General features: G+C 37.2%; 52 protein-coding genes and 1 riboswitch (1 of these 53 running past the window's edge). Of the genes, 51 read left to right on the top strand and 1 reads right to left on the bottom strand.

Going from position 1 to position 57,671, the window contains the following annotated elements; all coding sequences use genetic code 11:
* From EDD72_RS04650 to EDD72_RS04525, 26 genes are all read left to right on the top strand, one after another.
* Nucleotides 1-721, top strand: partial view of a motility associated factor glycosyltransferase family protein gene (locus tag EDD72_RS04650; protein WP_132767733.1) — the final stretch only. Its footprint begins 1,103 nt before the window's first position; only the last 721 of its 1,824 coding nucleotides appear in the window; the start codon falls outside the window, past its left edge; the stop codon is at nt 719-721.
* The gene (locus EDD72_RS04645; protein ID WP_132767731.1) at nt 702-1,076 is read left to right on the top strand and encodes a DUF8042 domain-containing protein; all 375 of its coding nucleotides are present in this window, start codon (nt 702-704) and stop codon (nt 1,074-1,076) included. Before EDD72_RS04650 ends, EDD72_RS04645 begins: the two co-directional genes overlap by 20 nt.
* Nucleotides 1,066-2,412 carry a motility associated factor glycosyltransferase family protein gene (locus EDD72_RS04640; protein ID WP_132767729.1) on the top strand — a complete coding sequence of 449 codons (1,347 nt, stop codon included), beginning with the start codon at nt 1,066-1,068 and terminating at the stop codon, nt 2,410-2,412. Before EDD72_RS04645 ends, EDD72_RS04640 begins: the two co-directional genes overlap by 11 nt.
* Before the next feature lie 36 nt (nt 2,413-2,448).
* The gene (pseB, locus tag EDD72_RS04635; protein ID WP_132767727.1) at nt 2,449-3,414 is read left to right on the top strand and encodes a UDP-N-acetylglucosamine 4,6-dehydratase (inverting); all 966 of its coding nucleotides are present in this window, start codon (nt 2,449-2,451) and stop codon (nt 3,412-3,414) included.
* Between the two features lie 24 nt (nt 3,415-3,438).
* Entirely contained in the window at nt 3,439-4,635 is a 1,197-nt protein-coding gene (gene pseC / locus EDD72_RS04630; RefSeq protein WP_132767725.1) for a UDP-4-amino-4,6-dideoxy-N-acetyl-beta-L-altrosamine transaminase, read from the top strand.
* A 9-nt stretch (nt 4,636-4,644) separates the two neighbouring features.
* Complete coding sequence (locus tag EDD72_RS04625) at nt 4,645-5,382, top strand: cytidylyltransferase domain-containing protein (protein WP_132767723.1); 738 nt, start codon at nt 4,645-4,647, stop codon at nt 5,380-5,382.
* Complete coding sequence (gene pseG / locus EDD72_RS04620; RefSeq protein ID WP_424565529.1) at nt 5,375-6,439, top strand: UDP-2,4-diacetamido-2,4,6-trideoxy-beta-L-altropyranose hydrolase; 1,065 nt, start codon at nt 5,375-5,377, stop codon at nt 6,437-6,439. Before EDD72_RS04625 ends, pseG begins: the two co-directional genes overlap by 8 nt.
* 4 nt (nt 6,440-6,443) lie before the next feature.
* Nucleotides 6,444-7,007, top strand: a complete 564-nt coding sequence (gene pseH, locus EDD72_RS04615; RefSeq protein ID WP_132767719.1) for a UDP-4-amino-4,6-dideoxy-N-acetyl-beta-L-altrosamine N-acetyltransferase — start codon at nt 6,444-6,446, stop codon at nt 7,005-7,007.
* Nucleotides 7,008-7,039: 32 nt separating this feature from the next.
* Nucleotides 7,040-8,092 carry a pseudaminic acid synthase gene (gene pseI, locus EDD72_RS04610; protein WP_132767717.1) on the top strand — a complete coding sequence of 351 codons (1,053 nt, stop codon included), beginning with the start codon at nt 7,040-7,042 and terminating at the stop codon, nt 8,090-8,092.
* Between the two features lie 132 nt (nt 8,093-8,224).
* On the top strand, nt 8,225-8,587 hold the full coding sequence (gene flaG / locus EDD72_RS04605) for a flagellar protein FlaG (protein WP_132767715.1): 363 nt from the start codon (nt 8,225-8,227) through the stop codon (nt 8,585-8,587).
* Between the two features lie 15 nt (nt 8,588-8,602).
* Nucleotides 8,603-10,243 (top strand): flagellar hook-associated protein 2, encoded by a 1,641-nt coding sequence (locus EDD72_RS04600; protein ID WP_243643776.1) that lies wholly within the window; start codon nt 8,603-8,605, stop codon nt 10,241-10,243.
* Nucleotides 10,244-10,261: 18 nt separating this feature from the next.
* Nucleotides 10,262-10,660, top strand: coding sequence for a flagellar export chaperone FliS (gene fliS, locus EDD72_RS04595; RefSeq protein WP_132767713.1), 399 nt, complete (start codon nt 10,262-10,264; stop codon nt 10,658-10,660).
* A gap of 2 nt (nt 10,661-10,662) precedes the next feature.
* Nucleotides 10,663-11,019, top strand: a complete 357-nt coding sequence (fliT, locus tag EDD72_RS04590) for a flagellar protein FliT (protein ID WP_132767711.1) — start codon at nt 10,663-10,665, stop codon at nt 11,017-11,019.
* A 24-nt stretch (nt 11,020-11,043) separates the two neighbouring features.
* Nucleotides 11,044-11,484: a DUF8042 domain-containing protein gene (locus tag EDD72_RS04585; RefSeq protein ID WP_132767709.1), complete on the top strand. Its 441-nt coding sequence runs from the start codon at nt 11,044-11,046 to the stop codon at nt 11,482-11,484.
* Between the two features lie 409 nt (nt 11,485-11,893).
* Nucleotides 11,894-12,697 carry a basic amino acid ABC transporter substrate-binding protein gene (locus tag EDD72_RS04580; RefSeq protein ID WP_243643775.1) on the top strand — a complete coding sequence of 268 codons (804 nt, stop codon included), beginning with the start codon at nt 11,894-11,896 and terminating at the stop codon, nt 12,695-12,697.
* A 185-nt stretch (nt 12,698-12,882) separates the two neighbouring features.
* Nucleotides 12,883-13,671 (top strand): basic amino acid ABC transporter substrate-binding protein, encoded by a 789-nt coding sequence (locus EDD72_RS04575; RefSeq protein WP_132767707.1) that lies wholly within the window; start codon nt 12,883-12,885, stop codon nt 13,669-13,671.
* Nucleotides 13,672-13,769: 98 nt separating this feature from the next.
* The gene (locus EDD72_RS04570) at nt 13,770-14,429 is read left to right on the top strand and encodes an amino acid ABC transporter permease (RefSeq protein WP_418367617.1); all 660 of its coding nucleotides are present in this window, start codon (nt 13,770-13,772) and stop codon (nt 14,427-14,429) included.
* Nucleotides 14,422-15,144 carry an amino acid ABC transporter ATP-binding protein gene (locus EDD72_RS04565; RefSeq protein WP_132767703.1) on the top strand — a complete coding sequence of 241 codons (723 nt, stop codon included), beginning with the start codon at nt 14,422-14,424 and terminating at the stop codon, nt 15,142-15,144. The genes EDD72_RS04570 and EDD72_RS04565 overlap by 8 nt, the downstream gene beginning before the upstream one ends.
* Nucleotides 15,145-15,264: 120 nt before the next feature.
* Nucleotides 15,265-15,813: a ribosome hibernation-promoting factor, HPF/YfiA family gene (hpf, locus tag EDD72_RS04560; protein WP_132767701.1), complete on the top strand. Its 549-nt coding sequence runs from the start codon at nt 15,265-15,267 to the stop codon at nt 15,811-15,813.
* 228 nt (nt 15,814-16,041) lie between these two features.
* The gene (locus tag EDD72_RS04555) at nt 16,042-16,293 is read left to right on the top strand and encodes a hypothetical protein (protein WP_132767699.1); all 252 of its coding nucleotides are present in this window, start codon (nt 16,042-16,044) and stop codon (nt 16,291-16,293) included.
* Between the two features lie 159 nt (nt 16,294-16,452).
* Nucleotides 16,453-18,966, top strand: coding sequence for an accessory Sec system translocase SecA2 (gene secA2 / locus EDD72_RS04550; protein ID WP_132767696.1), 2,514 nt, complete (start codon nt 16,453-16,455; stop codon nt 18,964-18,966).
* A gap of 81 nt (nt 18,967-19,047) precedes the next feature.
* Nucleotides 19,048-19,163: riboswitch (SAM riboswitch) on the top strand.
* Nucleotides 19,164-19,234: 71 nt separating this feature from the next.
* Nucleotides 19,235-20,524 (top strand): homocysteine synthase, encoded by a 1,290-nt coding sequence (locus EDD72_RS04545; RefSeq protein ID WP_132767694.1) that lies wholly within the window; start codon nt 19,235-19,237, stop codon nt 20,522-20,524.
* A gap of 357 nt (nt 20,525-20,881) precedes the next feature.
* Nucleotides 20,882-22,007, top strand: a protein-coding gene (prfB, locus tag EDD72_RS04540; RefSeq protein ID WP_132767692.1) for a peptide chain release factor 2 whose coding sequence is annotated in 2 segments (ribosomal slippage) — nt 20,882-20,956 and nt 20,958-22,007 — 1,125 coding nt in all. Because the reading frame shifts where the segments join, the coding sequence is not laid out codon by codon here.
* A 31-nt stretch (nt 22,008-22,038) separates the two neighbouring features.
* Entirely contained in the window at nt 22,039-22,911 is an 873-nt protein-coding gene (locus EDD72_RS04535) for a YitT family protein (RefSeq protein WP_207893641.1), read from the top strand.
* Nucleotides 22,912-22,967: 56 nt separating this feature from the next.
* Complete coding sequence (locus EDD72_RS04530) at nt 22,968-23,807, top strand: transketolase (RefSeq protein ID WP_132767688.1); 840 nt, start codon at nt 22,968-22,970, stop codon at nt 23,805-23,807.
* Nucleotides 23,800-24,732, top strand: coding sequence for a transketolase family protein (locus EDD72_RS04525; RefSeq protein ID WP_132767686.1), 933 nt, complete (start codon nt 23,800-23,802; stop codon nt 24,730-24,732). The genes EDD72_RS04530 and EDD72_RS04525 overlap by 8 nt, the downstream gene beginning before the upstream one ends.
* A 130-nt stretch (nt 24,733-24,862) precedes the next feature.
* Here EDD72_RS04525 and EDD72_RS04520 read toward each other — a convergent pair whose 3' ends face one another.
* Entirely contained in the window at nt 24,863-25,579 is a 717-nt protein-coding gene (locus EDD72_RS04520) for an urease accessory protein UreH domain-containing protein (RefSeq protein ID WP_132767684.1), read from the bottom strand.
* Between the two features lie 245 nt (nt 25,580-25,824).
* Between EDD72_RS04520 and argC the strand changes: the two genes are divergently transcribed.
* The 25 genes from argC to EDD72_RS04395 all read left to right on the top strand — a co-directional run bounded on the left by argC (nt 25,825) and on the right by EDD72_RS04395 (nt 57,456).
* Nucleotides 25,825-26,883: an N-acetyl-gamma-glutamyl-phosphate reductase gene (argC, locus tag EDD72_RS04515; RefSeq protein ID WP_132767682.1), complete on the top strand. Its 1,059-nt coding sequence runs from the start codon at nt 25,825-25,827 to the stop codon at nt 26,881-26,883.
* A 13-nt stretch (nt 26,884-26,896) separates the two neighbouring features.
* Complete coding sequence (gene argJ, locus EDD72_RS04510) at nt 26,897-28,129, top strand: bifunctional ornithine acetyltransferase/N-acetylglutamate synthase (RefSeq protein ID WP_424565528.1); 1,233 nt, start codon at nt 26,897-26,899, stop codon at nt 28,127-28,129.
* A complete protein-coding gene (gene argB, locus EDD72_RS04505; RefSeq protein ID WP_132767680.1) occupies nt 28,092-28,940 on the top strand; it encodes an acetylglutamate kinase in 849 nt (282 codons plus the stop codon). Before argJ ends, argB begins: the two co-directional genes overlap by 38 nt.
* On the top strand, nt 28,937-30,124 hold the full coding sequence (locus EDD72_RS04500) for an acetylornithine transaminase (protein WP_132767678.1): 1,188 nt from the start codon (nt 28,937-28,939) through the stop codon (nt 30,122-30,124). The genes argB and EDD72_RS04500 overlap by 4 nt, the downstream gene beginning before the upstream one ends.
* 42 nt (nt 30,125-30,166) lie before the next feature.
* Complete coding sequence (locus EDD72_RS04495; protein ID WP_132767676.1) at nt 30,167-31,282, top strand: carbamoyl phosphate synthase small subunit; 1,116 nt, start codon at nt 30,167-30,169, stop codon at nt 31,280-31,282.
* Nucleotides 31,275-34,178, top strand: coding sequence for a carbamoyl-phosphate synthase (glutamine-hydrolyzing) large subunit (gene carB / locus EDD72_RS04490; protein ID WP_132767674.1), 2,904 nt, complete (start codon nt 31,275-31,277; stop codon nt 34,176-34,178). Before EDD72_RS04495 ends, carB begins: the two co-directional genes overlap by 8 nt.
* Nucleotides 34,165-35,097, top strand: a complete 933-nt coding sequence (argF, locus tag EDD72_RS04485; RefSeq protein WP_132767671.1) for an ornithine carbamoyltransferase — start codon at nt 34,165-34,167, stop codon at nt 35,095-35,097. The genes carB and argF overlap by 14 nt, the downstream gene beginning before the upstream one ends.
* Before the next feature lie 137 nt (nt 35,098-35,234).
* Entirely contained in the window at nt 35,235-36,431 is a 1,197-nt protein-coding gene (locus EDD72_RS04480; protein WP_132767669.1) for an argininosuccinate synthase, read from the top strand.
* A 220-nt stretch (nt 36,432-36,651) separates the two neighbouring features.
* The gene (locus EDD72_RS04475; RefSeq protein ID WP_132767667.1) at nt 36,652-38,364 is read left to right on the top strand and encodes a methyl-accepting chemotaxis protein; all 1,713 of its coding nucleotides are present in this window, start codon (nt 36,652-36,654) and stop codon (nt 38,362-38,364) included.
* Nucleotides 38,365-38,726: 362 nt separating this feature from the next.
* Nucleotides 38,727-39,413: a cell division ATP-binding protein FtsE gene (gene ftsE, locus EDD72_RS04470; protein ID WP_132767665.1), complete on the top strand. Its 687-nt coding sequence runs from the start codon at nt 38,727-38,729 to the stop codon at nt 39,411-39,413.
* Nucleotides 39,403-40,296, top strand: coding sequence for a permease-like cell division protein FtsX (gene ftsX / locus EDD72_RS04465; RefSeq protein WP_132767663.1), 894 nt, complete (start codon nt 39,403-39,405; stop codon nt 40,294-40,296). Before ftsE ends, ftsX begins: the two co-directional genes overlap by 11 nt.
* A 34-nt stretch (nt 40,297-40,330) precedes the next feature.
* On the top strand, nt 40,331-41,548 hold the full coding sequence (locus EDD72_RS04460; RefSeq protein ID WP_165894965.1) for a murein hydrolase activator EnvC family protein: 1,218 nt from the start codon (nt 40,331-40,333) through the stop codon (nt 41,546-41,548).
* 65 nt (nt 41,549-41,613) lie between these two features.
* Nucleotides 41,614-43,065: a S41 family peptidase gene (locus EDD72_RS04455; RefSeq protein ID WP_279388084.1), complete on the top strand. Its 1,452-nt coding sequence runs from the start codon at nt 41,614-41,616 to the stop codon at nt 43,063-43,065.
* An 85-nt stretch (nt 43,066-43,150) separates the two neighbouring features.
* On the top strand, nt 43,151-44,407 hold the full coding sequence (locus EDD72_RS04450) for a PDZ domain-containing protein (protein WP_132767658.1): 1,257 nt from the start codon (nt 43,151-43,153) through the stop codon (nt 44,405-44,407).
* Between the two features lie 457 nt (nt 44,408-44,864).
* A complete protein-coding gene (uvrB, locus tag EDD72_RS04445; RefSeq protein ID WP_132767656.1) occupies nt 44,865-46,841 on the top strand; it encodes an excinuclease ABC subunit UvrB in 1,977 nt (658 codons plus the stop codon).
* A gap of 2 nt (nt 46,842-46,843) precedes the next feature.
* Nucleotides 46,844-49,717, top strand: coding sequence for an excinuclease ABC subunit UvrA (uvrA, locus tag EDD72_RS04440; RefSeq protein WP_132767654.1), 2,874 nt, complete (start codon nt 46,844-46,846; stop codon nt 49,715-49,717).
* A gap of 145 nt (nt 49,718-49,862) precedes the next feature.
* Nucleotides 49,863-50,066 carry a PspC domain-containing protein gene (locus EDD72_RS04435; RefSeq protein ID WP_207893640.1) on the top strand — a complete coding sequence of 68 codons (204 nt, stop codon included), beginning with the start codon at nt 49,863-49,865 and terminating at the stop codon, nt 50,064-50,066.
* A gap of 166 nt (nt 50,067-50,232) precedes the next feature.
* On the top strand, nt 50,233-50,673 hold the full coding sequence (locus EDD72_RS04430; RefSeq protein ID WP_132767650.1) for a hypothetical protein: 441 nt from the start codon (nt 50,233-50,235) through the stop codon (nt 50,671-50,673).
* Between the two features lie 15 nt (nt 50,674-50,688).
* Nucleotides 50,689-51,093, top strand: coding sequence for an SGNH/GDSL hydrolase family protein (locus EDD72_RS04425; protein WP_132767648.1), 405 nt, complete (start codon nt 50,689-50,691; stop codon nt 51,091-51,093).
* A gap of 26 nt (nt 51,094-51,119) precedes the next feature.
* On the top strand, nt 51,120-52,016 hold the full coding sequence (locus EDD72_RS04420; RefSeq protein WP_132767645.1) for a Gfo/Idh/MocA family protein: 897 nt from the start codon (nt 51,120-51,122) through the stop codon (nt 52,014-52,016).
* Nucleotides 52,017-52,190: 174 nt separating this feature from the next.
* Entirely contained in the window at nt 52,191-53,393 is a 1,203-nt protein-coding gene (gene nagA, locus EDD72_RS04415) for an N-acetylglucosamine-6-phosphate deacetylase (protein ID WP_132767643.1), read from the top strand.
* 115 nt (nt 53,394-53,508) lie between these two features.
* Nucleotides 53,509-54,237, top strand: coding sequence for a GntR family transcriptional regulator (locus EDD72_RS04410; RefSeq protein WP_132767641.1), 729 nt, complete (start codon nt 53,509-53,511; stop codon nt 54,235-54,237).
* Complete coding sequence (gene murQ, locus EDD72_RS04405) at nt 54,237-55,145, top strand: N-acetylmuramic acid 6-phosphate etherase (RefSeq protein WP_132767639.1); 909 nt, start codon at nt 54,237-54,239, stop codon at nt 55,143-55,145. Before EDD72_RS04410 ends, murQ begins: the two co-directional genes overlap by 1 nt.
* A 21-nt stretch (nt 55,146-55,166) precedes the next feature.
* Nucleotides 55,167-56,525: an N-acetylglucosamine-specific PTS transporter subunit IIBC gene (gene nagE / locus EDD72_RS04400; RefSeq protein ID WP_132767637.1), complete on the top strand. Its 1,359-nt coding sequence runs from the start codon at nt 55,167-55,169 to the stop codon at nt 56,523-56,525.
* A 13-nt stretch (nt 56,526-56,538) separates the two neighbouring features.
* Nucleotides 56,539-57,456 (top strand): DUF7916 family protein, encoded by a 918-nt coding sequence (locus EDD72_RS04395; RefSeq protein WP_132767635.1) that lies wholly within the window; start codon nt 56,539-56,541, stop codon nt 57,454-57,456.
* Nucleotides 57,457-57,671 lie beyond the last annotated feature (215 nt).

Genomic DNA, 57,671 nt, shown 5'->3' with positions numbered 1-57,671 from the left:
GTTTTCAAATGGTTATTCTCATGCTCTAGGGAATATAAACAGAACTAAAATTTCTTATGATAACGATAACACAAATCTCTTACAAGTTGATTCAAACGATGGTGGCAAAATTTACACAAACTATGTCTATAATTCAATGAGAAAATGGTTTGAAGATTATATACAGGAAAAAAATCTCATTAATATCTATAATGCAACTAAAAAAGGCGCAAAAATAAAAGGTACTAATATAATTGATTTTGATGAATTTATAAATAAGTTTTGTATTAGCGAAGTAAATGTCGAACAAGAATTAGCTAATAAATTAAATAATTCTCCGAATAATAATATTGATAGAGAGAAATTGATTAAGGAAAATTTGGAAATCCTTAATGAATTAATAGAGATAACTTTCAAAGCTATGAAATTGTCAAGAGAATTATTAGAATCAATAAATAAAAATAATAATATTTTCATAGGTAAAATTATAAAACAATTAGATAATTTGGATAATAAGCTATTTAGAATAGAAAAAAAAGATTTAATACTTTTCTATATAAAACAACCTATTTTATTAAGATTAGAATCTTGGAAAACTTTTTCTGATAAAAATGAATCTTTGAATATTGCAAAGAAAAACTTATTTTTTTATGAACAATTATATGATATTGGGAAAAAAGTAAAGGAAATTTTTGAAATCTTAATTTTAGATGGAGGACAATATGAAAAAACAACTAATTGAACTTTTAGATACTATAATTAAGTATTTATCAAAATTAATTAATGCAACTGACGAGATTGCAGAACAATTTCAATTAGGAAACGAAGGAAAGGCGATTCAACTTCTAAAGGCTTATATTGAAGGCATTGCTTGGCTAGTTGAGGCTATTGAAACAATACAATCGTTAGATCAAAAGTACTTATCTAATATACTAATTAGGACTCTTACTGAAAAATTGATTGAAATGGAAGCGTCTTTAACTAATCAAGATTACGTTCTTTTTTCAGATTTACTACAATATGAAATGAAAGAAATACTAATAGATTACCAGAGAGAAATAGAACAATTTTATGGGGAAATGAATAATGGAAAGTAATTCTCATATTACTTTAATTCAAGCAAAAAATGGGGAATTAACATGTGAATATAGTAATGATGAACAAAGTTTGCTATTACACAGTAAATATAATCCGACGAAAGAAGCTGAAGCATTTATTTCGAATCATATTCATGAACTAAATAAATATAAAAAGGTTGTAGTATATGGGTTAGGCTGTGGACATCATATAAAGGCATTGCTTAGACAGACAGAAGAGTCACACCAAGAAATTGAGGTATGGGAATGGAACCTTGATCTATATAAAATGATTCAAGAAATTGATCAATTAAATGAAGTATTCTCCCATAAAAGAGTTAGGATCTTTGCTACAGATAATCGAGAGATTATATTAAAAAAATTGCAAGATTATGCAGTTAAAGAATTTTATTTACTCATTCATTCACCTTCTATGAAAATCATACCTTCCAAGTTTCAAAAGTTTAAAGATATCATGCAAGACTATCAGATAAATATATCAAATATATTAGCAAATAGGGACATGTTAAATGAGCATTTTAGTATCAACCGAATAAAGGCTAAAGTTAATTATCATACGTTAATAGATAGTTTAAATGGAGTTTCAGCAATTTTGGTCTCTGCGGGTCCTTCATTAAATAAAAGTCTCTCTTATCTAAGAGAAAACATAGATAAGTATATCATTGCTTCTGTCGGAACTGCATTAACACCATTAATTGAAAATGGAATAATACCTGATTTTGTGTTGATTACTGATCCCTCAGAAAAAATAATCGAGCAATTTTATCAAGTTGATAATGAAATTCTGACTTCTATCCCTCTTTTTTATTTTGGAACAGTACATCCGAAAGTAATTTCATTTTACCCGGGCAAGAAAATTATGTTATTGCAAAAAGGAATGGAGTTAGCTGAAGAAATGGCAGTAAAGAACGAACTTCCTTTAATAGATACAGGAGGATCTGTTGCAACGGCTTTACTAGATTGGTTAGTTAAACTTGGAGCAAAACAAATATGTTTTATTGGTCAGGATTTGGCCTATACAAATAATGAAACTCATAATCCTGGAACTCACAATTATAGAATAATAAAAAAAGAAGAGATGTCTTTTTATCATAAAGTAGATAATTATTTTGGGAATGGGAAAGTACTAACAACTACTAATCTATTACTCTATAAAAATTGGTTTGAAAAATATATTCAAAAACATAAGGGAATTAAGTTCGTTAATGCTACAGAAGGTGGAGCATATATTAAAGGTGCTGAACATATTTCTTTTGAACAATTTATTAAACGCTTAAATTCAACTAATGTTCGATATAAACGTAATCAGTTTAAACAATTAATAGAACAGCTATAATTGCTAATTTTTATACCTAATTATGGAGGGAATGAAATGGATCTAAAAGGCAAAACAATCCTAGTAACTGGCGGAACGGGCTCTTTTGGGAAGAAATTCGTGGAACAGATACTTAGAAATGAGATAAAAAAAGTCATTGTCTTTAGTCGAGACGAATTAAAGCAATATGAAATGGCACAAACATTTACAGATAATAGAATAAGATATTTCCTAGGGGATGTAAGAGATAAAGATAGATTATATCGAGCTTTTGAAGATGTAGATATCGTCGTCCATGCAGCAGCATTAAAGCAAGTTCCTGCATGTGAATACAATCCTTTTGAAGCTATCAAAACCAATATCTTAGGTGCACAAAATGTTATTGAAGCAGCACTTGACCGTGGGGTAAAACGAGTGATTGCATTAAGTACAGATAAAGCAGCTAGTCCCGTAAATCTATATGGGGCAACAAAGTTAGCATCAGATAAACTATTTGTTGCTGCAAATTCCTATGCTGGTAATAAAGATATTCGTTTCTCAGTCGTTCGTTATGGGAACGTTGTAGGAAGTCGCGGTAGTGTTGTTCCTTTATTTAAGAAATTAAAAAATACAGGAAAATTACCAATTACAGATGAAAGAATGACAAGATTCTGGATTACATTAGATCAAGGTGTTCAATTCGTGCTGGATAATTTACAAAGAATGCAAGGTGGAGAAATTTTCATTCCAAAGATTCCAAGTATGAAAGTGGTAGATCTAGCGGAAGCTATTTGTCCAGAGTGCGAAATTGAATTTATCGGAATTCGTCCAGGTGAAAAGCTTCATGAGGTTATGATTACTGAAGATGATGCAAGGCAAACACTTGAATTTGATGATTACTATGTGATTCAACCGGAGTTTGTTTGGTGGAATAAAGAGAAAATGGTGGGCGGGAAACCACTTCCTGAAGGATTTAGATACAGTAGTGACACGAATACCGATTGGTTAACAATCGATCAACTAAGAAGGCTTATTGAAGAGTAAATAAAGAAATAGAGGGAATATCAAATGACAAAAGAACCATTAGCCATTCATGGTGGAATTCCTGTAAGAAAAGAATATCTACCTTATGGTCAACAATGGATTGATGAGGAAGATATCAAGCAGGTTGTTCAAGTATTAAAGGGGAATTATCTAACAACAGGACCTTATATTACCGAGTTTGAGAAAAAGATAGCAGAATATGTGGGAGCGAACTATGCGGTTGCTTTTTCAAACGGAACCGCCGCTCTTCATGGAGCTGCTTTTGCGGCAGGGATCCAACATGGGGATGAAGTCATTACCACTCCGATGACATTTGCTGCCAGTGCAAATTGTGTGTTGTACCAAGGTGGAACTCCAGTCTTTGCAGATATTGATCCTCAAACATACAATATCGACCCAGAAAAGATTGAAGAATTAATTAACGAAAAAACCAAGGCTATTATTCCTGTAGATTTTACTGGACAACCCGTAGAGTTAGATCGAATATTAGAACTTGCTAAAAAACATAATTTAATTGTAATTGAAGATGCTGCACATGCTTTAGGTGCCACCTACAACGACCGCAAGATCGGTTCAATCAGCGATATGACCATGTTTAGCTTCCACCCCGTCAAACATATCACCACAGGTGAAGGTGGAATCATTACCACAAACAATAAAGAATATTACGAGAAACTCTTACAATTCCGGACACATGGAATTACTAGAGATAGAGATAAATTAATAGAAAACCATGGGCCCTGGTATTATGAAATGCAGTTCCTTGGCTATAATTATCGAATGACAGATATACAAGCAGCCCTAGGGATTAGCCAGCTTAAGAAGATCGATCAGTTTGTAGAGACGAGAAAGAACTATGCGGAAATTTACAATAATGCTTTTAAGGATATGGAAGAGGTAACGATACCTTATCAAATGAAAGAAGGATCATCCAGTTGGCATTTATATATCCTTCGCTTGAACTTCAATCAATTGACAGCATCAAGAAAAGAAATCTTCGAAGCCCTACTTAAAGAAAATATTGGAGTAAACGTACACTACCTACCCGTATACTGGCACCCATATTATCAAGAATTAGGGTATAAAAAGGGACTTTGTCCCAATGCCGAGAAGCTGTATGAAGAAATAATTACATTACCTCTATTCCCCAAAATGAGCGTATTGGATGTTCAAGATGTCATTAAGGCGGTAAAAAAGGTCATTAACTATTACTCAAAGTAGGTGAAAACCTTGAAGATCGTAGCTATAATCCAAGCCCGTATGACTTCTACGCGTCTACCAGGAAAGGTGTTAAAAAAGGTATTAGATAAGCCTTTACTTGAATATCAGATTGAACGAATCCAGCGTTCGAAACATCTTCATGAGATCGTCATTGCAACGACAACAAATGAAACAGACAACCCGATCGTAGAATTAGCAAATAAACTAGGGATAAATGTGTATCGAGGTTCAGAAGAAGATGTATTGTCTAGATACCACGAAGCCGCTATACAGTATGGGGCCGATATTATCGTCCGTTTAACATCGGACTGTCCCGTGATTGACCCAAAAGTCGTGGATAATGTCATTCAATACTATTTAGAGAATCAAAGTCGATATGACTATGTTTCCAACACCTTAACAAGATCCTATCCTAGAGGGATGGACACGGAGGTTTTTACCTTTCAAGCATTAAAAGAGTCCTATAATGAAGCAGAAGAAAAGCATGAAAGGGAACATGTTACACCATTTATTTATCTAAGACCAAATCGTTATTCTCTCGGTAGCGTTCAATATATCACCGATAAGAGCACTTATCGGTGGACCGTTGATACACCAGAAGATTTTGAACTCATTCGAAGAATTATAGAAAATCTTTATCCAAGTAATCCTCATTTTACGCTAGAGGATACGATCACTCTCTTAGAAACCAATCCTGATTGGTTAGAGATCAATCGAATGATTGAACAAAAAGAACTAGGTGAATAGTATGAATGTCTTTATACGAGCAGACGCGTCTTATGAAATAGGGACTGGTCATGTCATGAGGTGCCTAACTCTTGCAAATCACCTAAGGAACAAAGAAATAAATGTTATTTTTCTATCTAGAGAGTTAACTGGTGACCTTTGTCAATATATTGAAGAAAAAGGTTTTAACGTACATTGTTTATCTGGGGGTAACCCATTTCTTGAGGAAAATAATTGGGAAAAAGATGCAATCGAAACGATTTCTATTATAGAAGAATATCAGGGGCCGAAATATATCATTGTAGATCATTATGCATTAGACCAGAATTGGGAAGCAAAAGTAAGACCCTTTGTAAAAAAGATCATGGTCATCGATGATTTAGCAAATCGTGTGCACGATTGCGATCTTCTCCTCGATCAAAATCTATATGAAGATATGCAAACTAGATACAATGGGCTCGTGTCACAGAATTGTAAAATATTTCTAGGCCCAAAGTATGCTTTGCTAAGAGAGGAATTTATTGAGGCTAGAAAAACGTTATCGGAAAGAAGTGGAAAGGTAAAACGAATTCTGGTATTCTTTGGCGGAAGTGACCCAACAAATGAAAGCATTAAGGTTCTCAGAAGTTTAGAACATATGGATCTAAAAGAGATAACAATTGATGTTGTGGTAGGAAAATCCAATCTACGAAAACAAGAGATTGAAAATATCTGTAACCAACATGAAAATATGAATTATTATTGTCAAATTGAAAATATGGCCGAGCTTATGGTAAAGGCGGATTTAGCGATTGGAGCAGGTGGGTCAACCACATGGGAAAGATGTTATTTAGGCTTACCAACGATAACTATCATTGTTGCAGAGAATCAATACTTGACGACTAAAGCAGTGGAAAAAGCTGGTGCAATCCTAAATTTGGGGTGCCATTCTGAAGTTTCCAATCAAGACATTGAAAATGCATTAGAATTGGTATTAAATCACCCGACCTTTCTTAGAGGTATGAGTCGAAAAGCTTTAGAGATTGTTGGGCAATCGAATCATATGGATCGATTATTATATGAATTCATCGAGGGATAATCATATGTTGATATATAGGAATTATAAGCTTCGTCCAATTGAAGAAGAGGATTTAGAAATGGTATTAAATTGGCGGAATTCAGAACGAATCCGAATGAATATGTATACTGATCATCTGATTACAATGGAAGAACATCGAGCTTGGTTTCAGCGATTAAAAGAAGATAATAGGAATCTTACATTCATATTTGAATACATGGATGAACCCGTTGGTGTTATGAATTTTAATCGAATAGACAATCACAATCGAAATTGTACTTGGGGTTTTTATTTAGGGAAAGAAAATTTACTGAAAGGTACTGGTTTAGCGTTAGGATATCTTGGACTTAAATATGCTTTTGAAAATCTAAATATTCGAAAGCTTAGTGGTGAAGTATTTGGATTTAACATAGCTAGTTATAATTTTCATAAGAAACTACATTTTAAAGAAGAAGGGCGCTTATTAAAACATATTAAAAAGAATGGACAATATGAGGATATCATTCTATTTGCTCAATTTGAAGAAGATTGGAAGAAGAATAGGATATTAATTGAAGCGGATTTACAATCAAAACTTTCGACAATATAGTTATTCCATCTTAATTAAGGAGAATTGAGTCTATGAAAGATATTACGATATCGGGAAGAAAAATAGGAAAAAACCATAAACCGTTTATCATTGCAGAAATGTCAGGTAACCATAATCAATCATTAGAAAGAGCGCTGAAAATTGTTGAGGAAGCGGCAAAAGCTGGTGCGGATGCTGTAAAACTTCAGACCTATACTGCAGATACGATGACACTTGATATTAGTGAAGGTGAATTTTATATTGATGATAAAAATAGTTTATGGAAAGGGAACTCCTTATATAAACTATACCAACAAGCATATACTCCATGGGAATGGCATAAACCAATATTCGATAAGTGTAAGGAACTAGGATTAATTTGCTTTAGTACGCCATTTGACGAATCCGCAGTCGATTTTTTAGAAAGTCTTGATGTTCCTGCGTATAAAGTGGCATCCTTTGAGAATGCTGACATCCCATTGATTAAAAAAATCGCAGCAACTGGAAAACCAATGATCATTTCAACTGGAATGGCAACCGTTGCTGAGCTTGATGAAACTGTCCGTACTGCTAGAGAAGTAGGCAATGATCAGATTATCTTATTAAAAACCACCAGTACTTATCCAGCTTCACCAGAGAATACAAATATCAGTACTATTCCACATATGCGAGAACTTTTCCAATGTGAAGTTGGCCTATCTGATCATACTATGGGGGTTGGCGTAGCCGTAGCTGCTGTTGCATTAGGAGCAACTGTCGTTGAAAAGCATTTTACCTTATCTCGTGCAGATGGTGGTGTGGATTCCACATTTTCCTTAGAACCAGCTGAATTAACTGCATTAGTTATTGAAACAGAACGGGCATGGCAAGCATTAGGGAAAGTGAGCTATGGACCAACAGAAAAAGAGAAGGTATCTATGAAATATAGGCGTTCGTTATACATTGTAAAAGATATGAAGGCTGGGGAAATCGTTACAAAGGAAAACATGAGAGCAATAAGACCTGGATATGGTTTAGCGCCGAAATATTATGATGTCTTACTTGGGAAAATTGTGAAGAAAGATATTAAAATGGGAACGCCAGTAAGTTGGGATCTTTTTGTTTAATTATAGTTTTTTTTGAAAGCTTCCCTAAAGTTTTAGCACCTTAATACTTAGATTATGGTGTTTTTTTTCTAAATAAATTAATAAAAACTTCCGATAATAATACCAAAGGTTTTATTTTGAGGGGGATTTAGTATGGGGATTGAGGGTGTTTTAAATACAAAGCAAATTAGACCAATTGAACGGGTGCAGGAAAACACTTTTATACCAGATAAGAAACTACTAAAGGGTAATAAAGAAGAAGCCAAAATAGAAGAAACTCCAAATACAATTTCAAAGGAACAATTAGAGAAAGAAATTGAAAGTGTCAACCAATTTTTAAAGTCATCCCAAACTTCTATAAAGTTTCAATTACATGATAAATTACATGAGTATTACGTTCAAATCATTGACGAGAATACAAAAGAAGTGATTAAAGAAATACCTCCAAAGAAATTCTTAGATATGTATGCTAACATAATGGAACAGATCGGTTTAATTGTAGATCATCGAATTTAATAGGTGGTGATTGAGATGAGTTTGCGTATTGGCGGTTTAGCCTCGGGAATGGATATTGATAGTCTTGTAGCGAAACTAATGACCGCAGAAAGAATTCCTTTAGACAAGTTAACGCAGAAAAAACAGATCTTAGAATGGCAACGTGACGATTATCGGTCAATGAATACCCTTTTATATGATTTAAAGAATTTTATCGGGGTTACGCAGACAGACGGAGTAGGAAGAAAAAGTACATTTACGAAAAAGATCGTAACAAGTAGTAATGAGAGCGCAGTGTCTGCTAAGAATATTAACAGTACAGTCGACATTACATCTACAATTGGTGTAAAACAATTAGCTGAAGCTGCTTCAATGTATAGTAAGCAAGATATTCGCCTATCTACGAACTTTGATCCAAATAATAAATTAGACGCAGAAATTAGTGCTGGGAATATTCGATCTTTTACAGATACAACATTCACCATTCAAGTGATACAAGCGGATGGAACTTTGTCACCTGTTACGTCTACAAATACTTTTACAGTGGATACTGCCAATCAAAGTCTAAATGATGTAATTGCGGAAATTAATAAGCGTAATATTGGTGTTAGTGCATTTTACGATTCAATGACAGGTAGGGTCTCTCTTGTTGCGAATCATACAGGAGATGTAGCGGGTCAACCTGAAATTGTTTTAAGTGGCGATTTCCTTACATCTTCGTTACAACTAGATGCAGACAACGTACAGGCAGCAAATAACACTGTGGGCAACCTTGGAAAGAATGCTGTGTTTGTCATTAATGGAATGGAAACCTATAGAAATTCAAATACCTTTCAAATCAATGGATATGAATACACGTTAAAGCAGGTAACAGATAGTAACGGAGACGGTATTATCTCTTCAAATGAAACTGTAACGATTTCCTCAAAAACAGATACGGATGCTATTTTTGATTCGATAAAAAAATTTGTCGATAAATATAACGAAACGATTGATAAGATCAACTCCAAGATCTCAGAAAAGCGTTACCGGGATTATCCGCCGTTAACTGATGCCCAGAAGAACGAAATGAAGGATAAAGAGATCGAACTATGGGAAGAAAAGGCGAAGAGCGGGTTATTGTATAACGACAATATTCTTTCTAGTGGCCTAAATCAAATGCGTCTTCAAATCTATGATTCGGTCGATGGTTTGACCTCTACGTTTTATGATTCTGCAAAAAATGCAGATATTACGATTAATCAACTTGCAAACATTGGCATTACGACATCTTCCAACTATCTGGATAAAGGAAAGTTAGTGATTGATGAAGCAAAGTTAAAAGAAGCGATTTCGCAAAATCCGATGGCCATTTATGAACTCTTTAATAAAGAAGTGAAAAATGCAGATGGCAGTCTGAACTTTAAGCAAAGCGGTATCGTGACACGTCTTGAAGAAGTAATTGGCCAAACGATAAAAAATATCGAGGTAAAAGCTGGAAAAAGTTATTATACCAACAATCAATATACATTAGGACGGCTTTTAGACCAAGTAAACTCAGATATCACCGATTTTGAAGAAAGATTAAAACAGATCGAAGATCGATATTGGCGTCAATTCACGGCAATGGAACAAGCGATCAACCAATCGAATCAACAAAGTATGTATCTGATGCAACAATTTGGCATGGGACAATAAGGAAAGGGGAGTACTTTTGTGTCCATCAATCATCCATATCAAACCTATCAACAGAATTCGGTCACCACAGCTTCTCCTGGTGAGCTTACGTTGATGCTATATAATGGCTGTCTAAAATTTATCAAACAGGCCAAACAAGCGATTCAGGAAAAGAAAATCGAGGAAAAGAATACAAACTTAATCAAAGCCCAAAACATCATTCGCGAATTAATGGCCACATTAAACATGGATTATGAAGTCGCCAAGCACATGATGCAAATGTACGACTATATGTTGCGTCGGCTGATGGAAGCTAACATTAAGAGTGACATAGAGATCTTAAATGAAATCGAAGGGTATGTCATTGATTTTCGTGATACATGGAAAGAAGTCATCCAGATTAATCGCAGAATGCAATATGGCCAAGGTGGGGCATAATCGTGAATCTTGTTGAACAAATCTATCAAATTACGATTCAACTCTATCAACATTTGCAAAAAGAACCAAATAAAGACAAACGAGAGGAATACATTGCGCAAATACAGAATTACCTCGATCAACGCGAAAAATTAATCGATGAATTAAAAGGAAAAACAGAGTATACTGATGAGGAGAAAGAATTAGGGAAAAAGATCGTTGGCTATAACCAAGCAATCGATTTGCTACTCGAACGAATTTATCGTTCTATCGAGGCTGATGTTCGCCAAACGAAAGAACGAAAAAAACTTCACCAAACGTACAATAATCCTTATCAAGGATTATCTGTGGATGGAATGTTTTTTGATAAGCGGAAATAGCAAGGAATAATGGGGGAGAAGGCCATGGGACACCATCATCATCACGATGACGATCACGAACATTATTATGATGATACCAAATTACATGATAACCAGTTTATTTTTTTACGCCATTATCTTCATATGTTGCAAACCTGTGAAGAAGGGGTTCATTATTTAACAAAAAGGATTCAGCACGAACATACGTTAGATTTACCGATGCTTCAAGATTGTTTAGATGTTTTTCAGACGCTAGAAGATGCTAATTTCTTATCTTCAAGTTTAATGAAAAAAGTAGATTATTCTACTTATGAACTGATTAAGTCATTTGATCAGTATAAGACCCAAATTGAACAAGTAAAACAATCGATTGAAAATGAAGAGGTTGATCGCGTGGTTGAAATCCTCGTTGGTCATTTATTCCCTGCTTATTTAGAATGGTCGATGGAAGTTCAAAAACGTCTCTTTCCACGGATTCAACAATAGAATAAGGTTGCATATTTAGGGCTGACTCACAAGAGTCAGCCACTTTTTTAAGTATAAGAATTTGCGACTAAGCTCCCTTACCCCTAATAAGCTTGGCTTGTATGCTTCTATAAGCATGACTTTTTTTGTATATCTATTTATTCACAGAAAATTAACCTGATTTTAATATTTCACAAATAGAACAGGCATTCTTGTGAACAATGTGCACAAAAAAATGTGGATAATGTGCATAACCCTGTGAATAACGAGAATAACAGTATTTACTTTTGTGTATAACCCTGTTGAAAAGTTTATAAATCTGTGGATAATTTTTTTCTTTTGTATTTTCAATGAAAAATAGGTTGATTATTTATTCGCTTGTATGTATAATCATTCATAAGCATAAGGAATGATTAAGGGAGGATCGTCGATGAAAAGTAAAGGATTAAAAGTTGTATTATTGATGTTCTTATTTGTAGTTGGGAGTTTAGGACTTATTGGTTGTTCTTCAGAACAAACAGGAACAAAATCACAAGAAGGTCAAAAAGCTGCAGAAGAAAAAACCTACGTTGTTGTGACAAATGCAGAATTTCCTCCATTTGAATCCACCTTACCATCTGGTGAGATCGTTGGATTTGATATTGATTTAATCAATGCGATTGCCAAAGCTGAGAATATGAAAATCAAAATCCAACATCAAGGTTGGGAAGCGATGTTAAAAGCTGTAGAGACGGGGACAGCAGATATTGGTGCATCGGGAATTACCATTCGTGATGATCGTAAAGAAAAGTATGACTTTACTTCTCCATATTTTGAAGCGACCCAATTGATCTTAGTTCCTCAAGAATCGAATATCAAATCGGCAAATGACTTAAAAGGGAAAAATATTGGTTTCCAAAGTGGAACTACAGGAGAAACAGCCGCTCAAAATATTTTTGGTAAAGACTATAAAGGGTTAAAAGGATATCCTGACTTGCCAACGGCGGTGAATGACCTATTTACCGGTCGAATTGCTGCGGTCATTGGCGATAATGCCGTAGTGGCTGAATTTGTGAAAAAGAATCCTGATAAAAAGTTACAATTAATTAAGGATGATGCTTTTGAAAAAGAATATTACGGCTTTATCGTTAAAAAGGGGAACAAAGAACTTCTTGATAAGCTGGAAAGTGGATTAAAGAAAATAAAAGAAGATGGTACTTATCAGAAGATATATAATCAATATTTTGCAAATTAAATGATTGTAAAGAAGAACAATAGATAGATAAAGTGTGCGAAAAAATTAGCACACTTTTTTTTATAAAAAAATAATTGATTTTTATTCTTGAGCACGTATAATAATACACGTGTGTATAAAAAAGGATAAAATATGATGAAATGGTCAGCATACAAGGATTCTAAGATACTAAGGAGGCACATTTTGTGAAAAAAGTAAAATTAGCAATATTTGTGTTGCTATTGATCATTGGTTCATTATCATTATTCGGTTGTGGTGCAAGCGACAAAGGGGAAGATAACTCCAATACTGGTGGAGAAAAGACGTATAAAGTAGTAACCGATGCTACTTTTCCCCCATTTGAATCAACACTACCATCAGGAGAAATCGTCGGTTTTGATATTGATTTGATCAAAGCGATCGCTGAAGTTCAAGGATTTAAAGTAGATATCCAACATGTTGGCTGGCAGCCCATGTTAAATGCGATTGATAATGGCAAAGGTGACATTGCCATTGCTGGAATTACCATTGATGAAGAGCGAAAGCAAAAGTATGACTTTACAGAGCCGTACTTTGATGCGACACAATATATTTTAGTTCCTGAGAATTCCAATGTAAAATCCCTTGATGATCTACAAGGACAAAACATCGGTTTTCAAAGTGGAACAACAGGAGAAAAAGCTGTTCAAAAAATCTTTGGCAAAGACTATAAAGGGGCTAAAGGATACGAAGATTTGCCAGCAGCGGTTAACGACTTATTAACAGGACGAATTGTCGCGATCGTCGGCGATAATGCCGTTGTTGGTGAGTTCGTGAAGAAGTACCCAGACAAAAAGTTAAAAGTGGTCAAAGATGACCGTTTTGAAGTTGAACATTATGGGATTATGGTCAAAAAAGGAAATACGGAATTACTCAAACAGCTAAATGAAGGTTTAAAGAAAATCAAGGAGAATGGGAAATATCAAGAAATTAAAAATAAATATTTTGCTGAGTAAAAAACAAAACTGAAAATAAATGAGTGCGTGGACAACTCTGCGCACTTTTTTCCCGTATAGGAAAGTATAAAGGATCGTTTAAGAAAGAAGGGATGAAAATGGCTGAGTGGAATGCCGTTTTAGAATATAAAATCTGGTTTATCCGAGGCGTTGGCTATACCATCCTCCTTACCTCGGTAGGAGTGTTTTTTGGTACCATTATTGGCTTGTTTTTGGGGTTGGGTCAATTATCTCAACAGCGGATATTCCGTATATTAAGTCGGGCTTATGTGGATCTTTTTCGCGGGACACCTTTATTTGTTCAGATTTTAATTGTTCATTTTGCCGTGATGCCTGCTATTTTTGGCGATGAGGCTCCATCGGCCATCTTTTCTGGATTTGTCGCTTTATCTTTAAACTCAGGTGCCTATGTGGCAGAGATCTTCCGTGCAGGGATTCAATCGATTGATAAAGGGCAAATGGAAGCGGCTCGTTCTTTGGGAATGACTTATCGTCAAGCGATGAGATATATTATTTTGCCTCAGGCATTTAAACGAATGTTACCACCTTTAGGAAATGAGTTTATTGCTTTATTAAAAGATTCGTCATTGCTCGCTGTCATTGCGACACCTGAATTAACTTATGCGGGACAAATGACGGCAAAAAATACCTTTACCTCTTTTGGTCCTTATTTAACAGTGGCAGCACTCTATTTAATCTTGACGTTAATCTTGTCTAAAGGGGTAAGAGGGTTAGAAAGGAAATTTTCCAATGATTAAGGTAGAAGGTTTGTATAAACAATATGGTGATTTAGAAGTTTTAAAAGGAATCGATATTGAAATTCAGCCAAAAGAAGTAGTTTGCATCATTGGTCCAAGCGGTTCTGGGAAAAGTACCTTTTTACGCTGTTTAAATAAATTAGAAGATTTTCAAGCAGGAAAGGTAATTGTAAGGGGAGAAGATTTATCTGACCCTAAAATCGATGTAAACAAAGTAAGAACCCATGTGGGAATGGTTTTTCAACATTTTAATCTTTTCCCGCATATGACGGTTCTAGAGAATATCACAATTGCCCCCATTAAAGTGTTAGGAATGGAAAAAAGTAAAGCTGAAGAAATTGCCAAGAAATATTTAGGGAAAGTTGGATTATTAGATAAGGCAAATGCCTATCCTGATCAACTCTCTGGTGGACAAAAACAGAGGGTAGCGATCGCCAGAGCTTTAGCAATGGAACCGGATGTGATGCTCTTTGATGAACCTACTTCTGCTTTGGATCCGGAGATGGTTGGTGAGGTATTGGAAGTGATGAAACAGTTAGCCAAAGAAGGCATGACTATGGTTGTGGTCACTCATGAGATGGGCTTTGCAAGAGAAGTGGCTGATCGGGTCGTATTTATGGATCAAGGGCAAATTATAGAGGAAGGGAAACCAGAAGAAATCTTTTCTCAACCAAGACACGCACGGACACAATCCTTTCTTAGTAAAGTATTGTGAATTCTTATATCAATTGACGGTTCACGTATGTTTTTACCATTGGTAGAATATACCGAATGATATGTGTTATAATGAAAATAGGAAATTGGACAATCTTTACATTTGAAAGGAGCGGTGACCATGAATTTCATCGTTCGTGGGGACAACATTGAAGTGACTGAGGCATTAAGAGAGTATGTGGAGAAGAAAGTGGGTCGCATCGAGAAGTATTTCGATACTCCTCTTACAGCACCTGTTTATGTAACAATGAAGGTGGTTCGCGATCTTCATAGTGTTGAGGTAACCGTTCAACTACCAGGAGTTGTCCTGCGTGGAGAAGAACAAAACGAAGATATGTATGCTGCAATTGACCTCGTGGTGGAAAAATTAGAAAGACAGATCCGTAAACATAAAACAAAAATTAACCGAAAATTCAGGGAACAAGGAAGTCTAAAAACCCTTTTTAAAGAGGATCCTGTTGGTACAAAGGCTAATGAAGAGGAAGAAGAATTCCAAATCGTCAAAATCAAACGTTTTAATCTTAAACCAATGGATGTAGAAGAAGCCATTTTGCAAATGAATATGTTGGGCCATTCCTTCTTCGTATTCTCCAATGCGGAAACCGAAGAAACCAATATTGTATATAAACGTAAAGATGGCCGTTATGGTTTAATTGAGCCAGAATTTTAATGGTAATCTGTCCAGTTTATTTTGACATATAGTGTCGATTGGAAAACGCTCGCGAAAGTCGCAGCTTATAGAAACATACAAGCCTAGCTTATTAGGTTTGTATATTCCATAAGCAGCGACTTTTGGGAGTGTATTTTTTTTGTTTGTGCATATAAAGTATATAATCATAGAATGGACCAGCACCACTAGGCTTTTGCCTACATAGGATATGTCAGGAGGTGAAGAAAAATGGCATTTCTAAAATTTCTCCTTTATGTTGTCATTTTTTTCGCCATTTCAACGATAACGCAAATGGTTTATAGTGGATTGAAAAAGTCTTATTCCTTTGAGTCAGATTGGATCGCTCCTCTGTTCAGTGTGATTACAATTATGTTCTGGATGATCATCCCCTCCCATTGGTTCGTTCTCCTCCTGTTTGCGATAACATTAGGTATTACTGCCCAAGATAAAGGAAAAAACACAAAGCGGAAATTATTTTAATCTTTTGCTGCCAAGCTGGCAGTTTTTTTTGGAACGGAATTGGTGACATAAACGTTAAATAAATAAAGAAATAAAAAGGATCAATGAGATTTTTTGCTCCAACTGTCAAAGAGTGATAAAATAAAAATTAGACTTTTTCCTGTGAGAGGAGTTGTACTTGTGTTCGGATTACTAAAAAAAGTGATCGGTGACATGAATGAGCGTGAAATTAAACGTTTAAATAAAACAGTGGAAAAAATCAATCAACTTGAACCTCAAATCAAAGCTTTAAGCGATGAACAATTACGAGAAAAAACAGCTGAATTTAAAGAACGGTTGCAAAAAGGGGAAACGTTTGATGACCTCTTACCTGAAGCCTTTGCCGTTGTGCGTGAAGCTTCTCAACGTGTCTTAGGATTACGTCACTTTGATGTTCAGTTAATTGGTGGTATGGTCCTTCATGAAGGACGTATTGCGGAGATGAAAACAGGAGAGGGGAAAACACTTGTTGCAACCTTACCTGCTTATTTAAACGCTTTATCTGGTCAAGGGGTGCATATTGTTACTGTCAACGATTATTTAGCGCAACGTGACCGGAATACCATGGGTAAAATTTATGAATTTCTTGGGTTGACCGTTGGTTTAAATATCCACGGAGTTTCTGCTGAAGAAAAGCAAGCTGCTTATCAAGCCGATATTACCTATGGGACGAATAACGAGTTTGGTTTTGATTATCTACGAGATAACATGGTCTTATATAAAGAACAAATGGTACAAAGACCTTTGAATTTTGCCATTATTGACGAGGTGGACAGTATACTCATTGATGAGGCTAGAACTCCATTGATTATTTCGGGTACAGCTTCTAAGTCGACCGATTTATACTATGCAGCAGCACATTTTGTCAAACGTTTGGTTGCAAATGAAGATTATACGTTAGATGAAAAAACCAATACGGTAAATCTGACAGAATCTGGTGTGGATAAGGCAGAGAAAGCATTTGGCATCGATAACCTTTACGATACCAATCATATGACCCTAAATCATCATATTACTCAAGCCTTAAAGGCGGCTGTCTTAATGAAACGAGATCGTGATTATGTTGTACAAGATGGTGAAGTGATCATTGTTGACGAATTTACAGGCCGTTTAATGTATGGTCGCCGTTATAGTGATGGTCTACATCAAAGTATTGAAGCGAAAGAAGGACTTCAAGTACAAAATGAAAGTATGACCTTAGCAACCATCACCTTACAAAATTATTTTCGTATGTATAAAAAATTGGCAGGTATGACGGGTACTGCAAAAACAGAAGAAGAGGAATTTAAACGAATTTATGGTTTGGATGTTGTGGTGATCCCAACGAATAAACCAATGATCCGTATCGATTTACCTGATGTCGTTTATAAAACGGAACGAGCAAAATTTAAAGCGGTTATTGACGAAATTGTCCACCGATATGAAAAAAAACAACCTGTACTGGTGGGTACCATCTCAATTGAAAAGTCGGAACTTTTATCCGACATGTTAAAACGTAAGGGGATACCACATCATGTATTAAATGCGAAGTACCATGAAAAAGAAGCAGAAATTATTGCAAAAGCTGGCCAAGCAGGTGCAGTAACCATTGCAACCAATATGGCGGGCCGTGGTACGGATATTGTTCTTGGTGAAGGAGTTGCTGAGCTAGGCGGACTTCATATCATCGGTACGGAACGGCATGAGAGTCGAAGGATTGACAACCAATTAAGAGGACGTTCGGGACGTCAAGGAGATCCGGGTTCTAGTCAATTTTTCATCTCACTTGAAGATGATTTAATGAGAAGATTTGGCTCCGATCACATTATGGGAATGATGGATCGCCTAGGAATGGAAGAAGATCAACCGATCGAAAGTAAGATGGTGACAAAGGCAATTGAATCGGCTCAGAAGAAAGTGGAAGGTCATAACTTCGATATTCGTCGTGTCGTACTACAGTATGACGATGTGATGAACCAGCAACGGGAAGTCATCTATAGTCAGCGCAGACAAGTATTAGAAAGTGATAACTTGCGTGATGTCATTATCAACATGATCATGAATTTTGCCGAACGTTTGGTCAATATCCATTGTCCAACCGATCAAGTCCAAGAAGATTGGGATTTGAAGTCTTTATTAGACCATGCCAATGCAACCTTTTTAAATGAAGGAACTCTTTCCGAAAAAGATATATGGGGCAAAGAACCAGAAGAGATTTTGGAGCGTTTCCGTGAGGTTGTGGAACAACAATATCATCGAAGAGAAGAAGAACTTGGTGAGAATATGCGTGAATTTGAAAAAGTCATTCTTCTTCGTGCCGTCGATAGTAAATGGATGGATCATATCGATGCGATGGATCAATTACGGCAAGGGATTCATCTGAGAGCATATGGTCAAACAGATCCATTACGGGAATATCAGATGGAGGGATTTGAAATGTTCCAGGCCATGATCCAAGCCATCGAAGAAGAAGTGGCTACTTATATCATGAAAGCCCAAATCCAGAATCATCTTCAACGTGAGGCTGTTGCTGTGGGTCATGCGGTAGATAATACCAATCCAGAACCAAATTCGAAGAAAAAACCAGTTCGTGCAGCACAGAAAATCGGTCGAAACGATCCATGTCCATGTGGAAGTGGTAAGAAATATAAACACTGTCATGGAGCAGCACATTAGCAGCACATTCATCGATTGACAAGATTTCAGGGTCAAACTATAATGAATTCAAATTCCTTTAAAATTTCATATTGGTTATGCCTCTTATCCAGAGCGGCGGAGGGACTGGCCCAATGAAGCCCGGCAACCGACGCACAGTCTAACTGTGTTGGCAGGTGCTAATTCCAGCAGAATCTTATGATTCTGAAAGATGAGGGGGGGAAAGGTTATTCACTCCTTCTCATCGAGAGGGAGTTTTTTATTTTCATAAAAAGAGAGGAGAAATAAGATGAGTCAAGAAAAAAGTTATGAATTCGAAACGATTGCTTTACATGGGGGTCAACAACCTGATCCAGTAACAGGTTCAAGAGCAGTACCGATCTATCAAACCACTTCTTATGTATTTAAAGATACAGATCATGCTGCTAACTTATTTGCTTTAAAAGAACCAGGGAATATTTATACTCGAATAATGAACCCCACTCAAGATGTATTTGAAAATCGCGTGGCTCAATTAGAAGGTGGAGTTGGAGCCTTGGCTCTTGCTTCTGGATCTGCAGCCATTACCTATGCAATTCTTAACATTGCTGGTGCTGGGGATGAAATCGTATCCTCAAGTAGTTTGTATGGTGGTACATATAATCTTTTTTCTACCACACTCCCGAAACTAGGAATTACGGTTAAGTTTGTTGATCAAAGTAACACAGAGAATTTTCGACAAGCCATAAGCGAAAAAACGAAAGCAATTTATGCTGAAAGTATCGGAAATCCCAAAATTGATGTGCTAGATATCGAGGCTGTTGCCAACATTGCCCATGAAGCAGGAATTCCTCTTATCGTAGATAATACGTTTGCTACCCCTTATCTTCTTCGTCCATTTGATCATGGAGCTGATATTGTTGTTCATTCTGCGACCAAATTTATCGGTGGTCATGGAACTTCTATTGGCGGTGTAATTGTCGATGGAGGCAAATTTAATTGGGATAATGGTAAATTTCCAGGTTTAACGGAACCAGATCCAAGTTATCATGGGGTGGTATATACCAAAGACTTTGGATCATTAGCATACATTATCAAAGCAAGGGTTCAGTTATTAAGGGATATGGGAGCAGCGATTTCACCTTTTAATGCTTTTTTACTTCTTCAAGGATTAGAAACATTGCATTTACGAATGGAGCGACATAGTGCAAATGCTTTGCAAATTGCACAGTTTTTAGAAAACCATGATTTCGTTACTTGGGTGAATTATCCGGGCCTTCCTTCAAATCAATATTATGATTTAGCACAAAAATACCTACCAAAGGGTCAAGGGGCAATCTTCACCTTTGGCATTAAAGGTGGAGTCGAAGAAGGAAGAAAATTTATTAACAACTTAAAACTATTCTCCCATTTAGCCAATGTTGGAGATGCCAAATCATTAGTCATTCATCCAGCAAGTACAACCCACCAACAATTATCTCTTGAAGAGCAACTTAGTGCTGGTGTTACTCCTGAAATGATTCGTTTATCCATCGGAATTGAAAATGTAAATGATCTGATTGCCGATCTAGATCAAGCCTTACAAGCAAGTCAAAAGTGAAAATAAAAAAAATAAAAAAGTGTAAAAAGGTTGCAAAAGCAACCTTTTTTTCTTAATTATTGTGGAAGAAGAAGCGGAATAAACGGCGTAAACATGGGAAATTAGGAGAGATTAATTTCTTAATCAAAGACAAGTTAATCAAATTAGCGGCTTAGGATAACCGAAAGTCTAAGGAAGAAAAACATCGGAAGCCGTATAAGGGAAACCTCACGTACGGTTGATGAAGGGAAACTGAAATGAGTAAAGAAGCTTATGGTCGCTATGAAAGTTTCAGTTTTCTGCTCAACTTCTAATCCTTGGAGTAATGGGTAAACTATGGTATGATGAAATTTGAGATTTATTTAAAGAGGTGAAGCTATGATATCGCAGGGAGAACTAAAGAATGAACTAGAAAAGATGGCCAAACGATTGGCAGAGATTAGGGGGTCTCTTTGACATAGAAAGTAAAAAGAGCCGAATCGCTGAGTTAGAACAAAAAATGGCTCAACCTGATTTTTGGAATGATAATGATGCGGCGCAAAAAGTGATTAACGAAGTGAATCGTTTGAAAGAACAAGTGGAGCAAATCACTAATCTTGAGCAAGAATATGAAGATTTGCAGGTTATGTTAGAATTAGCGTTGGAAGAGAATGACGAATCGATTCTCCATGAAGTAGCAAAAGGAGTGAAAGCATTAAGCAAGAATTTTGCTGACTATGAGTTGCAATTGCTTTTAAATGGCCCTTATGATAAAAATAACGCGATTCTAGAGATTCACCCTGGGGCAGGGGGGACGGAATCCCAAGACTGGGCCTCGATGTTACTTCGCATGTATACGAGATGGGCGGAATCGCATGGATATAAAGTGGAAGTATTAGATTATTTAGCTGGCGATGAAGCAGGGATCAAAAGCGTCACTTTGTTGATCAAAGGTCACAACGCGTATGGTTATTTGGCAGCAGAAAAAGGAGTACATCGCTTAGTTCGAATCTCTCCTTTTGATGCTTCAGGCAGAAGACATACTTCTTTTTCTTCAGTTGAAGTGATGCCGGAATTAGATGATGATGTCGATATCGAAATTCGACCAGAAGACTTAAAAATTGATACGTATCGTTCAAGTGGTGCAGGTGGCCAACACGTGAATACGACTGATTCGGCAGTTCGGATCACACATATCCCTACGAATATTGTGGTTACTTGTCAAACGGAGCGCTCGCAGATCAAGAATAGAGAGCGAGCGATGAAGATTTTGAAAGCTAGATTGTATGAAAAACAACGAGAAGAACAAGAAAAAGAATTGGCTGAAATACGTGGAGACCAAAAGGAAATTGGCTGGGGAAGTCAAATTCGTTCTTATGTCTTCCACCCTTACTCGATGGTAAAAGATCATCGAACCAATACTGAGGTGGGAAATGTCAATGCTGTAATGGATGGGGAGATTGACATTTTCATTGATTCCTATCTAAGGAGTAAAATCTCGAATCAAAGTGAAACAACCAATTAGAAGATGAAACCCTGCTCAATGGAGAATGATTATGAAGCAACAACGTGAAATGAAGTTAAATCCATCTCAGAAAGGGTATCAATATATTCAAGAATATAGTTATTTGATTTTAGGGTCATTGATTGTCGCCCTAGCATTTAATTTATTTCTTAATCCGAATGGAATCGCCCCAGGGGGTGTAAGTGGATTAAGTACGATCATTGAACGTCAATTTGGCATTGAGCCAGCGATTACACAATGGTCACTCAACATTCCACTTTTCATTGCTGGATTATTCTTACTTGGGAAAAAATTCGGAGCAAAAACTGCATTCGGTTCCATCATCCTCCCTTTCTTTGTTTTAATTACCAAAAATCTAAAGCCGATCACGCATTTTCCCTTATTAGCCGCTGTTTATGGCGGTGTAGTACTTGGAATCGGCTTAGGTTTTGTTTTTCGAGGAAAAGCTTCAACAGGGGGAACTGATCTTGCAGCACAAATTTTACATAAGTATACAGGTATCAGTTTAGGTTTTGCTGTTTTACTGATGGACGGTTTGGTCGTTTTTACATCTGGAATAGTTTTTGGTCCTGAAAATGCACTTTATGCATTGATTTCGTTATTTTTAACCAGTAAGACGATTGATTTTGTCCAAATCGGGTTAGCGTATTCGAAGCTGGCCTTTATTATTTCAGAACAACAAGAGCAAATTGGACAAGTAATTCTCCACGATTTAGACCGGGGGGCCACTATTCTTAACGGAAAAGGAGCTTATACAGGAAACAGAAGAGATGTTTTGATGGTTGTTTTTGACCAAAGGGAAACAACGCGATTAAAGGAGTTAATTAAATCCGTTGATTCAAATGCTTTTGTCATTGTCACAGATACTCATGAGGTGTTAGGTGAGGGTTTTCGTGCACATTGATGTACGATTTGCCAAATCACATAGAAAATCTATATTCTTGTTATGGAGGGAAGAATATGCCTTTAGATGAACAAACACATTCTTCATTAAAGAAAATTGCCAATACCATTCGTCAAGATATTGTAAAAATGGTAGCTGAGGCCAATTCGGGACATCCTGGTGGTTCTTTATCTGCCGCAGACATCGTTACATATTTATACTTTCATGAGATGAAGATTGATCCTCAGAATCCCCAGGATCCAGATCGTGACCGCTTTGTTTTAAGCAAAGGACATGCAAGTCCTGTTCTTTACGCTGCTCTAGCAGAAAAGGGATTTTTTCCAAAAGAAGAGCTAATGACTTTCCGTAAGATTAATTCTCGTCTTCAAGGACACCCAAGTCGTAAATCTCTACCAGGAGTAGAACAAAGTACGGGTTCATTAGGACAAGGATTATCTTCAGCCAATGGTATGGCACTTGCCGGAAAATTAGATCAGAGAGATTATCGCGTTTATGTCATGATTGGTGATGGCGAAATCCAAGAGGGAATGATTTGGGAAGCAGCCATGGCAGCTGCTCATTACAAATTGGACAATCTCACTGCAATCCTTGACTATAACCATCTGCAGATTGATGGCTCGGTTGAAGATATACTAAACCCAGCACCTGTGGATGAGAAGTTCCACGCATTTGGTTGGCATGTGATTGAAATTGATGGCCATGATATGAATCAAATCCATGATGCCATCCAAGAAGCAAAACAAATCAAAGGAAAACCAACCTTGATTATTGCCAATACTGTAAAAGGAAAAGGGGTTTCCTTTATGGAAAATCAAGTCGGATGGCATGGAACAGCACCTAATAAGGAACAATTACAACAAGCTTTAGAAGAATTGGGAGGGAAGCAAAATGACTAAAATTGCAACCCGTGATGCTTATGGGAAAGCATTAGTAGAAATTGCTGAAAAATATCCAAATATCGTTGTCTTAGATGCAGATCTCGCTAAGTCAACGAAAACGATCGATTTTGCGAAAAAATATCCGGAGCGTTTCTTTGATATGGGGATCGCTGAAGCCAATATGATTGGAACTGCTGCAGGTCTTGCAACAACAGGAAAGATTCCGTTTGTGAGTACCTTTGCTTTATTTGGAACCTTACGTGTAGGGGATATGATTCGTAACTCGATCTGCTATCCGAAGTTAAATGTGAAAATCGCTGTGACTCACTCCGGACTTACTCTCGGAGAGGATGGAGCTTCCCACCAAGCTGTAGAAGATATTGCGATGATGAGAGCGATACCGAATATGACGGTTATTGTTCCAGCAGATGCGGAAGAGACAAGGCAAGTAATCCATGCAGCTGCCGAGTACGATGGTCCAATGTATATTCGCTTAGGTCGTCCAGCCGTTCCAGTGATTTTTGATGAGAATTACAAATTTGAGATTGGTAAAGGAACCGTTGTAAAAGAGGGTTCTGATGTAACCATCATTGCGATGGGTGTGATGGTAAGCCCAGCAATTGAAGCGGCAAAACAATTAGAACAAGAAGGAATTTCTGCTCGTATCATCAATATGTCTTCTGTGAAGCCGATTGATCAGGAGATGATTATTAAGGCTGCTAAAGAAACGAAGGGAATCGTCACCGCTGAAGAACATAATATTTATGGTGGATTAGGTAGTGCCGTAGCTGAAGTGGTTACTGAACACGCACCAACGATTGTTCGACGTGTAGGTGTTGAGGATACGTTTGGAGAATCTGGTAAACCTGATGAATTACTTGAGAAGTATGGTTTAACGAAAGAACATATTATTGAGGAAGTTTATAAAATTATGAAAGCTTAGGGTAAATAGAATTTTGTATATGATAAGGGTAGCTTTTCTTCGAGCTACCTTTTTTTATGGGGCTTGTATGTTCTAACGGAGCGCGTTGGAATATACAAACCTCTTCTCGTTAGAACATATAAGCCTATTTTCATTGTACCCACAGCTTAAACAAACCCTCGGTAATTCCTAAATTATACATATAATAAATTCCAAATATCATACTTATTGCCCCTGCAAAAATCGTTAAGGATTGATTCATCTGAACATGTTTTGCACTCAAAACAAAAGGAATACCGATCAGGGTTGTAAAGGTTAACATACTAAGTGTTGTGCCAATCCCGAAAACGAGAATATAAATGGCTCCTTCAAAAGGATTATGTACGGTTGACATCGTCAAAATTATCATGGCTGCACTGCCTGCTAGACCATGAATAAACCCAATCAATAAAGATTTTAAATAGGAAATCTTCTTCTCATCTTTTGGATGGACATGAGAATGATGACGGTCATGAAAATGGTTATGAACAACCCCATCATGTTCATGCTGATGAACATGGATCTTATTCTTCTTGTAGCTAAGAATTGTTGAGACTCCAAGAACGACAAGCATAACTCCAACCAAAAATTCTAAGGACATGGCCCATGTTTCTGGAATTTCCCCTTTAATCCAAATGAAAGAGATCCCGACAATAAAAATCGTTGCCGTGTGTCCTATCCCCCAGAAAACGCCTGCCAATGTGGAGCGCCAAAGACTTTTACTTTGACTGGCAATTGTTGAGACAGCGATGATATGGTCAGGCTCAATGGCGTGTTTCATTCCGAGGACAAAGCCCAATATCAAAATTTGCAAAAATCCATGATCCATGATTGTTCCTCCCCTATTTAGGTGCATCAAACCTACTCTTTTCTTATTTCATTATAAGTGCAAACGATTTGTTATAGAAGAATCAACTTCGCAAATGAAAATTAGGACTTCAATCGCTTTCTCATAAAAAAAGTACAAACTATGTATAAAAAAACAATTGAATTTATAAATATCCAATTGTATAATGATTCAAAGAAATTAATAATTATGTGACAAGGAAAAAGTTTCTTATGGGAGAGGAATGGATGGTGTTAAATGTCGTAATCGTAGGGGCGAGTGGTTATAGTGGTGTTGAATTGATTCGAATTTTGCTTCAGCATCCAAACGTAACAATTCGTCACTTGTTTATCCATACGCAAGAACAAGAAAAATTAGATGAGCTTTATCCCCATTTTCGTTCTTTCATCAATATCCCAATCCGGAGTGTTTCCCAACTTGCTGATGAAAAAATAGCCGAATTAAAAGAAACGAGCGAACTGGTTTTTCTGGCAACACCTTCAGGAGTGAGTAAAGATCTTGCTCCAAAATTTCTCAATGCGGGATTTAAAGTAATCGACTTATCAGGGGATTTTCGTTTAAAAGATCCGGTGTTATATGAAGAATGGTATAAAAAGGATGCCGCAGAACCTCGTTTTTTAGAACGGTCGGTTTATGGGTTGTCTGAGGTCTTCCCCAATCAAATTAAAGAGGGCTGCTTTATCGCGAACCCTGGTTGTTATGCAACGAGTATTTTATTAGCCTTAGCCCCTTTCTATCGAAGGCAAATTCCTATTCGTTCAGTAATCATCGATGCTAAATCAGGTGTATCAGGCGCTGGGCGAGGGCTTTCCCGCAATACTCATTTCTCGGAAGTGAATGATAATTTTAAAGTCTATAAAGTGGGAAAACACCAACATATCCCGGAAATTGAACAAGTTCTTACGAAACTTAGTGGAAAAAAAGAAACGGTGCAAATGATGACTCACCTCTTACCAATAACACGGGGAATTTTATCGACGATTTATTTAGATCTAGAAGACCGTATGACGGATGAAATTGTAGCCCAGTTATATCGAGAGGATTATCAGAATCAGCCATTTATTCGAATTCGTCCACAAGGGGAGTATCCCGAAACCAAGCAAGTTTATGGCTCTAATTTTTGTGATATTGGCTATTATGTGGACCAGCGTACTGGTAGAGTAATTCTCTTTTCAGCAATTGATAATCTGATGAAGGGTGCGGCTGGTCAGGCTGTTCAAAATTTAAATTTAATGATGGGTTGGGATCAAACCTTGGGACTTACCCAAATCCCAATTTATCCATAAGAAGGTGTGAAAGATGATGAACCAAATTGAACAAGAAAAAATCAAGATCATCCCAAATGGGAGTATCTCTTCACCAAAAGGGTTCAAGGCGGGCGGAATTCATTGTGGAATTCGTAAGAAAAAGAAAGACCTAGGCATAATCATTTCCGATGTTCCTGCAGCAAGCGCTGCTGTATATACAATGAATATTTTTCAAGCGGCTCCACTCCAAGTGACCAAGGAATCGTTAGCGGATTCGCCTTATTTGCAAGCTGTGGTTGTGAATAGTGGCAATGCGAATGCTTTTACTGCCGAACAAGGATTATGGGATGCATACGAGATGAGAGATGCAGTAGCCAAAACTTTTAATCTTTCGCCAATGAATGTTGCTGTTTCTTCGACAGGAGTGATTGGTGAACGATTGCCAATTGAACGAATTACTGCAGGAATCGCGAAACTACCTGAATCTCTTTCCAGTGATAATGGTTGGGATTTTGGAGAAGCGATTTTAACGACAGATACATTTGTGAAATCGATCGCCATCGAAATAAGCGTTGAAGGAAAGAAAGTAATCATTGGTGGTACAGCCAAGGGATCGGGAATGATCCATCCAAATATGGCTACGATGTTAGCTTTCATCACAACTGATGCAAATATCCATCCAGATGTGTTACAAAAGCTATTACGAGATGTTACAGACCAGTCATTTAATATGATTACGGTAGATGGCGATACTTCGACCAATGATATGGTGTTAACCATGGCTAACGGTTTAGCAGAGAATACTCCTCTTGATGAATATCATCCCGACTGGGAAGTTTTTTATCAAGGATTTACCTATGTAGCAAAACAACTGGCCAAATGGATTGCAAAAGATGGGGAGGGGGCAACCAAACTGGTCTCTGTAGAGGTTCATGGTGCCACTTCACCAATGATGGCCAAGGCCATTGCAAAAAAAATCGTCGGCAGTAATTTAGTCAAAACAGCGATATATGGTGCAGATGGAAACTGGGGACGAATTATTATGGCGATTGGAAATAGTGGTTATCAAGTCGATCCGCAATTGATTGATATTACAATTGGTCCGATCACGGTTCTTAAACACGGGCTAAAAACATTTTATAGTGAAGAAAAAGTTTCTGAGGCGCTAAGCCAAGATGAAGTAAAGATTCATGTCGATCTTCATCTAGGGAATTGTTCTGCTGAAGCTTGGGGGTGTGATTTAACCTATGAATACGTTCGGATCAATGCATCGTATCGCACATAAAGAGACTGTAAAGAACGATAAAAAACTAGTTTTACTAAAAATCGGCGGAAGTGTCTTAAACGAATTAACAGATCGATTCTATCGGGAAATGATTGAGATGATGGATGATGGTTGGTTTCCAGTGATTGTTCATGGTGGAGGTCCTTCGATTACGATGATGCTGGAACAATTGGGAATCCAATCCTCTTTTGTCAATGGATTAAGAGTAACAGATAAAGAAACGTTACAAGTGGTAGAAATGGTGTTAAACGGAAAGGAAAACAAAGAAATCGTTCGGAAGATTCAAGCGGTTGGCGGGAATGCAGTAGGACTAAGTGGAATTGATCATGGGATCATTCAAGCAGAATGTCTTGATCCTTCCCTTGGATATGTAGGGAAAGTAAAGAGTATATCATTCCCTTGGTTATCCATTTTTCAGACACAAAAAATTATTCCGGTGATCAGTCCTCTTGGTATTGATCGGTATGGTCAAGTGTTCAACATCAATGCGGACATGGTAGCACAAGCATTGGCTGTGCATCTACAAGCGAAAAAATTAGTGATGATTTCAGATACCCCAGGAATCTATCAAATGGAAAAAGGGGAGAAGAAAATTATTCATCAGTTGGATCCTCAAGGTGTCGAACGTTTAATTGCAGAAGGTGAGATCTCCAAAGGAATGATCCCCAAAGTACAGGCTGCACTGCATTGCCTTGAGACAGGAATCGAAGAAGTTTATGTAGTTGACGGGCGAATGCAAGGGGTATTATCCAAAGTTCTTGATGGTGATCAAATCGGAACAAGAATTTGCAAAGCCGAGGTGGTTTTATGAATCAACTTTTTCCGACGTATCCAAAGGGATTGATTCATCCTGTAAAAGGTGAGGGGAGTTGGCTTTGGGATGAAAAAGGGCATGCGTATCTGGATTTCACCTCTGGAATTGGCGTCCTGCAGCTGGGTCATGTTCCTCAAGAAGTAAAACAAAAAGTGATGGAACAACTGGAAATGATTTGGCATACTTCCAATCTATTTGAAATCGAACCACAGATCCAATTGGCAAATAAATTAGCAGAAATTAGTGGAATGGATCTTGTTTTTTTTGCCAATAGTGGGGCGGAAGCGAATGAAGCTGCGATAAAATTAGCCCGCAGATACCAGCAATTGGTGAAAAAGAGAAATCGATATCAAATTATCACCTTTAACCAATCTTTTCATGGCAGAACATTAGCCACATTAACTGCTACAGGGCAAGCAAAAGTAAAGGAAGGTTTCGGGCCGTTACCAGAAGGGTTTGTTTCGATCCCCTATGAAGATATCAAACAACTTGAGCAAACGATTTCTGATCATACAGCAGCAATTTTATTGGAAGTGATCCAGGGCGAAGGAGGAATCCATCCTGCTGAACCCGATTGGTTGGCTGAAGTAGAAAAATTAGCAAGAGATCATGATATTTTGCTAATGATTGATGAGGTACAGACAGGAATTGGGAGAACAGGAAAATGGTTTGGTTTTCAACATTACCCGATTCAACCTGATATCATCACAATTGCAAAAGGGCTAGGAAGTGGATTTCCAATTGGTGCAATGGCTGCTAAGGCGGAATTAAGAGAGGGATTCACTTTAGGAAGTCATGGGTCTACATTTGGCGGTAATTTTTTAGTGACAACAGCTGGTTTGGCTACACTTGAAGCGATAGAGAAACACAATTTATTAGAACATGTCAACGTGATGGGAGATTATCTCCGTCATCAACTACAGCGAGAAATAGGAGATTTTCCGCAATTAAAAGAGATTCGTGGAAAAGGCCTGATGATTGGTATAGAATGGGAAATCCCTGTTGCTGACTTGATCCGAATTGCCAAAGATCAAGGATTACTTTTATTAACAGCAGGCCCTAATGTATTACGTTTATTACCTCCTTTAAATGTATCAAAAGAGGAGATTGACCAAGCAATTGATATCTTAAAAAGAAGCATTGATCGATGGTTGGAAAATGAGAAAAAGAGTTCAATTTAAAACAAACAGGATTAGCTTATATTGGATAGGAGGGAGAAGAAGATGAGTAAGGGATATCTTCTTCTAGAAACAGGAGATTGGTTTGAAGGAGATTGGATTGGGCCGAAACAAGATTCTGTAGGTGAAGTCGTATTTCAAACAGGAATGACAGGTTATCAAGAAGTGATCACCGATCCATCTTATGCTGGGCAGATTGTGAATTTTACCTATCCTCTGATTGGTAACTATGGAATCAATGTGGTAGACGATCAAAGTATCCGTCCCTATGTAGCAGGTGTGATTGTTGCTGAATTATGCCATCAACCCAGTCATAGTCAATATCGACAGACGTTTGAACAAGTATTACAACAATTTCAAATCCCAGGGTTAGCTGGTATTGATACCCGAGAATTGACCAAAATCATCCGCAAACATGGTACTCTTTATGGCAAAATTAGTCGAACGTTAGATTTTGAGCAATTCCATCATTGGGTTTTACAAAAGAAGAATGAGGAAAAAGGAATTCAAAAAGGTGAAATCCTGCCAATCGTGGAACGGGTAACAACACCAATTCCTTTATACTATCCAGGGAATGGGATTCATGTGGTGGTTGTCGATTTTGGTAGCAAATTTTCAATTATTGAAGCCTTACGCTCTCTTGATTGTGCGGTTACCGTTGTTCCTTACGATTATCCCATTGAAGAAGTGATGAAATTAGATGCGGACGGAATCTTATTTTCAAATGGACCTGGTGATCCTAAAGAATTAACTCCTTGGTTGAAGGGATATCAACGATTGGCTAGTTCTCATCCTACTTTAGGTATTTGTTTAGGACATCAAATATTAGGATTGGCTTTTGGTGCGGATACGGAAAAATTGCCTTTTGGCCACCGGGGAGTGAATCATCCAGTGATCAATCTAGAAACAGGCCAAATTTGGATTACTTCACAAAACCATGGTTATGTTGTGAATGAAAAATCATTAGAAAAGACCGACTTTGTCGTTACTTATCGGAATGTAAATGACCAATCCGTTGAAGGAATGAAGCATCGTTATCTCCCCATTCAATCGGTACAATTTCATCCAGAAGCCCATCCAGGTCCAATCGAAGCCTTTGAGATTTTTAAAGACTTTGTTGAAACATGTAAGCAAGCAAAAGGAGTAAGACAGTATGCATAAATTTGGGAAACAGATTCAAAAAGTACTTGTCATTGGCTCTGGGCCAATCGTGATTGGTCAGGCCGCAGAGTTTGATTATGCTGGAACTCAGGCTTGTATGGCTTTGCGTGAAGAAGGAAAGCAAATTATCTTAGTGAATAATAATCCTGCTACGATTATGACCGACGAGGAGATAGTGGATGAGGTTTATTTTGAACCGTTAACTGTTGAATCTTTAACTGCAATTATTGCAAAAGAACGCCCTGATGGATTGTTGGCGACATTAGGTGGGCAGACTGGACTCAATCTTGCACTTGAACTAGAAAAAGCAGGAGTGTTAAAGGAGTATCAGGTGGAACTACTAGGTACTTCCATTGAGGCGATTCAAAAAGGGGAGGATCGCGAACTTTTTAAAAAAACGATGGAAGAAATCGGGGAGCCTGTTCCGGAAAGTATCATAACGAACAAGATGGAAGACGCTGTCACATTTGCTGAGAAAATTGGTTTTCCTGTCATTATTCGTCCCGCTTATACCCTTGGTGGAACAGGGGGAGGAGTGGCCGAGAATTTGGAAGAATTAATGGAAATCGCAGCAAGAGGAATGAAGGAGAGCCCCATTGGCCAAATCCAAGTCGATCGAAGTCTGATCGGTTGGAAGGAAATCGAATATGAAGTGATGCGAGATCAAGAGGACAATTGTATTATTGTCTGTAATATGGAGAATATCGATCCAATGGGAATTCATACAGGGGACAGTATCGTTGTCGCCCCATCGCAGACATTAAATGACCGTGAATATCAAATGCTCCGAAGTGCTTCATTGAAAGTGATTAAAGCCTTAGGAGTAGTTGGCGGTTGTAATATTCAATTTGCCCTTCATCCGGATGGGGATCAATATTATGTGATTGAAGTGAATCCACGGGTGAGTCGTTCAAGTGCCTTAGCTTCGAAAGCGACGGGTTACCCGATTGCGAGAATTGCCACCAAACTGGCTCTTGGCTATACCTTACATGAAATCAAGAATCCAATTACACAAAACACATACGCCAGTTTTGAACCTGCCCTAGATTATGTTGTTGTAAAAATTCCAAGATGGCCTTTTGATAAATTTCCTTATATCAATCGTCGGCTGGGTACACAAATGAAGGCTACAGGAGAAGTGATGACGATTGATCGGACGTTTGAAAGAGCATTTTATAAAGCGATACGTGGTTTGGAGATTGGCAAAGATCATTTGCTATTCGATGAACTAAAAGAGCTTTCGAATGAAGAACTAGAAAAAGGGATTAAAATCGCCGATGATCGCAGGATTTTTATGATCGCAGAAGCGATGCGAAGGGGAATCAGCATTCAAACCATTCAACGTTGGTCTCATATCCATCCTTTTTTCTTAACTAAGTTTCAAGGAATGGTTCAACTAGAACAACAAGTATTATCTTGGAAGGAAAAGCAATACCCCCTCGATGAGATTTTGCCAGAAGATTTAGCTGCCGTTAAAACAAAAGGGGTTTCTGACCGTTTTATTGCCAAAACTCTTGGTATCTTCGAAAGTGAAGTAAGGGAGAAATGGAAAGAATTACAGATTACCCCCACCTATAAAGCGGTGGATACTTGTGCAGGAGAGTTTGAAGCGAGAACTCCTTATTTTTACTCCACAAGAAATGGGAAAGATGACGAAGGAAGATTAACAGGGAAGAAAATTGCGGTGATTGGCTCTGGACCGATTCGGATCGGTCAAGGAATCGAGTTTGATTATTGTGCGGTTCATACGGCATTAACCTTACAAGAACAAGGAATTCATTCCATTGTGATCAACAATAATCCAGAGACAGTGAGCACCGATTACCATATGTCGAGCCGTCTTTATTTTGAACCATTAACGGTTGAGGATATCCTTCCGATCCTTGAAAAGGAACAAGTCGATGGCGTCATCTATCAAGTTGGTGGGCAAACGGGGTTAAAAATTGGAAAAGAACTAGATTCATTGGTACCGTTATTAGGAACGCCATTATCGGTTGTCGAGCAAATGGAGGATCGGGAACAATTTAACCAGTTTCTTGTTCAAGCTGGAATTGAGCCGATACCCGGTAAAATCATTTGGAACACGGCAGATTTGGATCAAGCGATTGAACAATTGGGATTTCCTATACTGATTCGCCCTTCTTTTGTCATTGGCGGCCAGTGGATGAGAGTGATTCATACACAAGGAGAATTAAGTCAATATCTTGACCAGTTGCAACATTCACTTCAGGATCAATCTTTCTATCCTTTATTAGTCGATCAATATATTCAGGGAAAAGAAATTGAAGTGGATGCCGTAACGGATGGAGAGGATTGGATCATCCCGGCGATTATGGAACATATTGAACCAGCGGGAATTCATTCAGGAGATAGTACAGCTGTTTTACCACCATTTTCACTTCATTCTATCGAGAAGAAGAAAGTGATTGATACCGTTGAGAAAGTGTTAAAACACGGGAAATTCATTGGTCTGGTTAATATTCAAATGATCCTTACTGAAAATAGAATCTATGTATTAGAGGTGAATCCTCGGGCTTCACGAACGATTCCTGTCATCAGCAAAGTAACAGGGATTCCAATGATTAAGATTGCAACGATGGTTCAATTAGGGAAGAAATTAAAGTCACTTCCATACCCGATTGGTGTACTTGAAGAAACTCCCTATTATACCGTAAAAGCCCCAGTTTTCTCGAATAAAAAATTACCAGGAATTTCTGACCAATTAGGACCAGAGATGAAATCGACTGGGGAGGTCATGGCTTTAGGATGGAGTTTAGATGAAGCATTAGCAAAAGTTAATCCAAATCCGAATAAGAACAATTTAATTCCTTTCACATTAAAAGAATACAGGACAAAAATGTTCCAAAAAGGTGGAATTCAAAATGGGATTATCTAAGGACTTTTTAACTTTGGCCGATTTTACATCTGAAGAAATTAAACATTTTATATTTTTAGGATTAGAGCTAAAAGAAAAGCAAAAAAAAGGAATCATCTATCAACCTTTGAAGGGAAAAACCTTAGGAATGATCTTTGAAAAATCTTCCACTCGCACAAGAGTTTCGTTTGAGGTAGGAATGATCCAGCTAGGGGGACATGCTTTATTTCTTAGCCAACGAGATATTCAGATTGGACGTGGGGAGACGATTGCAGATACGGCTCGAGTGCTTTCTCGGTATGTTGATGGAATTATGATGAGAACAGATGACCAGCAAAAACTGGTTGAGATGGCACGTTATTCGACCATTCCGATTATTAATGGTTTATCTGATTTGTATCATCCCACGCAAGCGATTGCTGATTTTATGACCGTTTATGAATATAAAGGAAAATTACAGGGTTTAAAATTGGCGTATCTTGGTGATGGGAACAATGTAGCTCATTCGTTATTGATTGGTGGAGCCAAATTAGGAATGAGTATTGCGATTGCCTCTCCAAGTGGCTATGAACCGAAAAAAGAAATCGTCGAGCTAGCTGAAGAAGAAGCAATGAAAACTGGAAGTAAAATCCTGATTACCAACGATCCTAAGGAAGCGATTGAGGATGCTGATGTGGTCTATACGGATGTTTGGGCAAGTATGGGGCAAGAAGAGGAAAAAGAACTTCGAAAAAAAATTTTTGCACCTTATCAGGTGAACCAAGCATTGGTAATTCGAGCAAAGGAAGATTATATTTTTATGCATTGTTTGCCTGCATACCGAGAATTAGAGGTAACAGAAGAAATACTAGAAGGGAAACATTCGGTTGTTTTTGATGAAGCGGAAAACCGGCTTCATGCACACAAAGCGATTTTAGTTGCCCTAATGGGAAATAAGTAAACAATTTAGATTTTGGCTGTTCCGAAATAAATGTAAAAATCAGGTCTTTATTTTTTCTTCTGTTTGTATTAATATACTTTTATATGAATAAATATAAAGTGTCTTTGATTTCAATTGAAGAGAAAGGACTTGAGGGAATGGAAAAGGAGAAAGTTGTTTTAGCCTATTCGGGAGGTTTGGACACTTCGGTTGCCATCAAATGGTTACAGGAGAAATATAATTACGATGTCATTGCTGTGGCCTTAGACGTTGGGGAAGGAAAAGAACTCGATTTTGTCAAAGAAAAGGCATTAAAAGTAGGGGCAATCAAATCTTATGTCATCGATGCGAAAAAAGAATTTGCGGAAGAAATGATTTTGCCTGCGTTAAAAGCGAATGCTTTATATGAAAGTAAATATCCGTTGGTTTCTGCTTTATCACGACCATTAATTGCGAAATGGCTCGTTAAGATTGCTAGAGAGGAAGGAGCAGTTGCAGTCGCCCACGGATCAACAGGAAAAGGAAATGACCAAGTGCGTTTTGATGTTTCGGTAACTGCGTTAGCACCTGATTTGAAAATCGTTGCACCAGTTCGCGAATGGTCGATGACAAGGGATGAAGAAATTGAATATGCAGCAAAACATGGAATACCGATTCCGATTAAAAAAGAAAATCCTTTTAGTATCGATCAGAATATGTGGGGAAGAAGTTGTGAAGCAGGTGTTCTTGAAGACCCATGGGTTGCACCGCCAGAAGAAGCGTATGAATTAACCGCTTCGATTGAAAACGCACCAGATGAAGCAGAAGAAGTGGAGATTACCTTTAACAAAGGTGTTCCCGTTGCTCTAAATTCAGAAGTATTACCCCTTGATGAATTAATCTTAACATTAAACAAAGTCGCAGGTAAACATGGAGTCGGCCGCATTGACCATGTGGAGAACAGGTTAGTGGGAATCAAATCCCGTGAAATCTATGAAACCCCTGCTGCTACCGTTTTGATCACGGCTCATCAAGCTCTAGAAAGTCTCGTTCATACAAGAGAAATGGCTCAATTTAAACCGATGATTGAACAAAAGATTGCCAATATGATTTATGAAGGATTATGGTTTTCACCATTAATGGAGAGTTTACAAGCATTTATTGATAAAACACAAGAAGTGGTAACGGGTAAAGTTCGGGTCAAACTGCATAAAGGCCATGCAATTGTCGTTGGTCGATCCTCCGAGAAATCCTTATATTCTTATGTATTGGCCACATACAATCAAGATGACCAGTTTGATCATCAATCGGCTGTTGGTTTTATTCATATTTGGGGTTTACCCACTAAAGTTTATGCAAATGTGCACAAAAAATAAAAGATGAGAACGAATATTGAGGGAACAAAGTTGAGAAAAGACTTTGTTCCTTTTTTTTTACGTAGTAATACAAGCCGATATCTTGATATAATTTAAAGATGGGGCTATGTCACCTTCAAAAATTCCACAAAATTTTCTAAAAAATGTGCAGGAAAAAGTCGAACATTGTCTAATTTTTGTATAGATGATGGTGGCGTGATTATTGTAAGGGGGAAAAATCATGGGTTGGTTTTGGAAACATAAAGTTCAAGGTGTTCAATCGAAATTCATAAGTGAAATAAATCATATAGAGGATTTAGAATCAAAGGTTCGCGAAAAAATGAGATACATCGGATTTGAAGAATTAAATCCTGAACTTCAAGCAGAGTTTTGCCAACTGATTCAGAAGCATCAATCAATCATTGAACAGAGACTATTAGAGAAAGTCAAAGAGATTGTAGGTGAGGGTTTTCAAACAAGTACTTGGCAACAATATATTTCATTATTTTTGAATGAACTAATGGTGGAAAATGGACAGTATTTTCGAAAAAAGCAATGGAAAATCGTCGAATTACTACTTGAAACGAAACTTCAACCCGATTGGCTCATCGGTGCTACAGAAACGATAATAGATACGATTCAAGAACAGCTTCTTTCAGAATCTGATTGGAGAATGGTCGCACCTAAATTACGCTATTTTCAAAAATTAATGATGCTCTGTCAAATGGTTTGGGTCGAAATGTATACAACCCATCTCGTATCATTATTTTCAAATGGTATATCTGAGTTAGTCTTCTATAATGCTCAAATTGATCAGGTGAAAGGACTTTTAGAATCACTTGATCAACAAGTACAATTGTCGTCGGGAATTCAACAAATGATTCAGGAGATTAATTCGGCAGTCGAGGAAGTTGCATCGACTTCCAATTCAGCAGCTGACTTTTCTCATCAATCCGTATCAGAAGCAAAAAAAGGGCAGAAAGTGATTGAAGATGCCTTGCAGGAAATGGCCAAGTTAGAAGATCAATACGAAAAAGTGATTGTTGCTATTCATGATTTTGCGAAAAAAATTTCACAAATGGAAAGCATGATCCAATTCATCCGCGATATTGCTGATCAGACCAATTTATTAGCATTAAATGCAAATATTGAAGCGGCAAGAGCTGGAGAACATGGACTTGGTTTTTCTGTTGTGGCTCAAGAAGTACGTAAGTTATCTGAACATTCGAAGGAATCGGTGGGTTCCATATCGACGATCATTCAGGAATTAGTATCTGATGCAGACTCTATTAAATCATGGATTCTTGAAACGGGGAAGATTGTCAACCACGGTGTTCAAGAATCAACACAGGCGATTCAACAGTTAGTGCAGATTATTGATACATTTAATCAAATCAGCGAATCCATGCAAGGGATTGCTGCGGCGAATCAAGAACAAGCTGCCGCAACTGCTCAGATCACAGAACAAAATCAGAAGATTGATGAATTAATTCGTGTTGGAAAAGAAAAAGGTATCGCTACTGGAGAAGCGATTTATCATTTAAGTACAATGTCTGAAAGATTACGGAAGAGTATCGATCAAATTGGAATTCAAGTGAATGAGAAAGGGTTATTAAACTTAGCCAAAACTGATCATCTATTATGGAAATGGCGGATCTACAATATGTTGTTAGGTTATGTCCAAGTTGATACAGATTCTATTCAAAGTGAGAAACAATGTCGTTTAGGGAAATGGTATTATAGTCAACAAGCTAGTCGTTTTAAAAATTTAACGACCTATCAAAGGATGGAAGTGCCGCATCGACTTGTCCATCAAACAGCAAAAGAAGCAGCTATCGCCTATTCAAAGGGAGATCTAGCATTAGCTGAACAGAAGTTAAAGGAACTAGAAGGTTATTCGAATGAGATTATTCAATTACTTGATGAAATCGCCCAATCGATAGAAGAGGAGTAGAATCTGAGGAAATGGTAGATTCCAAGCCTTTATCACGAAGTTGGTAAAGGCTTTTTTAACGTGAATACACTCCCAAAATCATACAAGCCTATTTATATGAAACTTTTATTTCGACAAGTCCGTTTTAATAGAGACCACGGTTTACTACATAATTTAGAATCATTCGCCAAAAAATTTCCTAGGAAATACTTTTTCTAGCAAATCATATGACGAAAAGATGAAAATTTGTCGTTTATGGTAAAAAGCCCCTCAAAAAACATAATTTACATTGCTATAAAAAAAGGGATTTTACATGATAATGTCGAATGGTAAAACAAGACTTGGTTATTGCAGCTCAGAATGATTAAAGGATGTGAAAATGAATGATTGAAATGTTTGATGTATGGAAGACATACCCAAATGGTGTTAATGCTCTTCAAGGAATTAATATAAAAATTAATCGAAGTGAGTTTGTATATGTTGTAGGCCCAAGTGGTGCAGGAAAATCGACCTTCATCAAATTAATGTACCGTGAAGAAAAACCAACAAAAGGTGAGATTTTTATTAATGGTTTTAACGTAGATCGTATAAAAGAAAGACAAATCCCAATGATTCGTCGTAATATTGGTGTGGTTTTCCAAGATTATCGTTTGCTTCCTAACCTTACTGTATATGAGAATGTCGCCTTTGCGATGGAAGTGATTGAAGCTTCAAAAAGTAAGATTCGTAAACGTGTGCCAGAAGTACTAGAATTAGTAGGACTACCGGATAAATTAAAAGCTTTTCCAAATCAATTATCAGGTGGAGAACAACAACGAGTAGCTTTGGCACGTGCCCTTGTGAATAACCCTTCTATTATTATCGCAGATGAGCCAACCGGTAATTTAGATCCTGATACCTCTTGGGAAATTATGGATTTGTTTGAAAAAATTAATTTTAGTGGAACTACAGTTGTTATGGCAACACATAATCGAGAAATCGTCAATCAGATGAGAAAAAGAGTCATAGCGATTGAAAATGGCCAAGTCGTCAGAGATCAGCAGCGGGGTGAATATGGCTATGAGAATTAGTACAATAGGAAGACACTTCAAAGAGGGATTAAAGAATATTGGACGAAATGGTTGGATGACTTTTGCCTCGATTAGTGCAGTAACGGTTACATTGCTTATTCTGGGTGTATTTCTACTACTAGCGATGAATATCAACTATATGGCTAATTTAGTAGAAAATCAAGTAGAAATTGTCGTTTCTTTGGATTTAAAAATTAACGACAGTCAAATAAAAGCCGTTGAAAACGAAATAAAAAATATAGAGGGTGTAAAGTCGTTAGTTTTTATTTCTAAAGAAGAGGGCCTAAAAAAACTAAAAGAGCGTTTTGGTAAGGATGCAGATCTTTTAGATGGATTAGATAAAGATAATCCATTGAATGATACATTTGTAGTACAGGCGAAAGATCCGAGAAAAACCGAAGAAGTAGCCTTGAAGATTGCCAAATTGAATTTCGTAGAAGATGTGGATTATGGAAAAACAACGATTTCAAGACTATTTAAAATTACCGACTGGATTCGAAATATTGGAATCGTCTTTATTATTGGACTTGCTTTTACAGCCATGTTCTTAATTTCCAACACAATAAAAATTACAATTTATTCAAGAAGACGAGAAATTCAAATCATGAAATTAGTAGGGGCAACCAATTGGTTTATTCGATGGCCATTTTTCGTAGAAGGTCTATTACTAGGAATTCTGGGTTCTATTCTACCGATTCTCGTAATCATCCTAGGTTACCGATATTTACTAGAACAGATGAATATGAGTCTATCGATATCATTTATTAAGTTTCTTCCTTTATATCCATTAGCCTACCAAATTTCCGGATTATTAATCGGAATTGGTGCGTTTATTGGGATCTGGGGAAGCATGATGTCTGTTCGACGTTTCTTAAAAATATAATTAAAAAGTTGTAAGGGAGTGGAAAAAACGGATGATGAGAAAAAGATGGATACCGTTACTATTAACTTTAACCATGTTAATGTCTTTCATGATTCCTTTTACAACACCAGTAAAAGCAGATACGATTTCTGAATTAAAGAAAAAAATTGAAGCGATCCGTAAAGAAAAACAACAATCGGAACAACAGAAAAAGGATTTAAGTAACCAAATTAATCAAATTAAGGACAATAAAAAAGTTACGGAACAAGAAGTCTTATCCATAGCCAAAAAAATTGATCAGCAAGAACAAAAATTAGGAAATTTAGAAATACAAATTGAAGAAGTACAAGCTAATGCAAAAAAAGCAGCGGTAGAGTTAGAACAGGCAGAACAGCGATTGAAAGAAAGAGATCAGTTATTAAAAGATCGTGTGCGTTTAATGTACAAGCATGGGGATGTCGATTATCTCGAAGTTCTTTTGTCAGCGGATAGCTTTTCTGATTTTGTTCAACGATTTGATGCCATTCAACAAATTATTGAATCAGATAAGAAAATCTTAGAAGAAAATAAGAAAGATCGAGACATCGTCGCTCAAAAGAAAAAAGAGATTGATCAGTCGTTGACGAATCTAAAGAAACTATATGCAGAATTAGAGCAAACAAAAAGCGAATTGCTAGCTGAACAGAAAAAACAAAAAGTAAGAATGGCTTCTCTAGATTCGGCTCAACAACAATTAGTAACGAAATTGCGACAAGAACAAGAAGACTTTAATGAAGCGACAGAAGAAGAAGCAAGATTATTGGATCAGTTAGCTGCTGCACAAGCAGAAGCATTAAAGAAGCAAAATAAACTGCCTGTAGCCTATAATGGCGGAAAATTCGCTTGGCCTGTACCTGGATATAGTCGCATATCTCCCAATGGCAATTTTGGTTGGCGAATTCACCCTATTTACAAAACGAGAAAATTCCATGCTGGTCTAGATATTCCAGCACCTCAAGGGACTACAATCATTGCGCCTGATGATGGTGTTGTCATTGTTGCATCTACGATGAATGGATATGGAAATGTGGTGATGATCGACCATGGAAGCGGAATTCAAACGTTATATGGCCATATACGAAATGGTGGAATTAATGTAAGTGTTGGTCAAGCGGTGAAAAAAGGTCAAAAAATTGCTGAGGTTGGCTCTACAGGAAGGTCAACAGGGCCCCATCTTCACTTTGAAGTACGGAAAAACGGTTCAGCAATTAGTCCATGGACATATTTAAGATAATTAGATAATATTTTGTACATGCCCATCATATAATGAGAACAGACTGAAAAAAGGTGGTGCGTGGCATGAAGATGAGGGGCCGTACGTTAGCGGTACTTTTAGTGGTAACGATGGTCTTGAGTAGTTTTTTAACAATCATCGTTATTCGCATGAATCCAAACCTTGGATCATTGATTGGTGAAGGATCGACATCCATAGGGTATGGAAAACAAATCCCTAAGGATATGGATAAATTCGTTTCTGCTTACAACACCATCCTGAACTCTTATGTGGTGAAAAAGGATGGAAAGGAATTAGTTGACGGGGCCATTCGAGGAATGGTTGAAACACTAGGAGATCCTCATTCAACCTATATGAATGCAAAAGAAGCAAAAGATTTTTACAGTACATTAGATTCCTCCTTTGAGGGAATTGGAGCAGAAGTGACAATTGAGAATGGTAAAGTGACTATCATTGCCCCAATTAAAGGGAGTCCATCGGAAAAAGCCGGATTACGTCCTCGTGATCAAATCCTAAAAGTGAACGGTGAATCATTAGAAGGATTAAATCTTTTTGAGGCAGTCAATAAAATAAGAGGCCCTAAAGGTACGAAGGCAGAACTGGAGATTCTTCGTTATGGAATGGAAAAACCAATCACTGTGACGGTGATTCGTGATGAGATTCCGATTGAAACTGTACATGGAAGTACAATCAATACAGCAAAAGGGTTGATCGGGAAAATTGAAATTTCTAATTTTGCCGAGAAAACAGCCGATGATTTTGCTAAAACCTTAAAAGAACTAGAAAGCCAAAACATCAAAGGTTTAATAATTGATGTACGGGGAAATCCAGGTGGTTATTTGCAAAGTGTATTGGAAATTGGTAATCTAATAATTCCAAACCACGGTATTATTGTTCAAATTGAAGACCGAAACAAGAGAAGACAAAGCTATCGGTCTGAGATGGAATCGGCGAAGTATCCCATCGTTGCATTAATTAATAATGGAAGTGCCAGCGCTTCTGAGATATTAGCGGGTGCCTTACAAGAAGCTGGGAATTATCCGATTGTTGGTGAAAATAGTTATGGAAAAGGTACGGTCCAAAATCCCTTTGAATTGTCCGATGGAAGTAATTTAAAATTAACCGTTGCGAAATGGTTAACTCCAAAAGGAAATTGGATTAATGGTAAAGGAATTATCCCAAATGTGAAAATTTCCCAACCTGATTATTTTCATGCTACGCCATTCCCTGAAAATGTCTATCTTAAACCAGATATGAATAATAGTGATGTCAAAAATCTGCAATTGATTCTTACAGGGATTGGGTATAATCCTGGAAGAATGGATGGCTATTTTGACGAAGGAACGGAAAAAGCAGTCATGGCATTTCAGCGGGCAAATGGTTTAGCAGTTAATGGTATTGTCGATCAACAAACTGCTAATCAATTACAAAATAAAATCATAGAACGGATCAAAAATCCTGAAAATGATCTGCAATTGAAGGCAGCAATCGAGACATTGTTAAAATTCATCAAATAAGCAGGAATCGATTGGGAAATGTCGAAATTATAACCACAAAACGTTATGTTTTGTGGTTTTCTCATTTTAAGGAGGAAAAGGAAGAATGCCTATTCTACAGGAGCTGTTCATGCAAATCGGAACATTATTTTTACAACCTTTATTCTATATCGGGATACTACTTCTTGTATTACAATATAGAAGACAAATTCAGTTAGAACGGAAACTATTTAGTGCACGGATTCATTCACTTTCACAAGAAGTCATCCTTTCACTTGCATACGGGTTCTTAGGTGGGGTTATTGCTTCCGCATTCATGGTTGGATTAGGTGTCGTTTTTCAACCAAATGGGATGTGGCTGCTTTGGTTGATTACTGGAATCCTAACTCTTTTTCATATTCGTTTTCTTTGTTTATCTTATTCTACTGGGATTTTAGGTTTACTTGTTTCCATGATTCAGTTATTTCCTAGTCCCAATTCTTCTTTTCTTCAACCGATTTGGATTGAACTTAAGAGTATTCATGTTCCTTCTTTAATCGCAATCGTAGCGATTTTACATCTTGTAGAGGGGATATTGATTCGGCTTCAAGCTGGAAAACAAGCAACCCCATTATTTGTTGAAACCAAACGGGGGAAGTTGATAGGTGGATATTCGATTCAATCTTTCTGGCTTGCTCCTTTATTTCTTCTCGTAGCAACAGGAGATGTTACGATGAATTCGGTTCAGATTGGATCTTGGTGGCCGATCTTTGGCGCAGCAACTACTTTCTCTTTGTTCCCTGTTCCTGTCCTCATTGGCTATTCTGAATTGACGACCGTTTATTCTCCCTATAAGAAAAGTAAGATATCAGCAAACTACCTTATTATTTATAGCACGTTGTTACTGGTGATGGCATTTCTAGCTGAGCGATGGGCGCCGTTTCAATTCATTGCTTCAATTTTTGCGGGACTTGCTCATGAAGGAATTCATTTGTGGGGGAAACGTAAGGAAAGAGCATTGCCACCATTATATGTTCATCCAACAGATGGTTTGAAGATATTAGCCGTAATTCCAAATAGTCCTGCTGATCGAATGGGAGTGAAAGCAGGTGAAGTAATTAAAAAGGTGAATGGTATGCAGGTTACTACCCGTACTGAGTTATATGATGCACTCCAATTACAACCTGCTTTTACGAAGTTAGAAGTCATTAATGAAGCAGGTCACGTTAAATTAGTACAACATTCTTTATATGCCGGGGATCATCATCAGTTAGGTATTTTACTTGCACCCGATGATAAAGCTCCTTATTATATTGAGGTGAAAGATACGAATTTATTGCAATTATTGAAGCAGAAAGTAACTAAAGTTTCCCGAAGCGCTTAAACATAAAAATATGATTGATCTAGGCTACCAGATGAGGTGGCCTTTTTTAACGGATTGAAGCGTAAGGTTTTGGAAGTAATTGCATAGTGGTTTGTATCTTCCAACGCGCTTCGTTGTTCGTGTAATATACAAACCATCCGTCATATCACTGGCTTATATGTTCTATAAGCTAGTTTTTTTAGAGCAAGCTTTTCTTCCGACCCTTTTTTTTAGGAAAGACAGGAAGTATCGGAGCAGCATTAGAACTTATAAGCCAGCAATAAGATTTGAAAATCGTTGACAAAAAGCCTATAATGATAGAGGAACGCTTGTTCTTAAAAACGGCGAAAAATCATCATCTATATTTTGTCAATTACTGGTGAAATTCTAATTTTCACTATGGATATGTTATAATATTATTTTAGTATATTCATTTGAATCAGTATTTTTATACGAAATGAGAAAGGGGAGATTAGTGATGGAGCAAATCTTCCAATTAAAATCAGATTTTCAACCACAAGGAGATCAACCTAAAGCAATTGAAGCTTTAGTTCAAGGGATAAAAGAAAATAAAAAGCATCAAATCCTACTAGGGGCGACGGGTACAGGAAAAACCTTTACAATGGCGAATGTCATTGCAAGAGTAAATAAACCAACATTAATCATTGCCCATAATAAAACATTAGCTGCTCAATTAGCTAGTGAGTTTAGGGGATTTTTTCCAAATAATGCGGTTGAATATTTTGTAAGCTACTATGATTATTATCAACCTGAAGCTTATGTTCCACAAACAGATACCTATATTGAAAAAGATGCAAAGATTAACGATGAAATTGATAAATTACGTCACTCAGCAACCAGTGCACTATTTGAACGTAAAGATGTCATCATTGTTGCTAGTGTTTCTAGTATCTATGGCTTAGGTTCACCCGAAGAGTATCGTAATCTTGTTCTTTCTCTACGTGTAGGAATGGAAAAAGACATGAAAGAAATCCTTCGTAAGTTGGTGGATATTCAATATCAACGAAATGACATGAATTTTGTCCGTGGTACTTTTCGGGTTCGCGGAGATGTTTTGGAAATTTTCCCTGTATCTCGAGGAGAGCAAGCCGTACGAATTGAATTTTTTGGAGATGAAATTGAACGAATTCGTGAAATCGATGTCCTCACAGGAGAAATTATTGGTGATCGGGAGCATGTGGCCATTTTCCCTGCTTCTCATTTCGTCACTCGTGAAGATAAAATGAGAAAAGCGATCAAGAACATTGAAACAGAATTAGAAGAACGATTAAAGGTTCTGCGAGATAAAGGAAAATTATTAGAAGCGCAACGATTAGAACAACGGACAAGATATGATATTGAAATGATGCAAGAAGTGGGTTTTTGTTCTGGAATCGAGAACTATTCCCGACATCTAGAGGGAAGACCCGCTGGATCGACTCCAAATACTTTATTAGACTATTTCCCTGATGATTTTCTTATGATCATTGATGAGTCCCATGTTACGATTCCACAGATTCGAGGAATGTATAACGGGGATAGAGCGCGAAAAGAAGTATTGGTTGAGCACGGTTTTCGTCTACCATCCGCATTAGATAACCGACCATTGAAGTTTGATGAATTTGAAAAGCATATTCATCAGATTATTTATGTTTCAGCAACACCTGGCCCGTACGAATTAGAACAATCGTCAGAAGTTGTCGAGCAGATTATCCGACCAACAGGACTGTTAGACCCAGAGATTGAAGTAAGACCAATCAAAGGACAGATTGATGATTTGATCGGCGAAATTCAAGAACGAATCAGACGGGATGAACGAGTATTAGTTACAACATTAACGAAAAAGATGGCAGAAGACTTAACAGACTATTTAAAAGAAATAGGGATTAAGGTTCGTTACCTCCATTCAGATATTAAGACATTAGAGAGAATGCAAATTATCCGTGAATTACGTTTAGGTGAATTTGATGTCTTAATCGGGATCAATCTTTTGCGTGAAGGATTAGACATTCCTGAGGTTTCCCTTGTTGCAATCTTAGATGCGGATAAAGAGGGATTCTTGCGTTCGGAGCGATCTTTAATCCAAACGATTGGACGTGCAGCACGGAATGCCAATGGCAAAGTGATTATGTATGCCGATAAAATTACGGATTCAATGAAAGTGGCAATCGATGAAACGAATCGACGTCGGGGGATCCAAATGGCATATAATGCAGAACATGGTATTACGCCAATGACGATTAAAAAGAAGATTAGCGATGTCATCGAAGCCGTAAAAGTTGCAGAAGATAAAGCTGATTATGGCAAGACAAAGAAAAAACTTTCGAAAAAAGAACGTCTGCAAATGATCGAACGAATCGAAAAAGAAATGCGTGCTGCTGCAAGAGAATTAAATTTCGAACGGGCAGCCGAATTGCGTGACATCTTACTTGAATTGAAGGCGGAAGGAGATTAAAAATGGCAAGAGAATCGATTGAAATCAAAGGTGCAAGGGTTCATAACCTGAAAAATATCGAAGTATCTATTCCACGAGACCAATTTGTTGTGTTAACAGGGTTAAGTGGCTCAGGAAAATCATCTTTAGCCTTTGATACGATTTATGCAGAAGGACAGCGTCGCTATGTTGAATCACTTTCAGCCTATGCGAGACAATTTCTTGGTCAGATGGATAAACCTGATGTTGATTCGATCGAAGGTCTTTCTCCAGCGATCTCGATTGACCAAAAGACAACAAGCCGTAATCCTCGTTCGACGGTAGGAACTGTAACAGAAATCTATGATTATTTGCGATTGTTATTTGCTAGAATTGGAGAACCACATTGTCCTGAACATGGGGTAGAAATCTCTGCTCAAACGATTGACCAAATGGTGGATCGGATCCTAACCTATCCTGAACGGACAAAAATTCAAATCTTAGCTCCAATTGTAAAAGGACGTAAAGGGGAACACGTAAAGGTATTGGAACAGATCAAAAAAGAGGGATTTGTTCGCGTTCGTATCGATGATGAGGTCCATGATCTTGGTGAAGAAATCAAGCTTGAAAAGAACAAAAAACATACGATTGAAGTCGTCGTTGATCGTATTATTCTTAAACCAGATATTGCAACAAGGTTAGCTGATTCCTTAGAAACTGCCTTACAATTGGCAGATGGTCAAGTGATTGTTGAAATCATGGGCGAAGAAGAACTATTATTTAGTCAAAAATTAGCTTGCCCAATTTGTGGTTTCAGTATGGATGAACTTTCGCCAAGAATGTTTTCCTTTAATAGTCCTTATGGAGCTTGTCCGACTTGCGATGGTCTTGGAAGCAACATGGAAGTGGACCCAGACCTTGTGATTCCTGATCCAAAACGGACATTAGCCGAGGGAGCGATTGATCCTTGGGCTGGTAGTAGCTCCAATTATTATCCGCAATTGCTTGAATCGATTTGTAATCATATTGGGATCGAGATGGATATCCCAGTAGAAGAACTATCAAAAGAACAATTACATTTGATTCTCTATGGTAGTGAGGGGGAAAAGATTCGTTTTCGTTATGAAAATGATTTTGGACAAGTAAAAGAGGCTTATGTACCCTTTGAAGGAGTTATACCAAACCTTGAAAGAAGATATAAGGAAACGGCTTCGGATTATGTACGTGATCATATCGAACAATATATGAGTCATAAACCTTGTCCCACTTGTCATGGGACAAGACTTAAAAAAGAGGTGTTGTCGGTAACCATTGGCGGCAAAAACATCGCATATGTGACTGATCTATCGATTAAAGAAGCGATTCGATTTTTTGAAGAACTAGAGTTAACAGAAAAAGAAAAAACCATTGCCTCATTAGTTTTAAAGGAGATTCAATCCCGCCTTTCCTTTTTAGCAAATGTAGGACTGGATTATCTTACATTAAGTCGTTCAGCAGGTACCCTTTCTGGTGGAGAAGCACAACGGATTCGTCTAGCAACCCAAATCGGGTCTAGTTTAATGGGAGTACTCTATATCCTTGATGAACCAAGTATCGGTTTGCATCAACGAGATAATGACCGACTCATTAAAACCCTAGAACGGATGAGGGACCTTGGCAATACCTTGATTGTGGTTGAACATGATGAGGATACGATGTTAGCAGCCGATTATATTATTGATATTGGCCCAGGTGCAGGAGTCCATGGTGGTTATGTTACGGCACAAGGTACACCACAGGAGATTATGAAGAATGACAGATCGTTAACAGGACAATATTTAAGTGGGAAAAAATATATTCCTGTGCCAAGTGAACGAAGAAAACCAAATGGAAAATGGCTAAAAATAGTAGGTGCAAAAGAGAATAACCTAAAAAATATTACCGTCGAAATACCATTAGGAGTCTTTACGAGTGTAACCGGTGTTTCTGGTTCTGGGAAAAGTACACTGGTAAACGAGATTCTGCATAAAGCTCTAGCGAAGGAATTAAACCATGCAAAAGAAAAACCAGGACAGTATAAAAAAATTGAAGGAATGGAACATCTTGATAAAGTAATTGCGATTGACCAATCACCGATTGGTCGGACACCTCGTTCTAATCCAGCAACTTATACAGGAGTATTTGATGATATCCGTGATGTTTTTGCGACAACTCAAGAAGCGAAGATCAGAGGATATAAGAAAGGACGTTTTAGTTTTAATGTGAAAGGTGGCCGTTGTGAGGCATGTCGCGGTGATGGGATCATTAAAATCGAGATGCATTTCCTACCAGATGTTTATGTACCTTGTGAAGTTTGTAAAGGAAAACGGTATAACCGCGAAACGTTGGAAGTGAAATATAAGGGAAAAACTGTTGCAGATGTTCTTGATATGACGGTAGAAGATGCACTGGAATTCTTCAAAAACATCCCCCGGATTCAAAGAAAATTACAAACTCTTTATGATGTCGGCTTAGGATATATTCAATTAGGCCAACCGGCTACTACTTTATCTGGCGGGGAAGCGCAAAGGGTGAAACTTGCATCTGAACTTTATCGCCGTAGTAACGGAAGAACGTTGTATATTCTTGATGAACCAACAACAGGACTTCATATGGATGATGTTGCAAGATTATTGCAGGTGCTTCATCGATTAGTTGACAATGGAGATACTGTTCTTGTGATTGAGCATAATCTTGATGTCATCAAAACATCAGACTATATTATCGATTTAGGTCCAGAAGGTGGAGATGGTGGAGGGACCGTTGTTGCGACAGGTACCCCCGAAGAAATTGTAAATGTAGCCGAGTCGTATACTGGGAAATATCTAAAACCAGTATTGGAGCGAGATCGTAGACGCGCAGAAAAAAAGATTGAACAGTTTATCGAAGCTACCTCGTAGTGTTGTAAATCTTATACAGGTGTTTTTTTAGAACATTCATTTCATTAAGATTGTAAATTGGAATGAGAAAGTTGAAGTATCGATCGAATAAATGGGGATGCGTTATAATAAATGTACAGTGTAAGTAGGAAAGGGTGAAAAATTGATGAAAAGGTTACGTAGATCGAGGCGATATCGGATGGTTGGTGGGGTGCTAGGTGGAGTTGCGGAGTATTTTAACATTGATGTAACAGTTGTCAGACTCGTCTATGCTTTGTTAGTTATCCCTACAGGTTTATTTCCACTAATCTTGGCTTACATCATTGCTCTATTTATTATACCTGAAGAACATAAAGGGGATATCATCTGAGATTTCTAGTCCGTTTGATTCTGACAAAAGGAAACATAGATAGCAATCGCTTGTGAGTGCTTCTTTTTTTTCTTGAAAATAAAGCCAATTATCGCTACCATAAGAGATAATTGGACATCATTTCCAAACTCCAATAATCTATAGAATGACTTTAGGAGAGAAAACGATGAATCGGAAAGATACCGCAAAAAAGCTACAATATTTACTCATTATTCTTCTATTCTTATCTACGATAACGGTTATTGTATTTGGAAATATTTATTTTGAACAAAGGAATAAAAATCAAGCCATAGCAGCAAATATTGAGCCTAAAACGAATGGAGATCAAGGGCGAAATAAAGATCAAGGATCTAATGAGGAAAATTCAAAGTCGGATGTAGCAAATCTAAAACTTCTTGAATCTTTAGTGAGCGAATCAAAACAATATGGTTCAGCTCGAATTTCGGTTTTGGGAAGTAGTATATCAGAAAAATCACCAATTCCAAAAGAGAAATTATGGGTCTCGTTATTACAAAATGATCTTCAAACGAATGTCAAGGGTTTAGAACAACTGAGTTATATGTTGACCGATTATGATTCTCTTACCACATCAGAGATTTTAGAATAGAATAAGGCAGAGGAAGTGAGCCAACAAGTTCCGACGGTAATCCTTTTTGAAACAGGTGTATTGAATGATTATCGCAAAAATATTCCAATTGAGACTACACTAGCAAACTTAGAAAAAATCATGGAGCAGTTTCAAGAAAAATCAGCAAATGCCAAAATCATCCTCCTTTCTCCAAACCGTACGACAGAAATGGGTAGTAACTCCTTAGGTTTAAAACCGAAAGATTATTTACAACGATCAAAAGAATTTATTCATTCAAAAGGTTGGGATTTTATTGATATCTATGAAGGATTTGAAAAACTAAGACTAGAAGATGGTCGAGCTTTAACTCAGGTTCTCTTAAAGAACGGATATAATCCCAATGAAATAGGCAACCAATATATTTTTCAAACAGTGAAAAAGTATTTTATGGAAGAATAAACATTCTTTAAAGGAGGAAGATCATCTTGAAAATAGGTGTAATAGGCTTAGGTGACATTGCAGAAAAGGCATATCTGCCCGTTATAAGCACGATTAAAGGGATTGATATTGTATTTGTAACGAGAAATAATGAAAGATTAAACTTTTTAGCAGATAAATACCGAGTTACTCACCGATTAAATCATGTAGATGAACTCATTGATCGAAATGTAGATGCTGCCTTTGTTCATTCAGCAACAGAAGCACATGTGCCGATTATTGAGAAATTATTAAAAAATAAAATACATGTTTACGTGGACAAACCGATTTCTTATTCAATGAAAGAAACAAGGGAAATTATTCAACTGGCTAAAGACCAAAATGTAAAATTCATGGTGGGGTTTAATCGTCGTTACGCCCCAATGTACAAGAATTTACAAACGATTCAAGGCCCAAAAATCATTATTATGCAAAAAAACAGGGTAAATAAGATGAAAGAAATACGAGAGGTTATTTATGATGATTTTATTCATGTTGTTGATACCCTAAGATTTTTATCAGGAGATAAGATTGAGGAAATTGATGTCGATTCTTTCATTCAGGATGGGAAGTTACATCAACTTGTTGTAAAGTTTAAAGGGAAAGATTTTACATCAATTGGAATGACAAACCGTGACCATGGGGTTAATGAAGAGGTACTTGAATATATCGTTCCTAAAAAGAAATGGGTGGTTAGAAACTTATTAGAAACCATTCAATACGAGAATGGAGAAGAGAAAAGATTTTTTGGGAATGATTGGGAACCAACGTTATATCGAAGAGGATTTATCGATATCATCAATGAATTTATCGATATTATTCGAGAAGATCGATCAACAACAGAAATGATGGATGATGCTTTGAAAACTCATGAAATATGTGAAATGATTATTGAGAATATTTGACATTAAAACCGAATGCATAAGAATATTGTATATGAAATAAAACTAGAACAGGGGAGAGAAAAATCTCCTCTTTTTGATGATTACAGAAAAATTTTTTTTATTTACAAGTGGTATAGACATCTAGTTATCTTAATGATAAGATAAATATAGAAAATTAAAAGGAGTTTTAACAGCATGATTTCAAAAAAAAACCGCTTTATTATTGCAAATGTGACCATTTTCGAGGAAGAAGCGAAGATTGAAAAAGGATACATTCGAGTTGAAAATGGTAAAATATCGGAAATATGTAAGATGGATAACTTTCAAGATATAAATGGTATTGAAGTGATTCAGTTTCCAAATGAGTATAAATTGATTCCTGGAATGATCGACCTTCATATTCATGGTGCAGCAGGTGCAGATACAATGGATGCTACCATTGAAGCGATTGAAACGATTGCAAGTGCTTTGCCAAAGGAAGGTACAACCAGCTTCTTAGCTACGACGATTACAAAAGAGGAAGAAGAAATTGAACGAGCCCTGATCAATGTAGCTAATTATATGAAAAAAGAAAATAATGCGGGAAAAGCTGAGGTTTTAGGAGTTCATCTCGAAGGGCCGTTTATCTCAGTGAAAAGAGCAGGAGCACAACCTCCCCATGCCATTACTGAACCAGACATCAAACGATTTAAACAATGGCAGACTATATCAGAGAATCAGATTAAACTGGTAACTTTAGCCCCTGAAAGAGAGGGAGGATTAGAGCTAACTGCTTATTTGCGCGAAACAGGTGTTGTTGCTTCTATTGGACATTCTGATGCTAAATATGATGAAGCGGTAGAAGCAATCAAAGCGGGGGTTACTCATGCTACCCATCTATTTAACGGAATGCGTGGTCTACATCACCGCGAACCCGGGGTTGTTGGAGCAGTTTTATTACATGATCAAGTCAAAGCGGAACTGATTGTAGATGGGATTCACGTACGACCAGAAATGGTTAAATTGATTTTTCAACAAAAGGGAAAAGAAGGGATCGTACTCGTAACAGATGCGATGAGAGCAAAATGTTTAGGAAATGGTGTCTATCAATTAGGAGGGCAAGAAGTATTTGTTCGTGATCAACAGGCAACCTTAAAAGATGGCACATTAGCCGGGAGCATTTTAAAAATGAAGGATTCCATAAGAAATATGATGGAGTTTACGGATTGCACGTTGGAAGACATCATATATATGAGTTCAACGAATCCAGCAAAACAACTGAATGTATTTGATCGAAAAGGCAGTATTAAAGTTGGCAAGGATGCTGATCTCGTTGTGCTGGATGAAAACAATCAAGTCGTTATGACATTTTGTAGAGGCGAATTAGCATACAACCGGGAAGGAGGAAAAGGAATATGAAAATCATTGAGGTAGAAGATTACAAAGCATTGGCCAAAAAAGCATCCGAATGTGACTATTATTGCAGACGCAAAAGCAATGTCTGTCATTAAGAAAATGGAAAAGGTTGGTGTTTATGATCGATAAAAATTCTCCGTTACCCATCTATTATCAGCTTGAAGAAATCATTAAAGAAATGATTGAAAAGAAGGAATTAAAAGCGGGTGATTTAATTCCTTCAGAACGGGAGTTTTCCGAAAAATATGAAATAAGTAGAATGACAGTACGACAAGCTATCAATAGTCTTGTAAATGACGGTTATCTGATTCGTAAACAAGGCAAAGGCACCTATGTAGCAAGACAAAAAATTGAGCAAACATTAAAGGGATTAACAAGTTTTTCAGAGGATATGAAAACAAGAGGAATGGAGCCAAGTACAAAGTTAATAGATTTTAAGATCATTCCTAGTAGTCATGGGATTGCTAGTAAATTAGCAATTGAAGAAGGAACTCTCATCTTTGAAGTAAAACGAGTTCGTTTAGCAGATGGTATCCCGATGGCTTATGAGGTCTCATATTTACCAGTAGATCTAGTAAAAGGATTAAGTAAAGAAATCGTTAACGGATCTTTGTATGAATATATTGAAAATACCTTAAAAATGAAGATTGGCCATGGAACCCAAATCCTTGAGGCGTCAATAGCTAGAAAAACCGAAAGTGAAATATTAGATATTCACGAGGGAGCCCCTGTATTATTGATTCAAAGATACAGCTATCTTGAAGATGGAAAGCCATTAGAAGTAGTTAAATCTATCTATCGTGCCGATCGATACAAATTTATCATTGATATGCCGAGGGTAAAATGATGGGTGAAAAGAAAACGATTACAGAACAGACTAACCAGAAAAGTTTAAGAATTGATGAAATGAGTTCTTTGGAGATTATTACTCTAATGGCAGAAGAAGATAAAAAAATTTATCTTGCCATAGAAAAAACCCTTCCAACAGTTGCAAAAGCTGTTGATGCGATCGTTGACCGTTGGCAAAAAGGGGGAAGATGCTTTGTTGTTGGGGCTGGAACGAGTGGACGACTTGGAGTTCTTGATGCAGTTGAGTTAATCCCAACTTTCTCAATTGAATCGGGAAGATGGATAGGGCTCATTGCTGGAGGATATGAAGCCATGTGGAATCCTTTAGAGGGAAATGAAGACGATGAAAAACAGGTGATTGAAGAATTACAAAAAAACTTGCTTTCAGCAAACGACGTAATTATTGGAGTAAGTGCTAGTGGCTCTACACCATATGTTCTCTCCGCCCTTACATTTGGTAATAATATTGGGGCATTAACAATTTCAATTAGTAATAATGAAAGGACTAAAGCTTCAAAAATGAGTAAGTTTGGAATCGAAGCAATTGTTGGTCCAGAAGTGATTCGAGGTTCAACAAGATTAAAGGCTGGAACAGCTCAAAAAATGATTTTAAATATGCTTTCTACTGCTACAATGGTTCGTTTAGGTAAGGTTTATCAGAATCAAATGGTAGATATGCAGTTAATAAATAAGAAACTGGTAAAAAGAGCAATATCCACTTTAATTGAATTGACGAATTTATCAGAAGTTCAAGCAAAAGATTTATTTGAACAAAGTGAAAATGATTTAAAAACGGCAATATTTGTCGCTTTAACCCAAGGTACTAAGGAACAAGCTAAATATTATTTAAGTCAAGCGAATGGAAGATTGAAAGAAGCGATTTATCGCTTTTTCAATAAAAAATAAACAAAAGAAAGGGGTATTATTATGTTAGGTTTTTTACAACGAATTGGTAAAGCATTAATGCTCCCAATTGCTGTTTTGCCTGCAGCAGGTTTATTGTTACGTTTAGGACAACCGGATTTATTAAATATTCCTTTTATTGCAGCTGCAGGAGATGCCGTATTTTCCAATTTAGCATTGCTTTTTGCAATCGGTGTTGCGGTAGGATTATCAAAGGATGGGAATGGTTCAGCAGGTTTAGCAGGGGCGGTCGGCTATTTTGTTTTAACTAAAGGTGCCACTGCCATCAACGAAGAGATCAATATGGCGGTTTTAGGTGGAATTATTGCTGGTATTGTTGCAGGTCTTTTATATAATCGTTATCATGATGTGAAATTGCCTGATTGGTTAGGGTTTTTTGGAGGTAAACGATTTGTCCCAATTATCACATCCTTTGCTATGTTAGTTCTAGCAGGTATCTTTGGATATATTTGGCCAGGAATACAACATGGGATCAATTCTGTAGGAGAATGGATTGTAGGAGCAGGAGCATTAGGGGTGGGAATTTTTGGTTTCTTAAATCGTTTGTTAATACCTGTAGGATTACACCATGTTCTTAATAGTTTAGTTTGGTTTGTATTCGGTGAGTATGGAGGCAAAACAGGTGACCTAAATCGGTTCTTTGCTGGAGACCCTTCCGCCGGTATCTTTATGGCAGGATTTTTCCCAGTCATGATGTTTGGACTCCCTGCTGCAGCGCTTGCTATGATTGCTACTGCTAAAAAACATCGACGTAAAGCAGTTGCTGGGATGTTAATTGGGGTTGCCTTAACTTCATTTTTAACAGGTATTACCGAACCAATTGAATTTGCTTTCATGTTTTTATCACCAATTTTATATTTTGTTCACGCTGTTCTAACAGGTATTTCAATGGCTACCGCTTACTTGCTAGGAATTCATCATGGTTTTACATTCTCGGCTGGTGCCATTGACTTCTTCTTAAATCTTGGATTAGCTACAAGGCCATGGTTACTTTTTGCTTTTGGATTGGTTTATGGTCTAATCTATTTCGTTATTTTCTATTTCTTAATCAAGGTGATGGACTTGAAAACACCTGGTCGCGAAGATGAAGAACTGCAAGATACGAATTCATCGACAGGATCAAAGAAATATGAGGATTTGGCAGTGAAATACTACGAAGCGTTAGGTGGAAAAGATAATATTGTCCATTTAGATAATTGTGTGACTCGTTTACGTCTTAGAATTAAAGATATTACAAAAGTAGATGATGATGGATTAAAAAGGCTTGGGAGTAAAGGAGTTATAAAGCTAAGTTCTACGGAAATTCAAGTTATTGTGGGTACAGATGTAGAGTTTTTAGCAAATGCCATGAGAATGATGTAATGGAGGATAAAAAATGAAAAGATTATTAGATTGTACTGCATCAGATTTTAAAAAGATGAAAGGACAAGATCTTAAACAAGCGATAAAAGCTTCAGAAGGTCGTGTTATTGTTTCCGAGGTTATCGGTACCGTACAACCGTTGTATCCAAGTGTAACCAATGTTGAAATCGCTGCAGCTTTTGGCGCGGACATGATATTACTAAATCTCTTCAATGTTTTCCGACCATCGATTCAAGGTTTCGCAGTAGATAATCCATCAGCTATAATCCAAAAATTAAAAGAATTAATTGGCCGACCTGTGGGATTAAATTTAGAACCTGTAGATCCAAAAGCAAAACAATTGGAACAACTTATCGAATTACCTGAAGGTAGAATTGCTTCGGAAAAAACGTTACTGGAAGCTAAGCACTTAGGTTTTGATTTCGTTTGTTTAACGGGTAATCCAAAAACAGGGGTAACCAATCTTGAAATAAAGAAGGCGATTGAAACTGCTAGACACGTTTTTGGCAAGGATGGTTTGATTATAGCAGGAAAGATGCATGGAGCTGGGGTTGAGGGAGAAACAGGAGAAGAGATCGTAAAAGAAGAAGATATTCAGGGTTTTATTGAAGCTGGTGCAGATATTATTTTATTACCTTCACCTGGAACAGTTCCGGGTATTACGATAGAGTCATCGCAAAGATTAATAAGATTTATACACAAAAACGGCGCCCTAGCATTGTTAACAATAGGAACAAGTCAAGAAGGAGCTGATGAGGCAACAATTCGGCAAATTGCCTTAAATAGCAAAATGGCTGGTGCTGATCTTTATCATATAGGTGATGCAGGGTACGCGGGAATCGCCATTCCTGAAAATATCATGAATTATTCTATTGCAGTCAGAGGAAAGCGCCATACATATGTAAGGATGGCCTCTTCCGTTCTTCGTTAGGAGGAAAAGTGGTTAAAATCATTAGTCTGCTTCCAATCTATTAGAATGGGACTAGACCAAAAGGTAGATATTGGCATCCTTCGGGGTGCTTTTTTATGTTTTGATACAAACCCCAATTAGGTATGAGTAAAATTATTGTGGGAGAAAAAATAACCTCTTCATCCAGATAACGGAATTTCTGTTGTCTGGATGAGGAGGACACTAAGCGTAAGCAC

This window comes from Tepidibacillus fermentans (genome assembly GCF_004342885.1).
Classification (GTDB): Bacteria; Bacillota; Bacilli; order Tepidibacillales; family Tepidibacillaceae; genus Tepidibacillus; species Tepidibacillus fermentans.
Note: the sequence above shows the minus strand (reverse complement) of the source record. Positions and strands in the feature narration are given on the sequence as shown.

Bases quoted from the DNA above. Each gene is read 5' to 3' on its own strand.
- EDD72_RS04645 (WP_132767731.1), top strand. From the start codon at position 702: ATGAAAAAACAACTAATTGAACTTTTAGATACTATAATTAAGTATTTA.
- EDD72_RS04640 (WP_132767729.1), top strand. From the start codon at position 1,066: ATGGAAAGTAATTCTCATATTACTTTAATTCAAGCAAAAAATGGGGAA.
- pseB (WP_132767727.1), top strand. From the start codon at position 2,449: ATGGATCTAAAAGGCAAAACAATCCTAGTAACTGGCGGAACGGGCTCT.
- pseC (WP_132767725.1), top strand. From the start codon at position 3,439: ATGACAAAAGAACCATTAGCCATTCATGGTGGAATTCCTGTAAGAAAA.
- pseH (WP_132767719.1), top strand. From the start codon at position 6,444: ATGTTGATATATAGGAATTATAAGCTTCGTCCAATTGAAGAAGAGGAT.
- pseI (WP_132767717.1), top strand. From the start codon at position 7,040: ATGAAAGATATTACGATATCGGGAAGAAAAATAGGAAAAAACCATAAA.
- flaG (WP_132767715.1), top strand. From the start codon at position 8,225: ATGGGGATTGAGGGTGTTTTAAATACAAAGCAAATTAGACCAATTGAA.
- EDD72_RS04600 (WP_243643776.1), top strand. From the start codon at position 8,603: ATGAGTTTGCGTATTGGCGGTTTAGCCTCGGGAATGGATATTGATAGT.
- EDD72_RS04585 (WP_132767709.1), top strand. From the start codon at position 11,044: ATGGGACACCATCATCATCACGATGACGATCACGAACATTATTATGAT.
- EDD72_RS04580 (WP_243643775.1), top strand. From the start codon at position 11,894: ATGAAAAGTAAAGGATTAAAAGTTGTATTATTGATGTTCTTATTTGTA.
- EDD72_RS04570 (WP_418367617.1), top strand. From the start codon at position 13,770: ATGGCTGAGTGGAATGCCGTTTTAGAATATAAAATCTGGTTTATCCGA.
- EDD72_RS04565 (WP_132767703.1), top strand. From the start codon at position 14,422: ATGATTAAGGTAGAAGGTTTGTATAAACAATATGGTGATTTAGAAGTT.
- hpf (WP_132767701.1), top strand. From the start codon at position 15,265: ATGAATTTCATCGTTCGTGGGGACAACATTGAAGTGACTGAGGCATTA.
- EDD72_RS04555 (WP_132767699.1), top strand. From the start codon at position 16,042: ATGGCATTTCTAAAATTTCTCCTTTATGTTGTCATTTTTTTCGCCATT.
- EDD72_RS04545 (WP_132767694.1), top strand. From the start codon at position 19,235: ATGAGTCAAGAAAAAAGTTATGAATTCGAAACGATTGCTTTACATGGG.
- EDD72_RS04535 (WP_207893641.1), top strand. From the start codon at position 22,039: ATGAAGCAACAACGTGAAATGAAGTTAAATCCATCTCAGAAAGGGTAT.
- EDD72_RS04530 (WP_132767688.1), top strand. From the start codon at position 22,968: ATGCCTTTAGATGAACAAACACATTCTTCATTAAAGAAAATTGCCAAT.
- EDD72_RS04525 (WP_132767686.1), top strand. From the start codon at position 23,800: ATGACTAAAATTGCAACCCGTGATGCTTATGGGAAAGCATTAGTAGAA.
- EDD72_RS04520 (WP_132767684.1), bottom strand. From the start codon at position 25,579: ATGGATCATGGATTTTTGCAAATTTTGATATTGGGCTTTGTCCTCGGA.
- argC (WP_132767682.1), top strand. From the start codon at position 25,825: ATGGTGTTAAATGTCGTAATCGTAGGGGCGAGTGGTTATAGTGGTGTT.
- argJ (WP_424565528.1), top strand. From the start codon at position 26,897: ATGATGAACCAAATTGAACAAGAAAAAATCAAGATCATCCCAAATGGG.
- argB (WP_132767680.1), top strand. From the start codon at position 28,092: ATGAATACGTTCGGATCAATGCATCGTATCGCACATAAAGAGACTGTA.
- EDD72_RS04500 (WP_132767678.1), top strand. From the start codon at position 28,937: ATGAATCAACTTTTTCCGACGTATCCAAAGGGATTGATTCATCCTGTA.
- EDD72_RS04495 (WP_132767676.1), top strand. From the start codon at position 30,167: ATGAGTAAGGGATATCTTCTTCTAGAAACAGGAGATTGGTTTGAAGGA.
- carB (WP_132767674.1), top strand. From the start codon at position 31,275: ATGCATAAATTTGGGAAACAGATTCAAAAAGTACTTGTCATTGGCTCT.
- argF (WP_132767671.1), top strand. From the start codon at position 34,165: ATGGGATTATCTAAGGACTTTTTAACTTTGGCCGATTTTACATCTGAA.
- EDD72_RS04480 (WP_132767669.1), top strand. From the start codon at position 35,235: ATGGAAAAGGAGAAAGTTGTTTTAGCCTATTCGGGAGGTTTGGACACT.
- EDD72_RS04475 (WP_132767667.1), top strand. From the start codon at position 36,652: ATGGGTTGGTTTTGGAAACATAAAGTTCAAGGTGTTCAATCGAAATTC.
- ftsE (WP_132767665.1), top strand. From the start codon at position 38,727: ATGATTGAAATGTTTGATGTATGGAAGACATACCCAAATGGTGTTAAT.
- ftsX (WP_132767663.1), top strand. From the start codon at position 39,403: ATGAGAATTAGTACAATAGGAAGACACTTCAAAGAGGGATTAAAGAAT.
- EDD72_RS04460 (WP_165894965.1), top strand. From the start codon at position 40,331: ATGAGAAAAAGATGGATACCGTTACTATTAACTTTAACCATGTTAATG.
- EDD72_RS04455 (WP_279388084.1), top strand. From the start codon at position 41,614: ATGAAGATGAGGGGCCGTACGTTAGCGGTACTTTTAGTGGTAACGATG.
- EDD72_RS04450 (WP_132767658.1), top strand. From the start codon at position 43,151: ATGCCTATTCTACAGGAGCTGTTCATGCAAATCGGAACATTATTTTTA.
- uvrB (WP_132767656.1), top strand. From the start codon at position 44,865: ATGGAGCAAATCTTCCAATTAAAATCAGATTTTCAACCACAAGGAGAT.
- uvrA (WP_132767654.1), top strand. From the start codon at position 46,844: ATGGCAAGAGAATCGATTGAAATCAAAGGTGCAAGGGTTCATAACCTG.
- EDD72_RS04435 (WP_207893640.1), top strand. From the start codon at position 49,863: ATGAAAAGGTTACGTAGATCGAGGCGATATCGGATGGTTGGTGGGGTG.
- EDD72_RS04430 (WP_132767650.1), top strand. From the start codon at position 50,233: ATGAATCGGAAAGATACCGCAAAAAAGCTACAATATTTACTCATTATT.
- nagA (WP_132767643.1), top strand. From the start codon at position 52,191: ATGATTTCAAAAAAAAACCGCTTTATTATTGCAAATGTGACCATTTTC.
- EDD72_RS04410 (WP_132767641.1), top strand. From the start codon at position 53,509: ATGATCGATAAAAATTCTCCGTTACCCATCTATTATCAGCTTGAAGAA.
- murQ (WP_132767639.1), top strand. From the start codon at position 54,237: ATGGGTGAAAAGAAAACGATTACAGAACAGACTAACCAGAAAAGTTTA.
- nagE (WP_132767637.1), top strand. From the start codon at position 55,167: ATGTTAGGTTTTTTACAACGAATTGGTAAAGCATTAATGCTCCCAATT.
- EDD72_RS04395 (WP_132767635.1), top strand. From the start codon at position 56,539: ATGAAAAGATTATTAGATTGTACTGCATCAGATTTTAAAAAGATGAAA.